Here is a 57,671-nt window from a genome sequence, read left to right on the forward strand (position 1 = left end):
ACTCCAACCCAGGGCCGTGATGGCTGTCTCGAGGACCAGCAGGTGGGGTTCCGCCATGGACGCGAAGCGTGTCTGCACCACTTCAAGGCGTCGGCGGTCCGAACCTTCCAGCAGCAGGCGGCGCTCCAGTACCGCCCGCCGGAGGTCCAGCACCCTGCGCTCGCGGATGACGGTCATTCCCCCCTCCGACCACCACGTCAGGCCGGCCAGGCGGATATCGAGTGGAAGACAGTCCGGGGCGTTGACCATGTGTTCTTCCAGCAGCATCTCTCCGGCCGCCTCGGCCCGGACCCGGTTGTAGACACCGGCAAGATACATGCCCGCATAGCTGAAGGGGCCGCCCTCGGGTGCCGCTCCCCTGACGCCCATGTAGCCGTTGCCCAGGGTGGTGAGGGCCTCCCGGTGGCCCTCGTGTCCGCCGTCGAACCCCTCATACGCCAGGTGCCAGGCGTTGCCGATGACCAGGCCCAGATCCAGTTCGCCCACGTCGTTGAGGACCGTACCGGCGCCCGCGGCTTCCAGCTGGCGGCGGTTTCCTGTCCGGGAAATTCCGACGACCAGGCCGAAGCCCCCGCGGTGACCGGCCTCGACGCCCGCCGCCGAATCCTCGATCACCACGGCGTGCGACGGCGGCACTCCAAGCTGTGATGCCGCCGCGAGGAACACGTCCGGAGCCGGCTTTCCGCGCAGGCCAAGCCCTGCCGCCGTCGTTCCGTCCATCACGACTCTGAACAGGCCATGGATGCCGGCGGCGTCCAGGACCGCCGGGGCATTCCTGCTCGAGGTAACGACGGCGGTGGGGACTCCCGCGTCCGCAAGTCTCCGCAGCAGCTCCAGGGTTCCTGGATAGCTTTGCACGCCGTCGTCCCGCAGACGCTGCAGGAAGAGTTCATTCTTCCATGCCCCCAGGCCGAACCCCGTCCAGGCCCCGGCGTCGTCGGTCTCCTTTCCCTTGTCCACCTGGACTCCGCGCGCGGCAAGGAACCGCACGACCCCTTCCTCCCGCGGCAGCCCGTCGATGTAGGTCAGGTAGTCGGACCTGGACAAGGGGGCCTGGTTGGTGCCCTTGGGAATTCTTGGGTCGTGCAGGATCCGGTCGAACGCGTCTTTCCACGCGGCCTGGTGGACCAGGGCCGTGTTGGTGACCACCCCGTCCAGGTCGAAAATGACGGCGTCGAACGGTGGCTTTGCTGCGGCAGCTGTCGGCGACCCGGTCATAGGTCAGTGGTACCAGTCCCGGCCCGGTCCGCACAGGGCCGTTGGGCCTGCGGGCCTACTGCACGGTATCCGCAGGGGCCGTGCGGGTAAGGTGGCTCCACCAGGTCAGCGGGGAGGTGATGGTAAAGCGCCTGCCGGAGACGGAGGTGGGTACGATCCGGACAAAGTGGTCCTTTTCGCCTGCCTGCCAGGGGAAAAGGGTGAGCCCAGCACCGCGCAGGAGTTCCTCCGATGGCTCCAGGATCACGGCCCTGCCCTTGACCAGGACACTCCATGCCTTGGCGTCGTCATGGCCGTCGGCTTCAAGCGCGACGGCGAGTGGTCCCCCGGCGGCCCGCAGCTTGGTACCTTCGCCGGTGCGGAAGATGACCGATTCGTGGTCCACCTTGTAGTTCACCGGGAAGACTTCCGGGTACCCGTCGACGAGCACGGCCAGATGCCCCACGGACACCCCCCGCAGGAGGTCCCAGCACGTTCCTGCATCCAGGACTTCGACGGGCGTTTGCGGTGGATCGTTGTGCATGACGTTGAAGCTAGTGGTTCGCCGTGTGCTCCACTAGAGCATTTGGGCCCGCGGCTATCTAGAAACGGGATCCCCTGGGCCCGGTGGGCCTGCGCCAGGTGTCCAGGGTGCGGACTTCGCGATAGTGGACCGGTAGCCTGACGACGTCGACTTCAGCGGTATCAATAAGGCACCGGCAGCCGCTCAAGGTATCCAGGATCCAGACGAGTCCACGCTCCGGGGATGTTTCCGCGACGGGTCCGCGGTGCACCAGCCGGCTCCTGTAGAACACCTCGATGGCGTCTCCGGGAGCAAGTTCCTGGAGGGGGTCCAGTGCGTCGGGGTATTTGCTCGTCATGGGGTTCCTTTCGGTTCGGACAGCTCCCCCAACATCAAGAATGATTGTCCAAGGTTGATTCCGGGTGTCTTCCGAATGATGATCCGGTGGCCTTTTGGCTCACCTCCGGTGGCCCCGGCCCGGGACCTGACAGGAGCGACTTTCGGGCAAACAAAAGCACCCCGGTCCGAAGACCGGGGTGCTTAGTGTGGAGATGGGGGGAATTGAACCCCCGTCCGATGTCGTGTTGTCAGGGCTTCTCCGGGCGCAGTTTGCGTCGGATTTTCTCGGCCCCAGCCATGCTGCAAACAGCTGGCTGATCCGGGCCCAGTCACCTAAAAGTCCCGTTTACTCCGGCGACGGGAGCAAACAGCAGTGGCTATCTAAATGACGCCAGGATCCGGGGCGATAGCAACCCCGGGCTGACGGACTGTCTTACTGCTTAGGCAGCAAGAGCGAAGTCAGTGCGCTTAGATTCGGCACTTATTGGTTTGCAGAAAGCGTTTACGAGATAATTCTGCATCCTCGGCCCGCTTCACCTGTCGCGACTAACACCGTCGAAACCGATCATCCCCGTATTTTGTTACCAAACCGGCTGGCAAGCCCGCCGGACTATCCATAGTAACGCATGCCAAGCCGGAATGATTCCTACCGGCGCCTGTTGCGTTCGCGCATCTCGCGCTGGGCTTCGCGGTTGTCCTGCTGTTCCCGCAGTGTCTGGCGCTTGTCGTATTCGCGCTTGCCGCGCGCAACGGCGATTTCCACCTTGGCCCGGCCATCCACGAAGTAGAGCTGGAGCGGCACGATGGTGTAGCCGGCTTCCTGTACCTTGCGGGAAATCTTGATGAGCTCCTCGCGGTGCAGCAGCAGCTTGCGCCGGCGGCGTGCGGCGTGGTTGGTCCAGCTGCCCTGGTTGTACTCCGGGATGTGGATGGCTTCCATCCACAGCTCGTCGTTGTAGAACGTGCAGAATCCGTCCACCATGGAGGCGTGCCCCTCGCGCAGGGACTTCACTTCGGTCCCCATCAGCGCGATGCCGGCCTCGTAAGTGTCCAGCACGTGATAGTCGTGCCGGGCCTTGCGGTTGGTGGCCACCACCTTACGGCCACTTTCTTTAGGCACGGAAGAACTCCTCAGGTTCAGGTCGGATGCTGCCGGGCCGGCGCCGCGGAGCTATACCAGTCTACGGCAGCAGTGGTTGTCCCCTACAGCAGCCCCATGGGATCGACGGCGGCGCCATTAAGCCAGGTTTCGAAGTGGGCGTGGCAGCCGGTGGAGTTGCCGGTGCTGCCCGAGTAGGCGATCAGCTGTCCCTGTGAGACATGCTGGCCGTTTGAGACCACGATGCTGGAATTGTGGTAGTAGATGGTGGTCAGCGTGTTGCCTTGCACCACACCGTGGTCGATCTTGACGCGCCAGCCGCCGCCGTCCGCAGAATTCCAGCCGGAACTGAAGACCTCGCCGGCTGCCGCCGCATAAACAGGGGTGCCGCAGGCGGCACCGAAGTCGATGCCGGTGTGCATGTAGCCGCCGGTGCCGTAGAAGTCGATGGTGCCCGGCGGGGTGGTCCGGTAGCCGAAACCTGAGGTGATGGGGATGCTGCCGTCGAAGGGGTGCCGGAGGCCAAAGGCCGACGGCGACCCTGCAGTGGGCGGCACGTAGGGCTGGACAGGCGGGGCGGGGCGGTTCGCTGCCGCGGCAGCGGCGGCAGCAGCGGCTGCGGCGGCTTCGGCCTTCCGGCGCTGTTCCGCTTCCCAGGCCTCCCGGGCCCTGCGGTCACGTTCGGCGATCTCGTTGGCCACCTGGTTCTGGTTGGCCTGGACCCCGGCCAGCTGGGCTTGGATCCCTGGTTTGGCCGCCTGGAGTTCGGCATCGAGCCGGGTGGTGTCCGCGATCAGCTGGTCCACCTGGGCCTTCTTGGCCGCGGCTTCGTCACGGGCAGCCTTTTCCCGTTCAAGGGCCGCGTCAGCTTTCGCCTTGAGATCCTTGATCTCGGCTTCCACAGCCTGAAGGCGGGCTTCGGAATTGACGTTCGTGGCGTTCTGCTGGCTGAGCTTGTCCATGGCCGCGTTCTGGCTGCGCATCGCCTGGTCAGCGAGGTCCATGGTGTCCGTCAGGCTGCCACCGCCGTTCGAGCCAAAGAACAGGGACAGGTTGGACGGGACACCCCCGGATTTGTATGCCTGGGTGGCGATTTGCCCGATCAGCTTCTTGGTATCGGCGATCTTCTGCTTGTCCGTTTCCAGTTGCTGGGTGATCTTGGCCTTGTTTTGCTGGGCCATGTCCACGCGGGCGGACAGCGCTTCAACTTCTTTGACGGCGCCCGCGACCCGGCCCTGGGCCTCAAGCAGGGCCTGCTGCGCGCCCGGCAACTGCCCCTGGTAGATCACCAGGTCGCCAGCGGCCTTGGCGATCCGGGAGTCCACAAATTCGAGGGACGCCTGGACACGCGCAGCTTCCGCCTCAAGAGCCGCTTTACGGTCTTCGAGGTCGTCCGCGAAGGCGACGGGTGTGGCGACGGCCAGACCGGCGGAAAGGATGACAGTGAGCATGCCGCTGACGATTCCCAGACGGCGTGCAGCGGTCCGCCCGCGGCGGTGCCGGGGGCGGGGCAAGGCTTGATCAGAGACATTCATGGGCATTCCTAGGTCGGTGTGCACAGCCTAAACGCGCAAATATCTACGTAAGGTCAAGAGGGACGAAATTCCTGCCAAGGATCCGCCAAGGATCAGCAGCGCCGGGGCCAGGATCAGGGTCTGGCCGGACGAGATGAAGGCAGTATCCGGGTACTGGCGGGACATGTAGTCGCCCAGGAAGAACTGCGCCACTGCCCAGAGCGTGCCCGAAGCGAGGGCGGCGCCGATGACCGCTGCGATGACGCCTTCCAGGATGAACGGGAGCTGGATTACCGTTTTGGACGCTCCGACCAGCCGCATGATTCCGGTTTCCCGGCGCCTGCTGAAGGCCGAGAGCCGGATGGTGGTGGCGATCAGCAGGATGGCGCAAACGATCATCACACCTGCAATGCCCACTGCCACCAGCGACGCCCCGTTCATCACAGAGAAGAGGCGTTCGAGCAACTGGCGCTGGTCGATCACCGTTTCCACTCCCGGCTGGGAGGAGAACGTCTCGCTGATGATCTGGTACTTTTCGGGATCCTTCATGTTGATCCGGAAGGAAGCCGGCAGCTGGTCCGGAGTCACCGAATCGACAATCGGCGAGTTGGAGAACTGGTCCTTGAAGTGCTTGTAGGCCTCGTCCTTGGACTCGAACTGGAAGTCGTTGATGTATTGCGCCACCGCAGGGGATTCAAGCAGTGCGTTCAGGCCCTGCTGCTGCTCCGGAGTGACCGGCCCCGATGCGCACCCCGGCGCCGTCGAACCTTCGCTGCAGAGGAAGATGGCCACCTGGACCTTGTCGTACCAGTAGCCCTTCATCTGGTTGATCTGCATCTGCAGCATTCCTGCCGCGCCCACGAAGGTGAGTGACACAAAGGTCACCAGGATGACCGAGACCACCATTGAAAGGTTGCGGCGCAGGCCGCTCCCGATCTCGGAAAGAATGAACGCGAGCCTCACCGCTGGGCCTCGCCTTCGGCACCGTTGCCGGGAACGCCGTCGTCGGGCGTTTCCCTGCCGCTGGCGTCCTTAAGGCGCCGGGACTGTCCGACGACGGGAATCATGGAGGTGTACAGGGCCCTCGCTTCGTCGCGGATCACAACGCCGTTCTTCAGTTCCACGACCCGTTTGCGCATCTCGTTGACGATGTCGTCGTCGTGCGTTGCCATGACCACGGTGGTGCCGTTCTGGTTGATCTTGTCCAGCACGCCCATGATGCCCATGGAGGTGGTGGGGTCGAGGTTTCCGGTGGGTTCGTCGGCGAGGAGGATCCCGGGCCGGTTGACCACGGCGCGTGCGATGGCAACGCGCTGCTGCTCGCCGCCGGAAAGTTCATGCGGCATGCGGTGTTCCTTGCCTTCAAGGCCTACCGTTTTGAGGACCTCGGGGACCGTGTCGCGGATGACGCTGCGGCTCTTGCCGATCACCTGCATGGCGAACGCGACGTTCGCGAACACGTTCTTTTGGGGCAGGAGGCGGAAGTCCTGGAAGACGACGCCGATGCCCCGGCGGAGGCGCGGGACCCGCCAGCTGGAAATCTTGGCAACGTTCTGGCCAGCGACATAGACAGCGCCTGACGTGGCACGGTCTTCCTTCAGCACCAGCCGGAGGAAGGTGGACTTCCCGGAACCTGACGCACCGACAAGGAAGGCGAATTCGCCACGGTCAATCTCAAGGTTGACCGAGTCCAGTGCCGGACGGGCTTTCTGGTCGTATACCTTGGTGACATTTTCGAATCGGATCATGGCCCTAAGTACCCTGCAGGGCACGGCTGATCCTTCAGATGCAGCCCAGTTCTGCAGCCGGTGCACGGGTTTTCGTTTGGGGAAGGTAGGGCCCCGGCCCCTCGACTATACGCAGGATGCGGGGCGGTTGGGCAGGCTTTCGGGGGCGTGTCGCCGGATCAGGCTTTTGCCTGCCGGGCCGGCATCTTCTGTTTCTTTATAATGGGTGGCTGTGCGCCTGGAACAGCCAAGCTGAGGCCGGGTGCACCCACCATTCCCTCCAGGAAGGCCTTTTGTGCGCGTCCTTACGATCATTCCCACCTACAACGAACTGGAATCGCTGCCCAAGACGCTCCAGCGCCTTCGCAAGGCCGTTCCGGCGTCGGACGTGCTGGTGGTCGATGACAACAGCCCCGACGGCACCGGCCAGCTCGCCGACGGCTTCGCCGCCGAGGACTCCCAGGTCCACGTCCTGCACCGCAAGGGCAAGGAAGGCCTGGGCGCCGCCTACATCGCCGGGTTCAAATGGGGCCTGGACGCCGGCTACGACGTCCTGGTGGAAATGGACGCAGACGGCTCCCACCAGCCCGAACAACTGCCCCAGCTGCTCGAAGCCGTGGAGCAGGGCGCCGACCTGGCCATGGGCTCCCGCTGGGTTCCCGGCGGCAGCGTGGTCAACTGGCCCCTGTACCGCCAGGCGATCTCCCGGGTGGGCAGCGCCTACGCCCGGCTGATGCTCGCCCTGCCGATCAAGGACGTCACCGGCGGCTACCGCGCCTTCCGCAGGACCACCCTCGAAAAACTCAACCTCGACCAGGTCGACTCCGTCGGCTACGGCTTCCAGGTGGACCTGGCCTGGCGCGTGGCCAAACTGGGCCTGCGCATCGAAGAACGCCCCATCACCTTCGTCGAACGCGAACTCGGCGCCTCCAAAATGAGCGGCAACATCGTCATCGAAGCCATGATCAACGTCACCAAATGGGGACTCACCGCCCGCTGGAACACGCTTCGGCGCCGCGGCTCCGCGGACAGGAAATAGACCCGGAGACTGCCATCCTTTCGTGCCACCGACAAAGAACTGCCCCGGCATCCCGATGCCGGGGCAGTTCCTTTGTTGAGAGCGCGGCCGCAATCAGTTGTTGTTGGCGGCGTTGCGGTTATCCGTACGCCAACGGATGCCGGCATCGATGAAGTCGTCGATCTCGCCGTCGAACACCGCTGACGTGTTGCCCACTTCGTGTTCGGTGCGCAGGTCCTTGACCATCTGATACGGGTTCAGGACATAGGAACGCATCTGGTCGCCCCAGGACGCCTTGACGTCGCCAGCCAGGGCCTTCTTCTCGGCGTCCTCCTGCTCCTTCTTCAGCAGCAGGAGCCGCGACTGCAGGACGCGCATGGCAGCGGCACGGTTTTGCAGCTGGGATTTCTCGTTCTGCATGGAAACTACAGTGCCGGTGGGAATGTGGGTCAGTCGGACCGCGGAGTCGGTGGTGTTGACCGACTGGCCGCCCGGGCCGGACGAACGGAACACGTCCACCCGGATCTCGTTGTCCGGGATCTCGATGGAGTCTGTCTGTTCAATCAGCGGGATGACTTCCACTGCGGCGAACGAGGTCTGGCGGCGGCCCTGGTTGTCGAACGGGCTGATCCTGACGAGGCGGTGGGTGCCGGCTTCCACACTCAACGTGCCGTAGGCGTAAGGCGCTTTGACTTCGAACGTGGCAGATTTCAGGCCGGCCTCCTCCGCATAGGAGGTATCCATAACGGTCGTGGGGTAGCCATGCCGTTCAGCCCAGCGAAGGTACATGCGGAGCAGCATCTCTGCAAAGTCCGCCGCGTCCACGCCCCCCGCGCCCGCGCGGATTGACACCACGGCTTCGCGCTCGTCGTACTCGCCGGACAGCAGTGTCACGACTTCCAGTTCCTTGAGGGCCTTCTTAATGGACTCGAGTTCGGTGGCGGCCTCCCCCATCGAGTCGGCATCGTCCTCGTCCTGCCCGAGTTCCACCAGGACTTCCAGATCGTCAATCCGGGATTCGAGCTTGGTGAGGCGTTCAAGCTCCGACTGGCGGTGTGAGAGGCGGGAGGTGATTTTCTGGGCGGCCGCGGGATCATCCCACAGGTCCGGTTCCCCTGCCCGTTCGCTGAGTTCGGCGATGTCTTCCTTGAGTGTCTCCACATCGCTGACGCGTTCGATGGACTCGTAGGTGGCGCGGAGCGCACGGATTTCAGCGGAAAAATCAATATTGGCCATGGTGGTTTAAGCCTACGCTATCGGTGGATACGGCCCGGCGCGCAGGTACGTCGGGGCGCCCGACCCCGGCGGGTCACGCCTGCACGGGGCTGGCAACTATAGAGTCAACTGTTCGTCGCGTCATCCGTTCACCGGGTCAACCGCGAACGCGCGGTCGATGTTGCTTCAATGCGGATACCGTCGGGAATCAGGAAGTTGACCACGGGCGGGTGCACGGCGGCGGACAGGACCACCACGGCGGTGGAACCATCCGGTGTTCCCGTCTCCCCTGTCACGGCCAGTGCGGAAAAACGCTGGGATGCAGGACTTCTGGCCACAAAGTCGGCAGCCACGTTACGGACCCGGGCAGGATTGAGTACAGCTGACGGGGTTCCACCTTGTGAGCCGACCTCGCCCAGTGTGTAGCTGTCGGCAGCTGCAAGGGACGCTCCATCCGCAAGTGACAGCAAGCGCTTGTGCTCCAAGTAGACGGCGGAGATGCCCATGACCACTGTCGCGACCAAGAGTGCAAGGAGAACGTAGCCAAGAATCATCACCAGCACCTGTCCGCTGTCATCCGGTTCCCTGCGGTTCACCTGTACCTGCCCACGATTTGGGTGGAAGAGGCTTCCACCCGGGTGGCCGTCAGCCCTTCGGCGAAGGGTACGAACGGAAGGGGGATGGTGAGGCTGACGGTCACTGTCACGGTCGTCCCGGCAGCCTGGCAGTCGGAGGGATTGCAGGTGGTGACCAGGCTGGCCCGTTCTACCTGGTGGCCGAAGTCGGAAAGCGCGAGGGCCACGGCCTGTTCGGCAGTCGACTGGGCGGTCGAAGCATCGGGCTGGGCAACATACACTTTCGCGGCTTGGTCCGCGGCGCCCACGACGGCGAAGGAGCCGCCCTGGATCTGGCCGACGGTAATAACAAAATAGACCAGCGGGACCATGAGCAGGAGGGCAAGGAATACGAACTCGACCACCGCGCTGCCTTGTTCGTCTGTCGGGGGCTGCCTGGAGCCTGATTCCTCCCCGCCTGCCAGCCACCGCAACACCCCGTCCATTCCACAACCCTCAGCCGTCTTCCGGAAAATCACCTGCCCTGCCCCGCCGCCTGCCCGTGCCAGCCCTGTGCGATGTTCGGTGGAAGCAGGAGGTGGATTGTGCCTGGACAACGGATTGAAGCTGGAGAGGTCAGGGTTGGACAGCAGCATGGCCCCTCACCTCCAGCATGTCCCTCGGGCCGATCAACCCGATGACCGGCATGGGAGACCGAACTGTGACCTCAAGGGTGCGCATCCCCTGCACCGTCACTTCCCGGATACTCACCTGTTCAGCAAAGCTCTGGTTCAGGGCTGTACCAATGAGGCTCCTTGTCCGCTCCTCGGCATCGGAGGCGCTGCGGTCAGCAAGCGCCCCGTACCGCGCACCGGACGCAGCAGCATCGATAAGGGTATTCCGGACATGCAACACCAGCGTCAACTGGATGACCGCGAGGAAGAACATCGTCAGCAGCCCACCGACCAAGACGAAGTCCACTACCGCTGAACCCTGCTCACCCGGCCGGGCCAGCTCCGGCGGCGCCCCCAGGCCGGGAGCGTACGCTCTCATGGATCAGTTCCCCACCTTGTCCATAGCCTGGTTGAACATGGCCTCAAGGGCTGGTCCGGCAAGCGCAAGCAGGGCCGCAACCAGGACCGCGGACATCAAGGTGATCATCACCCACCCCGGGACGTCACCGCGCTCAGGGTTATCACCGGCGCGGGACGGTGATAACGGAACGCTCCGGAGGACGTGAAACCGGTAGCGTCGAAGGCGCCGCGACCTTGCGGGGCTGGTCCGATTGGGCTGCAGTAAGGCCGCGAGGCCTAGAAGCAGCATCAGCCAACGGGTTCCCATGGATTTCATCGTGCGTCCTGTCTGGTTGCGGAATGGGAGTTTGGATAGGTACTCAAAGCTGCGGGCTTCCGTTCCTTTTGCCGTTCAGAAGCCCAGATTGATGGCGGCGATGCCGGGAAAGACCGCAAACACCACGGTTAGGGGAAGGACTCCAAAGACCAGCGGGACCATCATTGCGATCTCTTTCTTGCCTGCAGCCTCCATGAGGTCCCGTTTAGCTGAATCACGTACGTCTTGTGCCTGCGCACGAAGCACGTCCGCCAGGGGTGTCCCCCTTTCCACCGCGACAATGATGCCGTCAACGAACCTGACCAAAGGCGGGAGGTCGGTGCGGGCGGAGAATTCCTGCAGGGCGAGGACCAAAGGCTTTCCAGCCCTTGTCTCAGCGAGAATCTTTGAAAATTCCTTTGAAAGTTCACCGGTGGCGCTCCGACAAACGCGGTCCAATGCTCCCGTTGCGCTCTCCCCTGCGCCCACGGCGAGCGCCATGAGCTCTGCAAGGCTGGGAAACTCTGCCATCATCCGCCCTTCCCGGCGGCGGACTTGAACGCCGAGCCAATAGTCCCGAAGCACGAAGCCGCCCGCAGAGCTGCCGAGGATCACTGCTGCCGCAAGAACAGGGCTGAACCTGCCTGCTGCTGCTCCCAGAAGGACGACCATCAGTGCGGCGACAAAACTGGCCGCAGCCCACAGCAACTGCTCTGCACGGAAGTCGAGGGGTGATTTATTGATTCCTGCCTGCGCGAGTCGCCGCCCGGTAGCCCCCGGCGAGGGATTGAGCTTCCCCAAAGAGGAGATCCAATCCTTCAAGACAGGACGGAGGATCCGTCCAAGGGGGCCGAAAGGAGTCAAGTTCTGCTCACCCGCCACCAGGAGGCGCGATTCCAGGTTGTGCGACTTCAGCTGGGGCTCAATACGTTCAGACAGCGTCATGGCGCGCATTGGAGGCGCCCGGAAGATCACGAGCCATAGCCCAAGACCAAACCCGATGCCGCAGATCACTGCTGCAGGGCTAACCATGATCATCGGAGCACTCTTTCATCCTGCGGCAGGGCACCAATTTTGAGCATTGCGGTGTAGCAAATGAGTGACACCACCAGGCCGCCGAGCAGGACCGCGGCGCCCACGGGCGTGTTGTAGGCCCTGATGGCTTCAGGCCTGGTCGAGAGCAGGATCATCACGATCCACGGCGCCGCAACGGCCAGCCGCGCCGCACTGATGGTCCACGACTGCCGCGCCTCAAGCTCACTTCGGGTACGGGAGTTCTCCCTGAGGAATTCGGCAAGCGTGCCCAGGAGCTTCCCCAGGTCCGAGCCACCCACTTCCCGTGTCAGCCGGAGCGCCTCGACAATGCGGTCAGCCACCGGGTCCGCCAGCCGCTGCTTAAGTTTGTTCAGGGAGCCATCAAATTGGCCGCCGGCCCGGTAGTCGGCACCGAACTCACGAAAGATGGGACGCAATTCCTCAGGACCCTTATCGCCAAGCTGAATGAGGGCCTCAGGCAGGGGCAGACCCGCCCGGATGGCGGATCGAAGGTGGTCGACGACGTCGGGCCAAAGCTGGCGCAGCATTGCCCTTCTCTTCTTCGCCCGCCATCGGAGGACAGTGATTGGCAACCACGTACCGAATAGCCCGAAACAGACGGCAAGGGGCCACGAGCGGCTAAACCCGAAGAACACGAGTGCAACGAAAGCCCCGAGCCCCAGGCACGTGCCGACCAGGCCACGGACTGAGACCTTATCTACACCCGCCCCGGCGAGCAGCTCGGCGAGGCGGCCAGGCTTGCGTTCCCTGTTTCCGCGGTCGGGCACTTCCCAACAGGACCACCAAATAAGGAAGAGACCGATACCCGCGGTGGTGCCCATGAGAGCGGACATCATCGCGGATCCAGCAGTGCGGCCACGTCATAGCCTGCCCGTGAGAATTTCTCTGCCGCCGGCATGGCGTTGGCGCAAGCCTGCAGGACTCCGTTGTCCAGGGCGAAGACTAACGACGACTCGATGATGCCATTTTCCACACGCCGGCCCAGCGAAAGGATCTGGGTGACCTGCCGCGTTCCATCGGGGTGCCTGCTGCAGTGCACCACGAGGTCTATACAGGAGGCGACCGTCGGCACGACGAAGGCGCTGGAGATGTTGTCCCCTGCGAGTAGCGGCAGCGTGCAGATCTTGGTGACGGCATCATGGGCCGAGTTAGCGTGGACGGTGCACATGCCCGGAAGACCGCTGTTGAGTGCTATCAGCATGTCCAGGCTCTCCGCTTCCCGCACCTCCCCCACCACCAAGCGGTCCGGGCGCATTCGCAACGCTTCCTTCACCAACCGGCGGAGCGGAATTTCACCTTCACCTTCCAGGTTGGGTTGGCGGCATTGAAGACCTACCACGTCCCTGAGCGGAAACTGCAGTTCGAAGATCTCCTCCACCGTAATGACGCGTTCCCGGCTTCCAATGCTGGCTGCCAGGCAGTTCAGCATGGTTGTCTTGCCTGCCTGGGTCGCTCCTGATACCAGGATGTTGAGTCCGCTGGATACTGCGGCACCGAGAAAGCGCGCCGACTGCGGTGTCAGTGTTCCCAAATCGACAAGATGTTCGAGCCGGCTGGCCTTCACAACGAACTTGCGGATGTTGACGGCCCAATGACGGCGGGTTACATCGGGAATCACAACATGCAGTCGTGAACCGTCCGGCAAAGCGGCATCGACGAACGGTGACGACATGTCCAGTCGTCTGCCGGAGCTTTTAAGCATCCGCTCCACAAGGTCCCGCACTTGCTGTTCCGAGAGGCTCAGCGAAGTCAGCTCGGACTCGCCGTTGCGCGCCACATAGATCTCATTGGGTGCGTTGAGCCAGATTTCCTCCACCGTGGGGTCATCCAGGAGCGGCTGAAGTACTCCAAACCCTGCCACCGCATCGAAGAGGAACCGCCGGGCTGCATCAAGCGGACCCAGCGGCGGAAGCGGTCCCAACAACGCGCGCTCGTCATAGTCCGAGACCGCGGCTTCGACCAACCGGCGGACCTCGCCTGCCTGCCTCAACGGATCCAGCCCGCGGCGGCGGATCAGCTCGCGGACTTCGTCCTCGACTATTCCCAGCGCGTCCATTTGTCCCCCAAACGACTGCCGCCCCCGGCGGAGGCAGTGCGACTGGGTCCAGCCTAAGTAGAGGTGACTCCGGCAACAAGTCATCGATGCAGCAATGTGGATAAACAGGAACGTGCAGGATTCGGGCAGGACCTCAAGATTTGGCATGGACCTGCGCAAGATTCACACGAGTAACATCAGAATCACTAGTTACCCCAGTAACACTGGTGCTAAGGTGAGCGCGTTATTTATCGAAATAGCACTATCAGGTGCCTTCCTGGGGGAATTCGCCTGAGCAGTATCCAAAGAGGCGCTTTGGGGAGCGCCGCATTGTCTCCGGAGCACATATGAAGCGGAACCTGTCTCAGTCCCGTCGCCCAATCATGACGTCCTTCGGGGCTGGCCTATTGGCTGTCTCGTTGCTGATCGGCCCTGGCCTAACGGGAGCCGCTTCCGCTGTCGAGCCCAGTCCGGCACCCTCGCAGACTGCCGCCGCTTCGCCGGTTGCGACCCCAACGCCGTCCCCCACACCAACAACTCCCGGACCGGCACCAACAGTTCCCGCACCGGCACCGACAACGACGTCCTCCCCACAGCCTTCCCCTGCAGCCTCTTCGCCGACAACGGCAGCTGCGCAATCGATGGCCCAGGCAATCGGCCCCGGTGGAGCGGAGATGGGACAACGGTCCAAGCGGGTGACCTCGGCGTCCCCGTCGGGCGCTGTTCAGAAGCTGAATGCGGAATCGCTTGCAACAGAGGGCACGTGGATGCCCTCCTTCGGCGTACAGGGACTGGACGTCAGCGGACACCAGACCAACGTCGACTGGCAGCAGCAGTGGAACATGGGTGCAAGGTTCGCCTACGTGAAGGCTTCGGAGGGAAACTACTTCACCAATGACCTGTTCGGAGCTCAGTATCAGGGCGCGCGAAACGTTGGCATGATCCGGGGCGCCTACCACTTCGCCATCCCCAACTGGTCCTCCGGCGCCGACCAGGCACGCTACTTTGTCCAGAACGGCGGCGGATGGTCCGGGGATGGCTACACAATGCCGCCGGTTCTTGACTTCGAGTTCAACCCCTATGAGGGCCGGACCATCAACGGCTTCTACTTCGGCGACACCTGCTACGGCATGTCCCAGGCTCAGCTGACCTCCTGGGTCCAGGATTTTGGCAATACCATGCAGTCGCTGACCGGAAGACTACCCGTCATCTACACGAATACGAGTTGGTGGAACCAGTGCCTAGGCAACCCCACCGGTCTCGGGGAATATCCGCTTTGGGTCGCTGCTTACCCCTACTCGGCCACGAACGACGCCGGCGCCATTCCGACGGGGAGCTGGGGCACCTACAGCATCTGGCAGTACAGCAGCACCGGGCCGTTCGCGGGTGACTCCAATGTCTGGAACGGCGACTACGCAGGCCTCAAAGCATTTGCTTCCAGCGGAATTCCACCGGCAGCCATCCGCGCCATAGATGCCCTTCGCGCCTCAATGCCGTCCCTAAAAGCACAGACCTCGGAGACCGTCTGTGGACTCCGGGACGGGGGCTGTTTCCGGGGGTATGAGACAGGCATTGTGATGTGGTCACCGTCAACGGGCGCGCAGCCTAGCCTTATTGGGCCGATACGGGACGCGTGGGCTGCCGGCGGTTACGAGAACGGACAGATGGGCTACCCGGTTTCCGGCGTCATCTGCGGGCTCAAGAACAACGGATGCTTCCAGAACTACCAGGGCGGGTCAATAATGTGGTCGCCGGGTACGGTGGCTGCACAAGTACCATTCGGCGCGATCCGGGATTACTGGGCGGCGCAGGGTTACGAAAACGGTGGACTGGGTTATCCCCTGAGCAATCAAACCTGCGGACTCAAGTCCGGGGGCTGCTTCCAGCTCTTCCAGGCAGGCTCGGTTCTCTGGAGTCCGACAACCGGAGCACGGCTAGTCAGGACAGGTCCAATTCTGGATGCATGGGCGCGCGCAGGGTACGAAAATGGCCTGCTCGGATACCCGAACGGCGAGGCCCTCTGCACCACGTCTTCCTGCACTCAAAACTTCAGCGGTGGAGTCATCGGGTGGACGCCCACATCCGGCGCCTGGCCCGTCTTCATGGGTATCGGCGAAGCCTGGAAAACTGCCCGCAGTAATGGTGAACCCATCGGATTCCCCGTCGCAGGGGAGGTGTGCGGGCTCCGGGGCGGTGGTTGCTATCAGCTCTTCCAAAGCGGGACAGTGATGTTCTCGCCCACCACCGGTGCCTACGCACTGACGGGCAAAATCCTGGATTACTGGGGGAAGTCCGGATTCGAAAATGGCCGGCTCGGCTATCCCACCAGCCGGGCAAGTTGCGGGGCAGTTCAGACGGAGTGCCGGCAGTCGTTCGAGCAGGGCGTTGTAGCCTACTCGGCAACGACTGCCCCGCAAACGGTAGCTGCCGGCCCAATGGCCGCAGGATGGGAGCGCCTGGGCTGGGGATCCGGAAGCCTGGGATATCCGACATCCACACAATACTGCGGACTGAAGGACAGTGGGTGTTTCCAAATGTTTGCCGGTGGAGCACTGATGTACTCTCCTCAGACCGGTGCACAGCCGAGCCTCGTGGGTCCCATCAGGGACCTCTGGCAAAAGACGGGCTTCGAGAACGGTGTCCTTGGCTATCCGGCCTCCAATGTGATTTGTGGTTTGGTGGACGGCGGATGCTTCCAAAACTACTTCAATGGAACAGCAATGTGGTCCCCCCAATCCGGCGCGAATGCTGTCATGTTCGGCCCTGTCCGGGACGAATGGGTAAGCACCGGTTACGAGGGCGGAAAGCTCGGCTATCCAGTCAGTGCACAAATCTGTGGCCTCAGGAATGGCGGATGCTTCCAGAACTTCGCCAAGGGGACCATCATGTACTCGTACTCCACGGGAGCGCAGGCCATGATGTCGACGCCTATCAGGGATCGCTGGGCCACCACGGGATACGAGAACGGATCCCTCGGGTATCCCACCAGCGAAGCCATTTGCGGGCTGAGGAACGGTGGATGCTTCGAGAATTTCGAAAAGGGAACCGTGATGTGGTCCGCAACGAGCGGGGCGCAATTGATGCTGCCCGGGCCCATCCAGCAGCGCTGGGCAAGCCAGGGATTCGAAAACGGCCAACTCGCGTACCCCACGGGCGGCCAAACCTGTTCCTCCGACAAGACGGCCTGCAGCCAGACCTTCCAGGGCGGCAGCATAAGCTGGACGGCAGCAGGCGGAGCGACAATTCGCCTTAACTGACTGCGACAACTACCTGCGACATAAGAAAGGGCCTGAACCCGGTATCCACCGGGCTCAGGCCCTTCACTTATTTGCGGTCAATCCCGGCACATGCCGTGTTCGGGTAGTCAGTGACCGTACTCAAGCAAATCGATGAGGTACGACCCGTAGCCACTTTTCACCAGGGGTTCGGCCCGTTCCCTGAGCTCGTCATCTGTCAGGAAACCCAGCCGCCAGGCAATTTCCTCAGGCGCCCCGATCTTCAACCCTTGGCGGTTCTCGGTAGTGCGAACAAAGTTGGACGCGTCGTTGAGATCGTTGAAAGTACCGGTATCGAGCCAGGCCGTCCCTCGCGGGAGAATTTCCACCTGCAGTTTCCCGCGCTCCAGGTACGTGCGGTTAACGTCGGTGATCTCAAGTTCGCCCCTTGCCGAAGGCTTGAGATTCCGGGCAATTTCCACGACGTCATTGTCATAGAAGTAAAGGCCCGGCACAGCGTAATGGCTCTTCGGCCTCTCCGGCTTCTCCTCAAGCGAGATGGCCTTGCCTGTGGAGTCGAACTCCACCACTCCATACGCTTTAGGGTCTGCCACCCAGTACCCAAAAACGGCTCCGCCGTCTATATCTTCAAAACGGCGCAGCTGCGTGCCCATACCCTGTCCGTAAAAGATGTTGTCTCCCAGGACAAGGGCAACGGTGTCGTCGCCAATGTGCTCGGCACCCAGCACAAACGCTTGGGCGAGGCCATCGGGAGAAGGCTGCTGCTTGTAGGTGATAGAGACGCCAAAGCGGGAGCCATCACCGAGGAGCCGTTCGAACTGTTCCGCATCATGGGGCGTGGTGATAATAAGGATGTCCCGGATGCCCGCGAGGATCAAGGTGGAGAGCGGGTAGTAGATCATTGGTTTGTCGTATACCGGGACCAGCTGCTTACTGACGCCCAAGGTGATGGGGTGGAGCCTCGAGCCGGTACCGCCGGCGAGTATTATTCCGCGCATGCACCCATCTTTCCTTTAGCTAAGAGCAGCGGCAAATCCGGTAGTCTTGGGAATTATGCAGCGACTTCTTGTTACCGGCGGTGCCGGCTTCATTGGCTCAAACTTTGTCCACTACGTTTTGGAAAACACCGAAGACCACGTCACCGTTTTGGACAAGCTGACTTACGCAGGCAACCTTGAGTCACTGCAGGGACTTCCGCAGGAACGGTTCACCTTTGTTCAAGGCGATATCGCGGATCCGTCCGTTGTCGACGGTCTCGTCGCCGGTTCCGACGTCGTGGTTCACTACGCTGCCGAGTCGCACAACGACAATTCACTCCACGATCCGCGCCCGTTCCTGGACACCAATATCATCGGCACGTATACCCTGATCGAAGCAGCACGCAAGCACAACAAGCGCTTTCACCACATCTCCACAGACGAGGTCTACGGCGACCTGGAGTTGGATGACCCCGAGCGTTTTACCGAGCAGACGCCGTACAACCCGTCAAGCCCGTACTCGTCCACCAAGGCGGGTTCCGATCTCCTGGTAAGGGCATGGGTACGCTCTTTCGGCCTCCAGGCAACGATCAGCAACTGCTCCAACAACTACGGTCCTTACCAGCACGTGGAGAAGTTCATTCCCCGCCAGATCACGAACGTTATCGACGGGATCCGCCCCAAGCTCTATGGCAAGGGTGAGAACGTCAGGGACTGGATCCACGCCAACGACCATTCCTCGGCCGTGCTGGCGATCATCGCCAAGGGCAAAATCGGCGAGACCTATCTGATCGGGGCCGACGGGGAGAAGAACAACAAAGAGGTCGTTGAACTTATCCTCAAGCACATGGGCCAAGCCGCGGATGCCTACGACCACGTTATCGACCGGCCCGGGCACGACCTGCGCTATGCCATTGACTCCACCAAATTGCGCAATGAGCTTGGGTGGGAGCCGCAGTTCTCCAACTTCGACGAAGGCATCGAAGCCACCATTGCTTGGTACCGCGATAACGAGGACTGGTGGCGCCCGCAGAAGGCCGCTACAGAAGCGAAGTACAAGGAACAGGGACAGTAACCCATGTCTTTGGAGTTTTCGAAAAAGCTTGCTGCCCACGAAACACCCATTCCCGGCGTCGTTCTGTATGATCTTCCGGTCCACGGTGACAACCGGGGATGGTTCAAGGAGAACTGGCAGCGGGAGAAGATGGTGCCGCTCGGGCTGCCTGACTTCCGCCCCGTTCAGAACAACATCTCCTTTAACGAGAAGGCCGGAACCACCCGCGGGATCCATGCCGAGCCGTGGGACAAGTTCATTTCGGTTGCCACAGGCCGAATCTTTGGAGCCTGGGTCGACCTCCGTGAAGGACCTTCGTTCGGCACGGTCTTCACGGCCGAACTTGACCCCAGCCAGGCCATCTTCATTCCCCGCGGCGTGGGCAATGCCTTTCAGACGCTCGAGGACAATACGGCTTACACCTACCTTGTGAACGACCACTGGTCCGCGGACGCGCAGGGTCAGTACACCTTCCTGAACCTTGCGGACGAAACCGTAGCTATCGAATGGCCCATCCCGCTCTCCGACGCCGAACTGTCCGACAAGGACAAGGCGCACCCCCGCCTCGCGGACGTCGTGCCCATGCCACCGAAGAAGACCCTCGTGATCGGGGCCAACGGCCAGCTGGGTAAGGCACTGCGGAAGAAGTACGACGGCGAAAGTTCCGTTGAGTTTGCATCGCGCAGTGAGTTCGACCTCGGCAGCCCGGACGCTTTTGAGGACCGCAACTGGAAGAACTATTCCACTGTCATTAATGCGGCAGCCTACACAGCAGTGGATGCTGCCGAGACTTCCGAAGGCCGGGCGGCCGCCTGGGCCACAAACGTGACGGCGTTGACGCAACTTGCACGGATTGCCATTGAGCACGGCCTCACCTTGGTACACGTGTCCTCTGACTACGTCTTCGACGGCGCAAAGGAAGTCCATGCAGAGTCTGAAGCGCTGACGCCGCTTGGTGTTTACGGGCAAACCAAAGCAGCCGGCGATGCAGTCGTCAGCGTGGTCCCCCGGCACTACATCGTCCGCACGAGTTGGGTGATTGGGGACGGTGCCAACTTCGTAAGCACCATGGCCTCGCTCGCGTCGCGCGGAGTAGAGCCTTCTGTGGTGAACGACCAGTACGGTCGGCTCAGTTTCACCGACGACATCGCGGCGGGTATCCGGCATCTGCTGGACTCCGGCGCGGAATATGGCACGTACAACCTGAGCAACGACGGTGACCCGCAGTCGTGGGCGGACATCGCAGCCGACGTCTACGAATTGTCAGGCAAAAGCAGGACCGCCGTAACGGGCGTGAGCACCAAGGAATACTTCGAGGGAAAGGATGCTGCGCCCCGACCGCTGAACAGTGTCTTGGACCTTTCCAAGATCAGGGCTGCCGGATTCGAAGCACCGCCAGCTGGGTCGCGCCTGACCGAGTACGTTAACTCGATCACGAGCGGACATTCAGCATGACCGAAGCACGCCACGACACCCTGGTCATCATGCCGGCTTGGAATGAGTCCGAAGCCATCGGCAACACCATTGCGGAAGTCTTTGAGTTCGGACCGGCATGCGACGTGTTGGTGGTTGACGACGGCTCCCGTGACGACACTGCCCGGGTGGCACGCGCAGCCGGCGCCACAGTTGTGCAGTTGCCGTTCAACATGGGAGTCGGTGGTGCCATGAGGACTGGCTTCAAATATGCCCAGATGCATGGGTACCGGCAGGTCATCCAAGTGGACGCGGATGGACAACACGACCCCCGGGACATCAAAGCAGTCCTCGATGGATTGCGGGAGGCCGATATCGCCATCGGTGCACGGTTCGCTGATGCGGGCAACTACACCGTTCGCGGCCCCCGAAAGTGGGCGATGAACGTGCTGGCGTGGACAATATCCCGGCTGGCACGGACCAAGCTCACCGACGTGACCTCCGGATTCCGCGCAGCGAACACCAAAGCGATCCGCCAATACCTGGACCATTATCCCGCCGAGTACCTGGGCGACACGATCGATTCGTTGGTCGTGGCGATCCGCTCAGGCTGCACTGTCCGCCAGGTCGGCGTTTCAATGAGGGAGCGTCAGGGAGGCACCCCGAGCCATGACCCCATCAAGGCCGCCATCTACCTTGGCCGCTCAGGGATGGCGCTCTTGTTCGCGCTGACGCGCAAGAAGTCCACACCTTCGACCAACTAGGAATCCACATGTCCCTCCTTATGGGCTCCATCGTCGTCGTGGCGATTCTCTTCTTCGTCTTCGAAATGCTGCGGCGGCAGAAGCTGCGCGAGAAATACGCCGTTCTCTGGATCGTCATCGGCATAGGCACGCTGCTGCTGGCCGCTTTTCCCGCGCTGCTTGAGCAAGCCAGTGGCCTGCTCGGAATCCAGGTCCCCGCGAACCTCCTCTTCATCACCACGCTGGTCCTCCTTGTCGGGGTATGCCTTCACTTGTCCCGTGAGCAGTCGCAGGCCGAAGACGAGGTGCGCATTCTTTGCGAGGAGGTGGCCCTGTTGAAGGTTGAGCTTTCGGCGTTGCAGCAGAGCGTCGGTTCGCACCCGCGACAGGACGGTACTGCCGGCCCCGCTGCGTAGCAGGAGGATTTGCCCGGGCCTGGCCAGGCGGACCAAACAAAAAAGGGAGCGACCCCCGCGGGGCGCTCCCTTTCCTATGCGATCGGTCAGCCGAAGATGTGCTTTGCCAGCCGCGGGAGGGAGTCCACCTTGCCCATGGCCACAGACTTGACCACCAAGGACGCAGCGTTCAGCCGCGAGGTGGTGTGGAAGGACGCTGCGCGGGCAGCGCGGTTCCAGCCCAGTTCCTTGAAACGGGCGGCCTGCCCTTCAAAGAAGCGCCGCTCTTCGTCAAAGCGCCGCCCGTCCAGGGCACGCACGGATGAATCTGAGGCCGAGTGCCTGCGGTACAGGAACGACAATGTGGGGTCCACGATAAGGGAGCCGCCTTCCGCCGCTATGTCCAGCAGCAGGGCCAGGTCCTGGACGACGTCCAGGCCGTCCGTGAAGCCGATCCGCACGATGGTCTCCGACCGCCAGGCCAACGACGGAAAGTATGCCCAGTCAGCACGTACCAGGCTGGTAGCCATCTGCTCACCCTTGAGCTCAATCCGCTCGCGGGTCTTCGGCGCGTAGGCCTTTTTGACTGCATCAGCCAAAGGGATGCGGGCAATGCCCTTTTCATCGATGACCTGGACCCCGGGCTGGACGACACTGGCATGCGGATAGGTCTCGAATGCGTCCACTACCACGTCCAGGTAGTTGGGCAGCATGACGTCGTCTGCACCCATGATGACCACGTAAGGCGCCTCGACCATGGTCAGGGCCTTCTTATAGTTGCCGTTGGCACCCAGGTTTTTCTCGTTCTTGAGGTACGTAACGCGAGGGTCAGTAATCGTCGAGAACCAGCGTTCCGGCTCGGGGTCCGGATAGCCATCGTCGATCACGATGAGCCGCCAGTCTTCGTTCTCCTGGTTCATCACGCTTCGGGCTGCGAGCTTCATCTGATCGACATCGCCGTAGTAGGGCAGCATTACGTCAACGGTCATGGACCTGGGATTCCTTCCGTGGGCTCCGCTCGAAGAACTCGGCGGCTTCCCCACGATTATAGTTGACCGGCCCCTGTCGGGCCCGTCAGGCATGGCTTGCTAGACTGCATGGGGTCCTGCCCGCCCCGCTGGCACCGCCCGGAGTGAGGAGAATTACTTTTGGAGCCCACAACCACCCAGCCGCGCATCAGCGTGTGCATGGCTGCCTACAATGGCGCGCGCCATATCAGGGAGCAGATCGATTCGATCCTTCCTGAACTCGGCCCCTACGACGAAATCGTTGTAGTGAACGACTGTTCCACCGACGACACTGCTGCCCTCGTCGCCGCTGTTCCGGATGCCCGCATCCGGCTGATCGATGCCGAACAAAACCGCGGGTATGTTGCAACGTTTGAAAGAGCCCTCGGGGAGGCACGGGGAGAATTCGTCTTCCTTTCGGACCAGGACGATGTTTGGCTGCCGGGCCGTGTGGAGAGCATGATTTCGGCCCTGGACGGCAAAAACATGGTGGTGAGTAACTGCAGGCACTTCGATGGAGCCCTCGGCTCATTCCATGAGATTCGTTTACGTGCAAAGGACTCGACCCACTACTTGCGCAACCTCTTGGGCATCGTGGTCGGCTACCGGCTCCATTGGGGGTGCGCAATGGCCGTTCGGCGGAACCTTCTGGCCCAGGCACTGCCGTTCCCGCCTTACATGAATGAATCCCACGACCAGTGGCTGGCAACTGTGGGCAACGTCAACCGCTCCATCGTCTACATGGAAGAAGACACCATCCTGCACAGACTTCACGGCGAGAACCTGACGCCCCACGGTATCCGCTCAGCCTCAAAAATACTTCGGGCACGGATTGCCTTCCTGCGGAACGTCTACGTTGCCGTGCGACGCTCCCGGCAGACGAGGCAGGCGTGATGGTGCAGCCCGAGCCCACGCCGACGAGTCCCCACCCCAACGTGTGTGGAGTTGTATCGGCCTATAACCCCGCGGCAGAAAATGTCGCCAACGTGAAGTGGCTGCTGCGCTTCGTCGCCCACGTCGTCGTTGTGGACGACGGCTCGCGCGACGACGTGTCAGAAGCCCTGGCAGAGATGGAGCAGGCGGGGGCGGTTGTCTTGCGCCTCGCCACCAATTCCGGGATTGCCCGTGCCCTGAACACAGGAATCAAGGAAGCACTCGAGCGCTGGAACCCGGAGTGGATCGTCACCATGGACCAGGACTCCAGGTTCACGGGAGACTACGTCGGTGCGGCGCTGGCCACCGTTGCGTCGTCCCGTGACCCGCAAAGCGTAGGGATGGTGTGCGCGGAGTCGCACAATCATATTTCCCTCCCGGTGTGGGGCAGTCGGGACGAGCCCCAGATTTTCGACCCCATGACCAGCGGCACCTTGGTGCGGGCAAGCACGTTTGATGCAGTGGGCCTCTTCGACGAAGGGTTCTTCATCGATTGCGTAGATTCTGAATTCAATGCGCGGCTCAGGGAGCACGGACTTCGTGCACTGGCAGGACGGGGCTGTAATCTCGAGCACAGCCTCGGCAGTTCACGACCGATGAAGCTGCTCGGCTGGCATGCGCACATCGGCCCCAAGAAGCTCTACATCTATTACCACGCGCCGTTCCGGGTCTACTACATCACCCGCAACTCGCTGACACTTGCACGCCGATATGCCCTGAAACAGCCGGCCTGGGTTCTGCGCAGAATCTACATGGAAATCCAAAGCAACATTGTGCGCTTCGGATTCGGTCCCAACAGACGCAAGCACGCGATTGCCGCTGCAGCCGGCATCCGGGACGCACTCCGTCAAAGGATGGGCAAGATAGACGACGACCTTGCCGCCCGCTTGCGCTAAGCGCCAGTTCCCCTCATTCCTCTGAACTGCCCGGTCAACATCGAAAGAATACTCATGACCACCAACTCAGGATCAATCTTTGTCCTCTATCACCGCGGCTTGCGCACAGGAGGGCCCGAAGCGCTCCATCAGCTGGTCGATATGCTGCGTGAGCTCGGGCAGGACGCCTACCTGGTCCCCCATCCGCACACGGCAGGCAATGAGCGCGTGGAGCAGTACGGGATTTACGATGCCCCGGAGGCAACTGAAATCGTCGATTCCGCCGAAAACGTGGTGGTCTATCCGGAGACCTACGTCCACGAGGTGTCCCATATCAAGCAGGCCCGTCGCATGTGCTGGTGGCTCAGCATTGATAACTCGCTGACCTTCATGGCCGAACGCATGTGGTACCGGAGCACGGCCGGCCTATTTGAAAAGGCCAAGGAAGCCGCAGTCCCCTTCGCGCGGATGTGGAAGAACGGCGTGACCCCGGCAAAGCTGCGCACCGACAAGGACGTAATCCACCTCGTGCAGTCCTCCTATGCGTGGGCCTTTGTTGCCACCAGGTTGGACGTCGTGCCCTCCTTGGTCTCCGACTACACCCCCACGGAGGAATTCCAGGCCGCGGCCACCGCTGAGCGTAACCGCCAACTGGTGACCTACAATCCCGCCAAGGGCGGACACATCATCGATGCGGTTAAGGCGGCGAGTCCACCCACCATCGAGTGGCAGCCAATCGTTGGTATGACCCGCGCCGAGGTTGTTGCGACCCTGCAGCAATGCGGCGTTTATTTGGACCTGGGGCACCACCCCGGTAAAGACCGCATGCCTCGGGAAGCAACACTTTCCGGCGCCCTGACCGTCGTGGCCCGTCGCGGATCCGGCGCCTTCTACGCTGACGTTCCTATTCCCTGGGAACACAAGATCACGCCGGGAGATACCGAGGTTGCCACCGCTGCAGCCATGCTGCCGCGGCTCATCGCCAACTTCGAGCAGGAAGTGGCGAAACAAGGCAGCTACCGCGAAACCATCCTCAACGAACGATCCAGGTTCAAGCGGGAGGTTGAGGACGTCTTCGTCAACGGCCGCCTGGGCAAGGATGCCTATGACTACGTGTAGCCGACGCACCACGGCCGGGACGACGGCATGATCAAAAGAATCGCGGCTTTCGCCGGTTTGCCCCTGCTCGCCTCGCTGGCGTCATTTATCCTCTTGCCCATCATCGCCACAGTGGGTGGACCGCCGGCCTGGAATTCCCTGGCCGTGGGCCAGGCTGTAGGGGCAATCGCGGCAATTGTCATCGGGCTCGGGTGGCCATTGACAGGTCCTGCCGCCGTCGCCTCAGAAAGCGACGCCGTTACCCGCCGCCGACTCTACGCCACCAGTTTCGTTACCCGATTTTATGTCTTTATCTGCGCCGTTCCCCTTATGGCAGGCGTCCTCTCGTTGACGGGCGTTAAAGAGCAGTTCTGGGTCGCTTTCCTGATGGCCTGTGCCCAGGCGGCGGCAGGGCTTACTCCGGCCTGGTACTGCATAGCGACGGGGCACGCCGGCAGGATCGCAAAGTATGACGTTATTCCCCGTATGGTCGCGACTCTGGGCGTCATCCCGCTCTTGTTCGCGACCGGCGGGATCTTCCTCTACCCACTGGCGCTGCTGCTGCTCGGCCTTGCAGGAACCTTGTGGTTCAACAAGGATCACGCTCAACGGGCGGACTTCCACGGGCTGACTCCCCGCACAGTGATTCGGGAAATCTGGGAGCTGAGGGGCGGAGCGGGCGTGACCGTCGCCGCAGGAGCGTATGCTTCCACCCCCGTCCTTGTGGTGCAGGCTGCTGTCTCCGCCTCCGGGTTGGCTGCGTTCGTATCAGCGGAGAAGCTGTACCGCATTGGGCAACTCGCCACGGCCGCGTTGGGTAACAGCCTTCAAGGCTGGGTCAACGAGTTCGGCTCGGACCACAAGGAGCGGCGAAGGTTCTCTCTTCTGGCTTTGTCAGTCCTGGGCGCAGCAGGCTGGCTGATCCTGTCCCTCCTTGGCCCGTGGGTCAGCGCCACCATATTTGGCGCAGCTTACGCAGCTGAATTTTGGACCTGTTTCTGGTTCGGTTTGTCGTTCCTCCTCGTCTGTGTGACAACTTCCACGGGAGCGCACTGGCTGGTGCCTGCCAAACAGATGCGGGTGGTTTTCTCCAGCACCATTACTGGGGCCCTTGTCGGGCTCCCGGCCATGGTCATCCTGGCGCACCTGATGGGCGGCCCGGGCGGCGCGCTCGGGCTAGCGGTGGGCGAGATTGCGGTAACCCTCATACAGCTGCGCGCCATCATGCGGCTGCTGCGGGAGACGTCGCCGGAGGACAGGACTGAGGAAATACCGTCGTGAACTGGCTGACCATTCTTCCGGCGTCGGCGGTCGCGATTCTGCTCCTGTATGTTCCCGGTGCCGCCATCGCGTCCTGCCTGAAGTTCCGGTTGGGCGGGATCCTTGGCATCGCCCCACTGCTCTCAACAGCAGCCGCCGGACTTGCCGGAGTTCTCGGCGGGCTCCTCCACGTGCCCTGGAACATCCTGCCGTATCTTCTCGTCAGCGCGGTTCTCGCCGCCGGGGCATTGGTCCTGACCCATCGCATCCCTTGGCGGCTGAGAACCCCCAACTGGCGGACGGTCCTTCCCTTCGCTGCGCTTGCCCTGGCGACGCTGCCCATGACATGGCGCTTCATCCAGCTTGTGGGGTCACCCGACCACCCCTCACAAGTCTTCGATAATGTGTTTCACCTCAATGCCATCCGCTTCATACTCGACACTGGAAACGCATCATCACTGACGCTGGCTTCGATTCAGGGAGTGCAGGGCCTTGACGCGGTTTACCCTGCGGCGTGGCATTCCTTTGCAGCCCTCCTGGTGCAGCTGGCTTCAGTGGATATTCCTACTGCAGAGAACGTCCTGAACCTGGTCATTGTTGCGCTCCTCTGGCCAGCCTCCTGCCTGTTCCTCGTCACGAAGACCATCTCGCGCAGGCCGGCGGCCCTCATCATAACCGCGGTGGTCGCCGGCACCCAGGTTGCCTTCCCGTTCCTCATGATTGTCTGGGGCCCTCTTTTCCCCTACGCCATGGCCCTCAGCATGATGCCGGTCGTGATAGCGGAACTCGCAGCGCTGGTCCGCATCGGGCGTACACGGACGGAACCACTTCTCAGCTGGGCAGCGGCACTGGTGCTGTCGCTGGCAGGTCTCGCATTCGCCCACACGAGCTCCATCAACATCACGGTGGCGCTTGCCCTTCCGATCCTGGCCATTTTGTGGTGGCGGATCATGCCGCGCAGGGACATGTGGCGGGTGAACCCCGCCGGAGCGTGGCTGTTCCTTGGCGGGACCGTCGGGATCCTCGCTGTCGCCGCGGTCCTGTGGTTGAAGCTGCGCCCTGCCCCCTATGACAACTGGGGACCAACCGTGAAGCCGGGCGCCGCCGTCGGGGAAATACTCACCGCCAGCACGATGCAATCCGCCATACCGGCCGTGGTGGTTTCCATCCTGTCGGTCTACGGTCTCCTCACCACCTTCAAAGTACGGAAGTGGCGCTGGATGGCTGCCTGCTACGCCGTACTCGGAGGGCTCTATATCGTTGCGGCGTCTTTCCCGAAAGGCAGCATCCGGGACATCCTGATCGGCACCTGGTACCAGGACACCTACCGCCTCGCCGCACTCCTGCCCCTTTTTCTGACCCCTCTTGCCGTCATCGGAGGTCTGCGTTTATGGGACTCCGCGCGAAGCTCGTGCCGGGGAGCGCGGACGTGGCGCACCTGGGAGGCCTCCATCGCCCGGACAGGCGCGAACGGGAAAACAGTACTGTCCACGGCCGCTGTGGTGGTCTTCGCCCTCCTCGCGTCGTTCGCAGGCCCGCTGGCCCACTACATCCAAGGCGCATCGTCCGTCTACCGGTTCGACGAGCAATCGGAGCTCCTGACACCCGATGAGCTGGCTTTAATCCAGCGGATTCCAACCCACGTCCCGTCCGATGCAGTCATAGCTGACAATCCATGGAACGGGAGCTCCCTCGCTTACGCTTATACCGGGCGCCGCGTCCTGACAACACATCTGTTTTCAACGGACGACCCGGAGACTGACCTCATCAATCAAAAGCTCGGAGACGCAGCAGGCAACCCTGCCGTCTGCACCGCCCTCCACAATAAAAACGTGCAATACGTCCTGGACTTCGGGTCCCGGTACCTGATTGACCTGCCAGGGTCCGAAAAGTACCCGGCGCTGACCAACCTTGCACAGGCCAACGGATTGACCCTCGTGGATTCGCAAGGCCAGGACGCACGGCTCTACCGGATTTCCAGTTGTGGATGACTGGGGCGTTCACCGGTGTGGCGTCAGCCGTGTCCCTTACTTGGAGCGCCGGACCATTAGGCTGGATAGGTGATTCCCGTTTCTCGACGAACTAAAATCAGTGCCGCGCTCCTGCTGTCCGCACTCCTGCCCCTGTCTGCATGCGCAACCATGCCTCCGGGGACCATCGAGGGTGCCCTGACCGGAATCGGAAGCAACGCCGGCCAGGGAGCAGTCAGTGCATGGGGCCTGTCGTGGGGAAGCTCGGTAAAGGGGACCTACGTCAGCTACTCCCCCGACGGATCCGCGGCCGGGCTGAAAGCGTTCCAGGACGGGCAGTCGCAGTTCGCTGTGGGATCCGCCCCGCTCACGGACAGCGAGGCTACCGCGGTCCGGGGCATGTGCACAACCAAAGGGGCCATGTCACTGGCTGCCGGCGTCCTGCCCGTGGGCGTTGCCATCAAGCTCAAGGGCGTAAACGACATGATCCTGGACGCCAAGACCCTTGCGGCGATCCTGCAGGGGGGCATCACCCGCTGGAACGATCCCAGAATCGCGGCCCTGAACCCGGAAAATGTTCTTCCTGACGTTGCCATCACTGTTCTCGTGCAGCAGGGGCCCGCGGACACTGCCCGTCCAGTTAATTCCTACCTCAAGGACGCGGGAACCGACTGGAATCCGGCTGCCCAGGACCGTTGGCCGGGCAGTGTAAAGGGGCAAACACCGTCTCCCCCATTGGATCTCGCGAACAAGTTGGATGACACCAACGGAGGCATCTCCATCCTTGACGGAAGCATCATCGGGAACAGGTTCGTCGCTGCCCAGCTTGTCTTTGACGGCAAGCCCCAGCGGCTGCAGGCATCCTCTGTCGTCGACGCCGTGTCCACGGGAAACGTAACCGCGTCATCGAACGCCGTCACCCAGGCACTCGACGGGCGCTCGGGTTATGGCCTGGGCACCGTTATCTACATATACATGTGCAGGGAGTACACCAATGACCGAATGGGCCGGCTGGCCCGCTCATTCGGTCAGAGCGTACTCAGCGAAGAAGCACAAAAGAACGCGAATGCATTCGCCTTCGTCATGTCGCCAAGCAAGAAGGCGGTGAACGAAGGGCGCGCCCTCGTCAATGCAATTGGAGACGGACAGTGAGTTTATTGCTAAGAAGTGTTCGCGGACGTTCCCTTCCCCGGCCCCTTCCCACCTTCGCGCTCCTGACGGCGATCTTCTTCCTGTTGTTTGGTCTCTGGGCCTTGGCAACACCCTTGATGGGCGTCCCCGACGAACCGGCGCACACGATCAAGGCGGCAGCCGTAGTCCGGGGCCAGGTCCTGGTTGAGGACGGCACCTCATTCGGCCACGGTGTGCACGTCCGCGTTCCCAACTACATCGCCAGTCTTCACGCCCAAAGCTGCTACAAGTTCAACAGGGCACAGGCGGCCGACTGCGCCGCGCCCATCTACGTCGACGACACCTTCACCAACATTGGTGTAACGTCCGCCGGCTCCTACAACCCGATGTACTACTGGATAGTAGGGCTGCCTACCCTGTTTATGTCCGGCGCCCCCGCAATCTACGGCATGCGCCTCGTCAGCGCACTCCTGTGCGCGCTGTTCTTCGCCGCCGGGTTCACAGCCTTGACAGAGCTGCGGCGACCAAAGTACGCCGTCCTCGTCGCAGCCCTTGCCATGACCCCCATGGTTCTGTTCCTCGGCGGGGGCATCAACCCCAACTCGTTGGAGATTGCCGCCACAATGGCTGCCTTCTCAGGTTTCGTCGTCGTCCTGGACAACCGAAGGGGTACCAAACGCGTGCTGCCCGCCCTGGCGACCGTCGCTGCCGCAACAGTGGTGCTCGCAAATGCCCGGCAAATATCGCTGGTGTGGTTGCTCTGTGCCCTCATCATCGGAGTTTGCTCATTCAAGCTGCGCAGGGTCGTGACCGTCTTCAGTGACCGAAGAGTACTGACGGCGGTGGCACTGGCAGTTCCGGGAGCCCTCCTGGGCCTGCTGTGGATGTACATCGCAGCGAACGGACCCGCAAACGTGGGGGTCGCTCCGGAAGGTATTGCCAGCCCACATCCCGACGCCCCCCTTTACAGGGGCTTCATAATCATGCTTGACCAGACTTACGACTTCTTCCCGCAATACATCGGCACGATGGGCTGGCTGGACACGCCGGTCCCCGAACTGGTTGCGCTCGTCTGGGGAGGCCTCATGATTGCAGGCCTTGTGGTCCCCTTCTGCGTCCGTCCTCTGCGCAACTGGACAGGTTACTGGGTGGCGCTGGCCATGCTGTACCTGGTCCCGGCGCTCCTGCAGACCGCATTGTGGCGCGGAATGGGATTCATTTGGCAGGGCCGCTACACGCTTCCCTTGGTGGTCGTTCTGTTCATCAGCGTGGGGCTTGGCCTGCGGAAGCTGCGGTTTCCCGGCGGCGCTCTGGCATTGCGAATTTCCCGGGTCGTCTTCTGGCTCATCGTGGCCTGCCACACGCTGGCCTTTGTCTACGTCCTGCGCCGCTATGTCGTCGGCATCAGCGAAATAGCCAACTGGCAAACCCTGTTTTCGTCACCGCACTGGCAGCCGCCCATGGGCTGGCTGCCCCTGACTGTCCTGTACCTGATAGTGACAGCGGCCGGAGCTTTGCTCCTGTTCCGTTATCTTCACCCCGGAGTTCCCCTGACGAAGGGAACCCTGTCCCGGAGCAACAGAATCCAGCCCAGTGCAGGGCCTGTGGCAGACAAGGCAGAAGAAACCATCGGTCGGGAGCCTGCTCCGTCAGGTGCTCCTTCTGCACCCGGCGCGCAATTGAGTGCCGGCGGAACCCTGCGGCACGAACACTAGGCTGACAGGAGTCATTCCCGCCGGTTCATGGCGCCTTGTCGTGACGCTTTCAAAGGTAATGGGCGCTGCCGTAGCACCAGAGAATCAAGGCGGAAAGCGCCGTGGGCCCCTGTGCCAAGCATGGGCGCGGCCAGGGAAACCAACCACCACTCGGAGTTGTCTCACCGCCGGCGAAGTTGCAAGCCCGCAGAGGGCCACACATGCTGCCTTACGAGCGGGCAGCTTCCGGTGTACGCCGGAAAATCCAGTGCCGGTAGAGGAAGTAATTCCACCCGGTCGTCAGGATGGTGGCAGCTGTCTTGCCAATGACGTACGTCCAGCCGACAGCGTCAAACCCCGTGACTATGAGGTCGCTGATCACGATGTTGACGATCACCAGCAGGATGTACTTCAGCGCGCTGATGCTGCCACTGTTGTTGGCGCGGAAAGTAAACAGGCGCTGCAAGAGGAAGTTGAAGACGAGGCTCACAACAAATGCGATAGGAGTGGCTATCCAGAGGGGGACGTCGAAGATCTCGTGAAGGATGGCAAGCAGCCCAAGATCCAAGGCGAAAGAAACGCCGCCAACAAGCAGGAATCTGACCACCGGATGCCGGTAGAGTCCCATGACGATCCCCGGAACAGCTGGAACAGCTTCAACGGGTGTTTCCGGCGGCGAAGGCATGCCTGGCGGGGGTGTTGGCACGGTTGGGCTATCCTCTCATGGTTGCGGAGTGTTCAGCCTCTGCACAGCCCGCCTCCACGCATCCTTAAAGCTATCACGCCTGGCCCGTTGACCCTTGCCCATGAAGGATGGCGGGCAAGCCCATTCGCGTGGGGACGCAGGGCGTCCAGTCCGTTGTCCAGGTCTTTGCGCCGGATGGCCAATTGACGGCAGTTGATTTGCACGGCCGAATTCTTGTGTACATATGAGGACCCGGCTGTTCCGACGGAACTCCTGGAATCTCCGTGGGATGCAACGACAGGACCGGGCAGCGGAAAATAATGGGATGAGTCCAGGATGGGAAGCTTTGGCCTTTCGCGGTCAGGTCCCGCCCCGCCGTCGTGCGCCAGACTCCGCCATGTGAAGTGGGAATGGGCTCATTCCTGGTAAAGCTCCACGTATGCTTTAAACCACCATGCGAACCTCCTTGCTCCTTCATAAACCAACATCCGCCGTCCGCAAATTCAGCGCCGTCCCGTCACAGCTTCACGTGCTTCTTATCGCGTGGCTTCTTATTGGCGCGGCCAGCACAGTCTGGTGCTTTGCATCCCCATTGATGTCGGCTCCCGACGAGGCAGCGCATACGATCAAGGCAGCAGCTGTTGCCCGTGGTCAGTACGGCGGGACGAGCTCTGGAGTACAAGGAGAGCTATTGACAGTAGAGGTTCCCAAGTACATCGCTGAAGTCCAAAACTTCAACTGTTACGCTACGCATCCTGAAATAACGGCCAACTGCTACCAGCCCACGGACGGTGCCGACCGCACGCCCGTCAAAGCAACGACTTCGGCCGGGAATTACAATCCCGTCTACTACGCAATTGTGGGGCTTGGTAGTCGGGGTATTGCAGGCGAACCTGCTCTTTACGCAATGCGTATTATCAGTGCGTGGGTCACCTCATTTTTCCTTGCTGCCTTCTTTTACGCGGCGAGCTGTATGCGTAAAAGCCGATATATGCTAATTGCCTCAGCGGTTTCCGTGACTCCCGCCGCCCTCTTCCTTTCCGGCGCAGTGAACCCCAACGGGTTGGAGATCGCAACGACGGGCGCTTTTTATATGGGCCTTTGCGTAATGCTTGAGAACGCGGGGAAGTCCAGGCCCAGCTGGTTGACAACCGCCATCGTTGTAATTTCGGGAATTCTTTTGGCCAACACCCGGCCGCTTTCACTGCTGTGGCTGGCACTTGCAGTTATGGCGGCCGTTATTGGTCATTCCCGGTTTGCGCTGCTTGCCTTACTGAAAGCTAAGAGGTTTCAACTCTCCGTCGTCTTAGTCAGCGTCTCATGCCTATTCGCCGTCTGGTGGACCCTAACTGCCCATAGCCTGGACAGCCTCTTCGCTGTGACACCTCCGCTGCCCGCCGACGAGGCCGCCATCCTTATGCTGGATCGGACAGTGGGTTACATGCGCGAATATGTAGGCGTCCTGGGTTCCCTTGACACCGCTCCCCCGGCAGCAGTCGTCTACACGTGGGTCCTTGGGTTTGGTTGGCTGCTCATGCTGGCCTTTACGGCCCGGCCAGTGAAACTCCGCTGGCCGGTGGCCCTGACAACTATTGCTGTTCTCGCTGTACCTCCCGTGCTTCAAGCGGGTTCCAGCGAGACAGTGGGGTGGATTTGGCAGGGCAGATATGCACTGGCTCTTGTAATTCTGCTGATTCTCGTTTCGGGGAGGGCCGTCCGGTTCCGGCCATTCAACCCATCGCCTTGGTCCGCCTCGCTAATCCGTTGGAGTCTCGTGCTGGGAGTCCTGGCCCACGCATACCTCCTTTTGCAGGGGTTGCGCCGATACACCGTTGGGTTACATGGGGACCACATCAACTGGACTGAAATGTTCGAACCCCAGTGGCAGCCTCCCATGTCATGGCAAGGGTTGGCCGTTGCCTACGTGATCGTCTTGTCCATTGCCGGGCTCTGTCTTTACCGACTCTTGATGACGCCGCAGCTTGCACCGCAAACACCGGGAAATATGTCCAAGGTGGCGAAATGAATAGTCGCCCCCAACAGATTTGGGGGCGACTTCCATTACGGCTGCTTCATCCCTTAATGGTGAAGATTGGTTTCCTGCTCCATGTCAAAGCTGACACGCCACGCCTCCATAGAGACCAGATCAGTAAGGGCTGAACGATAGTCCGCCGCCAAGCTGTCCCAGTTCCTGTAGAGCGCTGCGTGCTGGAGGGCAGACTCCTTAAGCATCTCTTTCAGTTTCCTGGGATCGCGCTTATACCAAGAGGCGGCGGTCCCCTCGGCGTTGGACACTACGACCGAATCGAACTGCGCCGTACGGAACCACCTGTTGTCCACATGGGCAAGGTAACCCTGGGGTCGTTCGAGCGAGTCCGCGGAGGGCTGCTTGAGCAACTGCCGGGCCACTGTCTTCAGGCCCCACTTGACCATGTCCTTCTTGGCGGGCATCTGGCTGTCGGCCTGCCCCGACGGTCCCGCTCCCAGGGGAGGTGCGGGGAAATCCTCTACATCTTCACGCAGCTGCGCATCAGGAAAGGAATCCCGCAGCTTGTTGATGCTTTCGAGCTTGGTGGCGAGGGACGGATGGAGGTGGGACGGACCAGTCATCAGGTCCGACCTCGCCGTCAGCCGGTTGCGGACAGTGAAGTACTGAAGCGAAACAAGGTGCTTCACGTCTTCCTGGAAAGATTCCCGCAACACGGAACCGCCCTTCGGCTGGGGGCTGTGGAGGAGGGCAGTTATCAGGCGGTTCCGGTTATGGAAATATGCCTGCCAGCCAACCAGGTCGTCCTTATCAATCCACGAGATGTGCCAGAGCGCCGCGCCGGGGAAAGAAACAGTCCGGTAGCCGGCAGCCCGGGCGCGGAGCCCATATTCCGAGTCGTCCCACTTAATGAACAAGGGCAGCGGAAGGCCGATGTCGCGTATAACCGAAGTGGGTACCAGGCACATCCACCAGCCGTTGTAGTCGACGTCGACCCGCCTGTGCAGCCACGGCGTCTGGCGGAGGTTGGACACGCTGAAATCGTGCCGCATCTGCATGTCCTGGTGAGGCTGGCTTGGTGAGAACCGCCGGGAGTCGATCGTCTCGCCCATTGAATACAGCGTGCTGCGGCTGTACAGATCGAACATGTGGCCGCCCACGATAGTGGGCTTCCGGCACCGGCCGGAGAAGGCCATCATGCGCAGGATACTTTCCGGCTCCATCACGACGTCGTCATCAAGGAGCAGAACGTAGTCGCTGCCGTTTTCCACGGCTTCATACATGCCGCGGGCGAACCCTCCGGAACCACCCAGGTTCGCCTGGTTGATGACCCTAAGCTTGGGACCGATGAGGCCTGCCACTTCGGCAAAGCCTGGTTGGTCGGCAACCTTATCCGTGCCCTGATCAACAATCAGCACTTCCTGTGCCAACTCGAGCGCTTCCGGGTGTTCTGCCAGGGCACGGACGTTGGCGAGGCAGAAGTCCGGCTTGTTCATGGTGGTGATCTGAATGGTCACCGTTTCGGCTGCTCGTTCTGCTGGCGTCCCCTCCCAGCGGGCCTCGCCCAAGATAAGGTCGCCGCGGCTTGAGGCCACGTCGAACCAATACCATCCGCCGTCACCAAAGGGTTTGATGGAAAGATTGAATTCGGTTCTTGCGTCACCGTCGACCCGCTTTCCATCGACACGTTGGATGTTTCCGCGGGCGTTTGATTTATATACGGTGATGGACCCGTGGCCGGAGGTTTCAACCACCAGACGAACTTCGCGCAGGTGGGTCCATCTGCGCCAGTAGCTGGCAGGAAAGGCATTGAAATACGTCCCCAGCGAGATTTGCTCTCCTGAACGCACGCGGAGGGAATAACGGGACAGAAGGTCGTCGAAATGCACCTCCCGTTGGCTGGAGCCAACAAGTTGCAGTTTTTCCTCTGCCCGTTTGGGATTCCGCGCCGACTCGTCACTTTCCCGGAAGCGTATTCCTGCTGCCGGGCCGGGGTCCGCATAGAGCGACATCGTGTCCACTCCGGACTCGGGCGGGAATATCACCCGCTGGAGTGTCGCCCAGTCCGGCGAACCGATCATGCGTCGACTCCCCCGCTTTCAAGCTGCACGCCGCTTTCGAAGTGCGGCCGGATCTTGTTATCGAACATGCTGAGCGCCGAACCGATGGCCATGTGCATGTCCAGGTATTTGTATGTGCCCAGACGGCCACCAAACAGGACGTCCTTTTCCGCCGCGGCCAGGTCGCGGTATTTGAGCAACCGCTCCCTGTCCGCAGAGGTGTTGACCGGGTAGTAGGGCTCGTCGCCCTTCTCAGCAAAACGCGAGAATTCGCGCATGATGATCGTCTTCTCGGTCTGGTAGTCACGCTCGGGGTGGAAGTGGCGCGGTTCGATAACGCGCGTGTAGGGGACGTCGTCATCGTTGTAGTTCACAACGGACGTGCCCTGGAAGTCACCCATGTCCAGGACTTCTTCCTCGAAGTCGATGGTGCGCCAGGAGAGGTCGCCCTCGGCGTAGTCGAAGTACCGGTCCACCGGACCCGTATAGACCACCGGGATGTTGCCCACGACTTTGTTCTTGCTGTACTCGTGCGACTCATCGAAGAAGTCGGTGTTGAGCCGGACCTCGATGTTGGGGTGCTCCGCCATCTTTTCGATCCAGGCGGTGTAGCCGTTGGTCGGCAGGCCCTCATACTTGTCGTTGAAGTAGCGGTTGTCGTAGTTGTAGCGAACGGGCAACCGGGAAATGATGCCTGCCGGCAGATCCTTGGGGTCGGTCTGCCACTGCTTGCCGGTGTAGTGCTTAATGAAGGCCTCATACAGCGGGCGGCCGATCAGTTGGATGCCCTTGTCATTCAGGTTTTGCGGATCGGTGCCTGCCAGTTCCCCGGCCTGTTCCTGGATCAGCTCACGGGCCTGTCCCGGGGTCAGGTTGGCGCGGAAAAACTGGTTGATCGTGGCCAGGTTGATCGGCAGGGAGTAGACCTCGCCCTTGTGTACGCCGTAGACCTTGTGGACGTAGTTGGTAAACGTCGTGAACCGGTTGACATACTCCCACACGCGCTCATTGGAGGTGTGGAAGAGGTGCGCCCCATAGCGGTGCACCTCGATTCCGGTCTGCTCTTCCTTTTCGCTGTAAGCGTTTCCGCCTATGTGGTGGCGCCGGTCGAGGACAACGACCTTCAGGCCCAGTTCGGTGGCGGCCTGCTCTGCGATTGTCAGGCCAAAAAAGCCGGACCCTACGATGACAAGGTCAGCGGTCACAAAATCTCCTGGTTCGAATGCGGGCAGCGCAATGGTGCGCATTGTCTGCTGCTCTAGCCTACCCGAGGGACTGTGCGGCCCGTCGAATCAGGCCTCGTGTGATGCTGCACACGAGCTTGCGGCTTTATCCACATACGGCGCGATGCGGCTGGGACGTGCTTCACCCCTTGGTTAGCGTGTGGGTACAAGTACGAAGGACCCCAACGCATGACGCTTAATTGCACCCTGGTCGCTGGCCCGGGATCCGGCCTGCAGCCATCACTGGAACTGTCCATCGATGTTCCCGGGGGCACACCCGGCCACGCGATACATGAACAGTTGGTGGGCAAGTTCGGCGCGGGCGCCGTCACAGTCGATGGCGAGGACCTGCGTTCCCTCGTCGTCGGCGTTCCTCCCCTTGTTGAGGCGGCGGTGCTCGTCGACAGCGGGTCCGCGCCTGCCAGCACACGGAGCCGGCGCCGGGTTGATGAAGTTGCCGCGACACTGGCCCTTACCGTGGACAGCGGAGCTGCAGCGGGAACGGTCATGCCGCTTCGCCGTGGCAGCTACAGCATTGGCCGCAGCGGTACGCGGATCGTCATTCCGGACCCTGAGCTCTCCCGTGAACATGCACGCGTCGTCGTCACGGACACGGACATCATCCTGATAGACCTGGACAGCGCCAACGGCACCTTTGTCGACGGCGAAAGGATCCGCAATGCCGTCATCACCACCGACTCCAGCATCAGGTGCGGGCAGTCCTGCTTGTCACTGGTGTTTGCCGACCTGCCGGGAAGGGTTCTTGAAGACGCGGGCAAGTCGGTCGCGCAACCTATCGTGGTCCGAGGCCGGGTCGACCCGGGCAACCGCCTGGTCCTGCTTCTGACGGCCTTGCTCCCGCTGGCCATTGGAATACTGCTGGCCGTGTTCACAGGTATGTGGATGTTCCTGGCATTCTCTGCTGCTTCGGTATTTTCCGTCCTGATACCGGCTGCCAGCGGACGCCGCCAGCGGCGGGAATTGTCGCTGGCGGTACGGGACGCTGTCCGGAAAGACAGGGACCGACGACGGCGGTCCGCACCTTCCCTTCCCCTGGTGGCACTTGCGGCCGCGGAAGCTGCAGGGACGGGCAGTTCCGACCCCGGCGACGGCGTCTGGTTGCGGCTTGGACTGGCAGAACAGGCGGCGAACGTGCGAATTGAAGCAGCAGGCGGCGATAAGCCCGTTCCCTCGGCCGGCATGGTGCCTGTCCTCCTCGACCCCGCACGTCCGTTAACCACTGTGGTCGGCCTGCGCGTTGCCGTTAATGGCAGCATCAGGTCACTGCTCATGCAGCTGGCGGGGTACCCGGCCGGGTGCAGGACGCATGTCCTGGTCCATGGGCTCCCGGAAGACCTGCCACTCGCCGCCCGGTTTCTTTCCGGGGTGACTCTGACCTCAGGAACTCTCGCGGGTGTGGACGCAGTTAAGGGCAAACTTCCCCAAGGCCGCGAGCGCGGAGTCCTTTTGCTGTTGGGAGAAGGCTCTACGGCGGCCGGGAACCCGGTCCGTGAAGCGGCCATTCAGCAGGGGTGGCGCGTTCTTCACTTCCTGCCTTCGGAGGGTGAGTGGCCTGAAGCCGACGTCCTGTTGTCGAACCGGAATTCGGTCCTGCGGCTGGATGGCCACCAAACCGGCTTCGTCGCTGACCTTGCGCCGGAGGATGTGTTCACCAATTTCTGCCGGTCGCTGGCAGGTAGCAGGCGCTGGAATGCGGAACAATCGAATTGTTTTCCCTCGTCCTGCAGCCTGGACGACATCCTGCCCCTGACGGCCGGCGCCACGGTCGAACGGTGGAACATCAGTGGGCGGGACGACAGACTGGCGGTACCTGTGGGCGTCAGCGCGGCCGGAACCAGAACGGTGGATCTCCAGTCCGATGGGCCGCACCTCCTGGTTGCGGGCACCACCGGTGCTGGAAAGTCCGAGCTCCTCCGGAGCTTCACGCTTGCACTGGCAGTGAGCTACCCGCCCGAGCGGGTCAACTTCTTCTTCATCGATTTCAAAGGAGGTTCGGGACTTGGCCCCCTCAGCGGGCTTGTCCACTGCGTTGGGCTGCAGACGGACCTTTCTGTTCCGGAACTGGAGCGGACACTGACGTCACTTCGAGCCGAAGTCCAACTGCGGGAGAGACGCCTTGCTGCGGCGGACGTTCCCGACATCTCCACGTACCGAAACACGCCGTGGGCACACGAACTTGTCCTGCCGCACTTGGTCATCGTTATTGATGAGTTCAGGATGCTCGTTGATGAAGCTCCGAAGGCCCTCCGTGAACTGATGCGCGTAGCATCCATTGGACGGTCGCTGGGCATCCACCTGGTCATGGCAACCCAGCGGCCACAAGGAGCCTTGACAGCCGACATCCGTGCGAACGTCACCTCCAGCATCGCCCTTCGGGTGCAGTCCGACATGGAATCGGTCGACATCATCAACTCCAGGGCGGCGGCCGCCATCAGTGTCGACACCCCCGGTCGGGCTTTCCTGGCCCGCGGGACGGAGCCGCCTGAGGAGTTCCAGGCGGCGTCCCTCGCTTCCGCGGGCGCGGGATCCCAACTGCCGGGAGTCGCCGTCCACCTGACAACGGAATACCTCACCCGGGGGCCGAACCACCCCGCCATTGCTGCACCCACTCCAGTGACTCCGGCACAGGCCGTGGAACCGCTGTCAGCAATGGTGAGGAGTCTTTGTGCTGCCCGGGACACGCCGGCTCCGAGGAGGCCTGTCGCTCCTCCCCTGCCGACGGAACTGGACGAAAGTGCTCCGGACGATCCGGCCGGTTCTGCAGTCCCTGGATGGCGGTGTCCCCCGCCCGTGGACTCGTGTGGCCAGGTAACGCTTGGCTTGATGGATTTACCTGCCGAACAACTGGTAAAACACTTGGGTTGGCAGCCTGGTGTCCATAGCCACGCGGCCTTCATTGGCAGCCCTGCTTCCGGCGCCGGAGGATCCTTGGAAATGACCATTGGACGGCTGATGGCGAGTCCCCGGGAAGCGCATTTCTACTTCCTCGACGGCACTGGAAGCTTCTCGGAGCTCGCCCGCGAAAGCCGGACAGGTGCGCATGCGGTAATCCACGATCTTCGGCGAGGGGTACGCGTGCTGGAGCGACTTGTCGAGGAACTGGGCCGGCGCCTGGCCCAGCCAGCGACTGTGCGCGTACCTCTCACCGTCGCCATTTCCGGTTGGGGCTCCTGGGTTGCCGCTTTCCGGTCCGGGCCGTTGGCCTGGGCGGAAGACCTGGTCCAGGACCTCGTCCGCGACGGCGCCATGGCTGGAATTACCCTGTTGCTGTCGGGAGAGCGGGAGCTGGTTACCGCCAGATTCTTCGCCGCCATTCCAAACCGCTTCTACTTCCCGGCTGGATCCACAGAGGAAAGCCGCGCACTGTGGCCCAGGATGCCTGCCACTGCGGGAGTCGAAGGCAGGGCTGTGGCCTTCGGCCCCATCGCTGGAGGTGGCCCCGCTGTCTGCCAGTTTTACCGACGTCCAGCCCGGGACGGCGGTGACGTGAACACTGCCAAACACCCGAGGGCCTCGTCGCCCCCGTTTCGGGTGGATCCCCTACCCGCCCTCATCACGACAGGACAGGTGGCAGCCTTGGCGGCATTGACGTTGGCACAGCCTTCAACGCCGCCGGACAAGGCGGTATCGCGACCTTTGGACGGGAAACCACGTCGCAGCGGTGGAAGCAGCGCGTCAGGCCAGGTCCCGGGAGACCGCAGGCATCATCAGGAGGTCATCCTGGGTGTGGCCGGGGACGAGGCGGGCGCAGTCTCCGTCCGGCTTCCGCGTGGGGGCGTCGTCGCGGTTCTTGGCAACCCCGGAAACGGCAAGAGCAACACCCTGCAGGCCTTGGTGGCGCTTAATCCTGAACAACCGTGGTGCATGCCTTCTGAATCTCCGGAGTCCACGCCAGACTGTTGGGGTGACCTGCTCCTGCAGGCTCAGGGAGGCGTGCTGCCACGGGACGCAGTGCTGCTCGTGGATGACGTCGACCTGCTTGGCCCGCCCGCGTGGAGGGCGCTGGAGCAGTTGAACGCCTTGGGCCATTCGCTCGTGGTTGCCGCCGCCTACAGCCCCGCACTTATCCAACGTGTTCCACTCATGATGGGCGCGAGGACTTCAGGGGTCGGACTGCTGCTTGGCCCTCGATCCTCTGCCGACGGGGACTTCTACGGGGTCCGCTTCGAAGTGGAGCCACACTCCCCGCCGGGAAGGGGTGTCCTCATTTCTTCCGGCACTTCCCAAGCGCTGCAGGTGGCCTGGGCAGGCGCGGAAGAAAAGGCTTCCGGGACCGGCTAAGGGCTCATACTTCCCGCCCGCGGAACAGCGCTCCGACTAGTCTTCCGGGCTGGTTGGAAACATCAACCGGCCACTGCGGCACCTCAGAGGGTGGGAGGTGCGCTACCTGTCCGGGAGGCGTGGTTGATCACCTTGTTGGAAAACAAAAAGACAATCGCGACGACCGCCGGAACCAGCATTGCCAGCCCGGCCAGGACCAGCCCGCTGGTCAGGGCCGGCACTCCAATGGTCAGGACGAACAATTGTGCCACCAACGCAGCGGCCCGGGTCCAGCGGTACCCACGGTAAAGAAAGACAGCCACAGCGAACAGCCAGGCCGAAAAGGCCAGCAGGAGGCCGAGGGTGAAGACAGCGCCCCAGAACGACAGGACAGGGCTTCCCGAGACCAATTCGTATGCATACCAGCCCGCAGCAGCGAGAAGTGCGGTGGCCTCAGCAGCCGCCACAAGGGACACCACCTTTGCCGCACCGGGGACAGCGGCCGGCCGGCCACCGTCCTGATGGTCCGGCCCGTCAGGGCTGTCGGGAGAAGATGCACTGCCTGCTGGTTCTGCGGGGGGTCTTGACACACTGGCACCCTACCGGACATAGTCTGACACTGGTGAGGGCAGGAGCCGGCACTGTGATGCATCGCTCAGGTTTCGAGGGATATCGTGCGTTCTTACCCCTTGTTTACACAGCGTTAACATGACAGGCTTGATGCAGATGACCAAGGGGGCCCCAGAGGGCCCTTTTCCTTTGTAGCCACTAGTGAATAATTTCACAAAGGCACTTCCCAGAAATGGAGCAACTGATCAGCATGGATTGGCGTAACCGCGCAGCGTGCCTCGACAAGGACCCGGAACTGTTCTTCCCCGTTGGAAACACAGGCCCTGCCCTCCTGCAGATCGAGGAAGCCAAGAGCGTCTGCCGCCGGTGCCCGGTTGTGGACACCTGCCTGCAGTGGGCCCTTGAATCCGGCCAGGACGCGGGCGTATGGGGCGGTATGAGTGAAGACGAGCGCCGCGCCCTCAAGCGCCGCGCTGCCCGTGCCCGCCGCGCCTCCTAGCACGGCCAGCCACACGTAAACCTCCCGGACATGGCCCAAAGCCAATCGGCCGGACATCGCAAAGACCCCGGGACATCCCACACTGGATTGTCCCGGGGTCTTTCGTTGGCTTAGCCGCTGGTAACTCGGCTGTGGTCTCCGGAATCAGGCAGAGGCCACGCCTGGCCGGTGCCTACTTGCCCGCCAGGCTGAGCCGGATCTTGACCTCGGTCCCGCCGCCGTCGCGGCGTTCCCACGTGATGGTGCCGCCCAGTTCGCTGGTTACCAACGTGCGCACAATCTGAAGCCCCAGCCCCTCGACGTGCGGAGTCTGCGGTAGTCCCACGCCGTCGTCGGCGATGGTCACTGTCAGTTCTTCACCGTCTTCCGCCTCAGACCGGTCAGCAACCAGCCACACTGTTCCTGCCCTGCCCTCAAGCCCGTGCTCAACCGCGTTGGTGACCAGTTCGTTGATGACCAACGCAAGCGGCGTGGCCAAATCGCTGGGAAGCTCACCGAACGTTCCCGAACGCTCGGTCCTGACCTGTTGCGACGGCGACGCCACCTCAGCCGACAGGCGGAACTGGCGCCCAATCAGCTCGTCAAAATCAACGCTCTGGGTCAGGCCCTGCGACAAGGTTTCGTGGACCAGGGCAATGGTCGCAACCCGGCGCATGGCCTGCTCCAGCCCCTGCTTCGCCTCATCGCTCACCATGCGCCTCGACTGCATCCGCAGGAGCGCAGCCACGGTCTGGAGATTGTTCTTGACCCGGTGGTGGATCTCCCGGATGGTGGCATCCTTGGTCACCAGCTCCATCTCACGCCGTCGCAGCTCAGAGACGTCCCGGCAGAGAACCAGCGCACCAAACCGCTGCTGTTCATCCCGGAGCGGAATCGCCCGCAGGGACAGGCTCACTCCACGGGACTCAATCTCGCTGCGCCACGGCATACGTCCGGTAACCACCAGCGGCAGGGTCTCATCAACCATGCGCCGGTCCTTCAGGAGGCCGGCGGTTACCTCCGCAAGCGAGCGTCCCTCCAGGGATTCGCCGTCACCCAGGCGCCGGAAGGCAGAGACGCCGTTGGGGCTCGCGTACTGCACCACGCCGTCGGCATCGAGCCGGATCAGCCCGTCCCCCACACGGGGCGCACCCCGCCGGGACCCGGTGGGCGAGGCAAAGTCAGGCCACAGCCCCAGCGTTCCCATCCGAAGCAGGTCGTAGGCGCACTGGCGGTAGGTCAGCTCCAGCCGGGACGGCATTCGCGAGCTGGACAGGTCCATGTGGGTGGTGACCACGGCAAGGGTACGGCCGTTCCGGACCATGGGGACGGCCTCCACCCGCAACGCCATTTCGCTGTTCCAGTTCGTTTCACTGGAGCGCTCGATGGACTTGCTGTGCCAGGCCTTGTCCACCAGGGGCTTCAGGTCGGAGCGGATCCCCTCCCCCACAAAGTCGCTATGGAAGGCGGTATGCGTGGTGGAGGGGCGCACGTGGGCCAGGGCAATATAGCCAAGCTCAGGGTGGGGGAACCACAGCGCCAGGTCCGCGAACGCAAGGTCAGCGACCATCTGCCAGTCCCCCACCAGGAGGTGCAGCCATTCGGCATCGCCCGGCCCGAAATCAGCATGTTCCCTGATAGGGTCCGTAAAGATTGCCACTGCACCTCCATTTGCGACGCCGCACCGCTAGCGCCGGACGATTGACCTCAAGAGCCTCAATGCTACCGACAGTGAAGCCATGTCGTCGGCCTCGAGCGCATTCACCTCATCGAACATGCTCTTCGCCCTGCCCAACTGCTCGGCATTCTGCCCTTCCCAATCCTTGAGCCGCGCCTCGGGCGCGTCCGTGGCGGAGGTGGCGTCCAGCACCGCCGTCGTTATGTCCGAGACGGTGGAGTACAGGTCATCCCGCAGGGCCGCGCGGGCCAGGGCCTGCCACCGGTCCTGCCGGGGCAGGCTGCTGATCCGTTCGAGCAGGGAATCCGCGTGGAACCGGTTAAAGACGGTGTAGTAGACGGCAGCGATGTCCTCGACGCGGTCCTTCCGTGTCCGGGCAATCTTGGCGACATCCAACAGCACGAAGCTTTCGAACAGCTCCGCCCAGCGCAGCGCGAGGTTCTCGGGAAGGTTCCATTCGCGTCCCTTCTCCAACCATTCGGCCACCCGCTGCCGGTCATCGCCACGCAGGTAGTCCAGGAGGCGGGCGCGCATCGGATCCATCAGCGGCTTGAACTCGCCCACCACGTCCGCGATGGGGCGCGACACGCTTTCCTGGCTCAACAGCCACCGCACTGCCCGGTCGAGAAGCCGGCGGATGTCCAGGTGGACCGTGCTCCAGTGCTCGGTGGGGAACGAAGCAGGCAGGCTGTTCAGTTCGGCCACCATCGCATCGAGCTCATAGACCTCCCGCAGCGCCACGAAAGCCTTCGCGACAGCCACTTCGCTGGCCGATGTCTCCTCCATGACGCGGAAGGCGAACGTGATTCCACCCAGATTGATCATGTCGTTGGCCACCACGGTGGCAATGATTTCCCGGCGCAGCGGGTGGGTATCCAGCTCCGCGTCAAAACGTTCACGCAGCTGGTGCGGGAAGTAGGAACGCAACGTGTCCCGGAACCAGGGGTCATCCGCGAGGTCGCTGTCCCGGAGCGCCGAGGCAAGCTCGATCTTGGCATAGGCGGCCAGCACCGACAGCTCGGGAGAGGTGAGGCCCTGCCCTTGCTGCAGCCGTTCGCGCAGGACTTCTGTGGTAGGCAGCGCCTCCAGGTCCCGCTTCAGGTCTGCGCTCTTCTCCAGCCAGTCCATGAGCCGTTCATAGCTGGGGCTCCATTCCGCCACCCGGGTCCGGTCGTTCAGGAGCAGGATGTTCTGGTCGATGTTGTCTTCGAGGACCAGCCGGCCGACCTCGTCTGTCATGGATGCAAGGAAGTCTGCGCGTTCGGCCTCAGGCAGCTTGCCCGCGGCGACCATCCGGTCCACGAAGATCTTGATGTTCACTTCGTGGTCGGAGCAGTCGACGCCGGCCGAGTTGTCGATCGCGTCGGTGTTCAGGATGACCCCCTGCAGGGCAGCTTCAATGCGTCCGCGCTGGGTCATGCCCAGGTTGCCGCCTTCACCGACCACTTTGACCCGCAGGTCCCGGCCGTCGACACGGATCGCATCATTTGCCTTGTCGCCCACAGACGCGTTGGTCTCCGAGCCCGCCTTGACGTACGTCCCGATTCCGCCGTTGTAGAGAAGGTCTGCCGGTGCCAGCAGGATGGCCCGCAAGAGCTCGGGCGGACTCAGTTCGGAAGTCTCCGCGGACAGCCCCAGCGCGCTCCGCACCTGCGGGGATAGCGGAATGGACTTGGCTTGCCGGGCAAAGACCCCGCCGCCTTCACTGATCAGCGACTTGTCGTAGTCGTCCCACGAGGACCTGGGCAGCTCGAACAGCCGCTGCCGCTCCACAAAGGAAGATTCCTCGTCCGGGTTGGGGTCCAGGAAGATATGGCGGTGGTCGAACGCGGCCAGGAGGCGGATGTGCCGGGAGAGCAGCATGCCGTTGCCGAAAACGTCCCCTGACATGTCTCCCACACCCACCACGGTGAAGGGTTGCGTCTGCGTGTCCAGATCCAGCTCACTGAAATGCCGCTTGACCGATTCCCAGGCACCCCGGGCGGTGATGCCCATTGCCTTGTGGTCGTACCCCACCGAGCCGCCGGAAGCGAAGGCGTCGCCCAGCCAGAACCCGTACTCCGCGGACAGGCCGTTTGCGATGTCCGAGAACGTCGCGGTTCCCTTGTCCGCCGCGACCACAAGGTAGGAGTCGTCGTCGTCATGCCTCACAACGTTCGACGGCGGGACGAGCCGCTCGCCGCCGGCTTCGGTAACGAGGTTGTCAGTCAGGTCCAGCAGCCCGCGGATGAAGGTCTTGTAGCTTTCAACCCCTTCAGCCATCCAGGCTGCCCGGTCGACTGACGGGTCCGGAAGCTGCTTGGCGAAGAAGCCACCCTTCGCCCCGGTGGGGACGATGACGGCATTCTTGACGGTCTGCGCCTTCACCAGGCCCAGGACCTCGGTGCGGAAATCCTCGCGCCGATCGGACCAGCGGAGGCCGCCGCGGGCGACCTTGCCGAACCGCAGATGGGCACCCTCCACCCTCGGGGAGTAGACCCAGATTTCGAACATGGGCCGCGGGAATGGCAGCCCTTCAATCTGTGCCGGATCCAGCTTGAAGCTCAGGTGTGGCTTGTCCTGGTAGAAGTTGGTGCGGAGGGTGGCCTCGATGAGGTTGACGAAGGTGCGCAGGACGCGGTCGGCGTCGAGGGTGGCAACTTTCTCGATGGACACTGCCAGTTCCTGCCGGACGGTCGTCTGGGCTTCCCCGCGGCCGCCTTCGCCGATGGCGGGATCAAAGCGGGCGGCAAAGAGTGCCGTCAGGCCCCGGGTCACATCCGGGTTGGCCAGGAGGGTGTCCGCCATGAAGCCGAAGGAGCTGCTGTTGCCCATCTGGCGCATGTACCTGGCGTAGGCCCGAAGCACCGTGATCTGGCGCCAGTGCAGGCCTTCGCGCAGAACCAGGCGGTCAAAGCTGTCAGATTCGGCAGCACCGGTGACCGCCGCACCGAATGACTCGGCAAGGAGCTCACCCGTGGACACCGGATCCACCCCGGCCGGGTACTTCAGCCCCAGGTCATAGAGGAAGAAGTCCCGGTGGTCGGCTGTTTCGATTTCGAAGGGGCGTTCATCAAGGACTTCAAGTCCCAGGTTGTGGAAGTACGGCAGGATCTGGCTCAGGCTCTTGGGCTCCAGCATGTAGAGCTTGACCCTGGCGTCTTCCTCCAGCGTGGCGCCGGCCCCCTCAGGAAGGTACACATGGACGCCGGGCCGGTCCTGACGGGCGCCGGTGTTCCTCTCGGCGGCCGCACCGTACTTCTCGAAGCGGGAGATGTCTTCCAGCGCGTCTTCGACTTCGTAGTCCACCCGGTAGCTCGCGGGAAACGCCTCGGCCCAGATGGCGGCGAGCTGCTTGGCTTCGGCCGGGTCCCGCCCCTCACGCAGTACTTCCGCGATGCCTTCGCTCCAGGACCGTGCCGCGCGGACCAGCCGCTTTTCCAGTTCGTCGCTGTTGACGTGGCTGACGTCGGCGTCCTTGGGCAGCCGGATGCGGAAGAACAACCGTGCGAGGGCTGATTCGGTCATGCGTGCCTCGTAGTCGATCGACACCGCCTGGAACGTCTCGCGGAGTTCCTGCTCGATACGGAGCCTAACGTTTGTGGTGTACCGGTCGCGGGGCAGGTAGACCACAGCGGACATGAACCGTCCGTAAATGTCAGGCCTCAGGAACAGCCTGGTGCGCCGCCGTTCCTGCAGCTTCTGAATACCGAGCGCCGTTGCCGCCAGATCGGGAATTTCGATCTGGAACAACTCATCACGGGGGTAGGTCTCCAGGATTCCCAGGAGGTCCTTGCCGGAGTGCGAGTCCGGTGGGAAGCCTGCGCTCTGCAGCACGGCGTCGACCTTTTCCCGGACGATGGGAATGTCGCGGACGGATCCGGCGTAGGCGCTGGTGGCGAAGAGTCCGATGAAGCGCCGCTCGCCGTTGACGTTGCCTGCGGCGTCGAAACTTTTGACGCCAATGTAGTCCAGATAGGCCGAACGGTGAACCGTGGAACGGGAATTGGCTTTGGTGATCACAAGGGCGCGCTTTTCCCGCGCCTTCTTGCGGCCGGTGTCGGTAAGGTGCTGGATGTGCGGGGAGTCGGCGGCCGCCCGCAGCAGCCCCAGGCCGCTGTCCTCACGCAGTTCCAGGACGTCCTCGCCGTCGACGTTGAGCAGGTCGTATTCCCGGTAGCCGAGGAATGTGAAGTTCCCGTCGTCCAGCCAGCGGAGCAGGTCCTTGGCCTGCCGCAGCTCTACAATCTGCGCCGAATTTGCCACCTGGTCCAGGCTTTCGGAGATCTCCAGTGCCTTTTGGCGCATCTTGGACCAGTCCTCGACGGCCGCCCGGACATCCTTCAGCACGCGGGTAAGGCCTGCGAGGAGCGATTGCTTGGCGTCGTCGGACACGCGGGAGATTTCGACGGCGATCCAGGACTCCATGTGCGAGGCGTCTTCACCCTGCGCGATCAGGTGGGAAAGGTTGGGCATGGCTGCCGTATCCCCGCTGGAGATTCCCAAGTGCGCGGGAACCCGGTTGACCTTGACCAGTTCACCGGTTTCGCGGTTCCGGGTAGCGACGAAAAGCGGGTGGACCACCAGCTTGATGGCGGCGTGCTGGCGCACGAGCTCGGCGTTGACAGAGTCGACGAGGAACGGCATATCGTCTGTGACGACAAAGATGACGCTGCTGTCCTCTTCGTCGTTAATCGAGATCTTCGCCTGTCCGGGCTGCCGGACAGCCGCCGCGGCCCGGTGCTGGCTGGCCCGCGCCTCAAGGACATCGCGGGGGTAGCTTCGGGCATCCTCCTCAGCCAGGTGCTGGTAGTAGTCCCCCATGAAGCCTTCAAGGCCTTCAATGGAGAGGGGCTGGTCCTCCACGCTGGATCCAGACGACATCGACAACGCCTCCATATGAGATATTCGCCGCACCTTTGCAGCTCTTATGGCGAGCCTAGTCGTTTGCCCTTCACCGTGGTGTGGAAGAAAATACAGAGGATTTCGCTTTTCGCTGGCCGGATGCACAAACCAAGGCTCGGATCGCACTTCTCAGCGGAGACTCCGGGCAGGCTTCGAGAAGGAGCGAGCCAGCCAGGAGGGCTGCATCCGCGGCTGCGGGATCGTGGGGAATGAAGGCGGAAAGCCCGGTGGCCGGTCCGTATCGTTCCCATGCGTCCCGCAACTGCCGCTCCGGGCCCCGGCCCACGGCGGAGGCCCGCACCTTGTTCATGACGACAGTCGGTGACGCCTGGGGAACTGCCGCCTCCAGCTCAGCGAGACCGCGAACCATGCGGGGAACACCCACGGGGTCCGCGGCACCAACAGCGTAGACCGTGTCCGCCAGTTCCAGGGGGCGCAGTGTGGCAGCATTCCTCCGAGGCGCCATCGTGTCGAAACTCAGTTCCTCATCCGCCTCCAGGCAGAACCCGGTGTCGACCACGACCACGTCGGCCACCTGCCGGGCTCGTTCCAGGACCAGCGACAAGGCGGCGGCCCGGAGTTCCGTCCAGCGGTCTGCCCGGGTTATGCCCGTTAACACCCGGAATGTGCCGGAGGACGTGGCGACTCTGGTTGCCACCTTGCGGAGGCCATCGGCGTCCAGCAGACCCTGGTCGGCAAGCCTGCACGCCTGGGCCAGGCCGGCTGACTCATCCAGTAATCCAAGCACGGCCGCGACGCTGGCGCCGTAAGTGTCGGCGTCGATCAGCAGAACGTCCTGCCCCTCCGCCGCCAACTCGCCGGCGATGTTCACCGCGATCGTGGTTCTTCCCGGGGACCCCGCCGGACCCCAGACGGCCACGACCTTTCCGCTTCCGGAACTCTCCGTGCCAGGATCCGGCTCCACGGGTTTCGTAACCAGGGCAGCGCCGGTGTCAGAACCTGCACTTAGGCCTGTTGGGCGGATGGCTCCGGTCAGCTGCGCCACAGCCTCAGCGATCCTGTCCGACAGCTGGGCGGACTCAACCCCAGTCACAGCGGAGGCAACACCGATCTTCCGGAGCCGGGCTGCCTCCTCTGCGCTGTCAGTCAACGCAACCACCGCAACGCCAACAGCCCCAAGGCGGTCCACCAGGGAGGCGGTCAGTCCCTCGGACCCCTCAGCCACCACTGCGGCCCTGGCCAGGCCACTTTGGCAGGCCGCGAGCAGCTCGGGAAGTTCCGCGCACCTTCGCACCACCGTGACCGGACCATGCAGCCTCTCGAGTCCGCCCACCAGATCCTCGCGGCTTTGCCCCACGGTGACGACGGGGATGCTCACTTGGCTCCACCCGGGTTCCACACAACGGAGATCTTCGCCTCATTGGCCTGGGCACCCAGCAGGGCAGGCATCTGCTTGTCATCCACCAGGACCATCAACACCGTGCTCTTTGAGGACCCAAGGGCAGTGGACCCGCTGGCAACCTCAGCGATTTCGGCCCCCGGGAGAATGAGTTTGGGTTCACTGAACCCGTTTTTTGCATCCGGCTGGGCGACCCAGACATCGACGCGGGCTCCCGCGACGGCCTGCGACGGCAGCGTCTGCTCAATATTGAGGGCGACAGGTTTCCGGTCCAGCTCGTCGACCTCACCGAGGCTTGCCCGTGGAACCAACTGGTCCTTGGCGATCCTTTGCATGGCCACGACGCCCTGCGGCAGGCCCGACTCGACGGTGATGTAGTGCTGTTCGGTATCGCCAAGCCGCACTTTAGCCCGGACGACGTTCTCCTGCGTCAGCCGTTCTCCGACCCCGATTCCCTCCCGCGCCGCATAAACCTCCGTGGTGCGGTCTGCGCTGCCAACGAGGTAGATGACACCAGCGACGGACACCAGGACCAGGAGAACGCCCACCAACAGCCGGGGATCCCTCCACGAGGGCCGTTTAAGCCGTGCTGCAGTGGCATTTGCATCTGGAACCATACCGTTCTCCCCCTAGGCATCCCGGACCTCCACCCAGTGGCCCGGTTTCCTCATTGTTGCCGCAAGGCCCCCTGAACAAAAGTCATTTTCTTAAATGCCGCCAAACTGTGGATAACAGCCCCAAAATGCGTCATTTGGTGGCAAAATAGGTGCATGCCAAGGTTCCTCACCCTCGCGGATGTCGCGGAGCAGCTCCAGATCAACTCGCCTGCCGCTTACGCCCTGGTCCGCAGCGGCGAGCTCAAGGCCATCCAGGTGGGCGGCCGCGGCCAATGGCGCGTCGAAGAGAAGATGCTGGAGCAGTACATCGAGGAACGCTATGCCGAGGCCAGCCGCATGATCCGGGAATCGCGCTCCAAGTCGGTCTAGCCCGCCGCTGTGGCGCCCGATTTGTTCGATCTGACCATCGCCACCACGGCGAACGGGATGGCTGATACCTGGCCCACACTGCTATTTCTTCGCGCCTCGCCCGGTATCACGGCGGCCAGGTCCAGGTGATCGCTCCCGACCCGGTCGATGACGCCCGCCAGCCGCGTGGTTCCGGCTCCGCCACCGATCGTCACCACCAGCTCTGCGCGGTCCCGCGCCAGGCCCCGCAGCGAGTGGGCAAGTCCGAGTGACCGGCGGACACGCGACTTCTCTGCCCGCACATGCCTGCCCAGCCCTGTATAGCGCGCTGCGGCCCAGTAGGGAATGAGCACTTGGTGCTGGCCTTCGTCCAGCACCAGCGCGTCCGCACCCGCATGCACCAGCTCCCCCTGCACCGAATCACCGCAGAGCAGGTGGACGCCGATCCTGCAACCGATCGTTGCCCGGAGCCGGTCTTCAAGCGGCAGGCCGACCATCTCGGCCCGTGCCCGCTCATTGACCTCCGTCTCGAGGGCCAGGCGATCGATCTCCGCCAGCTGGCTTTCCATGTCGTTGAAGAGTGCATCCCAGCGCATCCCGTCAGCGTAGGGTCCCCTTGTCCGACCGTCAACGCCCGCAATTTTTCTCTACAACGTCTGGACAAACATCCGACGCTGCGCTCAGACTGTTCAAACAGCAGCAAACTGCATCAAAATGCATCGAAAGAGGAAAAATGGCAGGTTTCGTTGGCGGAAGATGGTTCGATGCAGCCATGGCCCTGGCAGTGCTGGCACTGGGCATTCTGCTTTGCCTCCTCGGGGCGGGCCTTCTCACACATTGGAAGGTATCCGCGGCACATCACCACGAGGCGTCAACCGATGTCCTCCTGGCAGCAGCATCAGCGGCCGCAGGCCTTGCCCTGCTGCTGTGGTGGACCATCTCGATCCTGGGCGCCGGAGCAGCAGTCCTGCTGGAACATCTGGGGGAGCACGGCGCTGCCGCGGCCGCACGCAAGCTCTCCCCCGCCTTCATGCAGCGGGCCGTGGTTGCCGTCCTGTCGCTCCAACTCGTCACGGGTGTTGCGGCACATGCGGCACCGGTTCCACCGACGCCCGAATGGACGCCCACCCAGGCACGGTCATCCTCGCCGTCAATCCCTGCGGAAAGCCCGGATGGAGCCGGGTACGGCGGACGCGGCATGTCCGCGGGCAGCAATGGCCAGCCACAGTTCGTCCCGGAGTGGAAACCATCAGCAAGCTGGGAAGAACCGGACCCGGAACCGGCAGGAACAGGCGCCGGCCCACAACAGGCCTCCACGCTTGACCCTGGATGGCAGCCTGCTGTCCAGGTGGTTGAGCCCGGTCTGCTGGTCGCACCCCAAACCAGGACCCTCCCGGATACCGGCGTTGCCGGCCCGGGCGGCAGCTCAGGGGAAGTCGCAGTTCTCGCCGGCGACACGCTGTGGGACATCGTGGCGAACTACCTGGGCCCCGAAGCGTCGGATGTGGACATCGCTCTCGAATGGCCCCGATGGTACGCCGCCAACCGTGCGCAGATCGGCGGAAGTCCCGATGTCCTGTTGCCCGGCCAGGTCCTCCAGGCACCCACAGCTCCCTACCGCTAAGAACTCCGGCACGTCCACCCACAGCCGGCCGAACCAACCAGACGAAAACGCCAGCCAGCTCAACACAGCCAATCAACCAAGGGGAACACCATGACCGCAGTGACACCTGCACGGGCCGGCCGGGGGCTGGCCGCCGACACCAGGGATGGCGGGAGGAGCATCGGAAGCAAGGCAACTGCGTCCACAGCACCGAAGCCGCCAGATCAGTCGGCCGGGACCGTGCTGGCGCCGCTGCGGCCCGTCAGCGAGGCCGCTGAAGTCCGCGCCATCACGCGCGGCACGGTTCAGGCCTCCATGGAGGTCCTGGCCGGAATCCGTCCTGTCCACCAGTTGGCGCGCCGGCTGGACCCGCGCTGCCTGGCAGCGCTGCAGCACCGGGCGGCACTGATCAGGCGCGAACTTACCAGGACCGGCAATCCTGCCCTGGCCCGGCTCCACCGGAATTCAACAGTCCGGTGCGTACGGGTCTGCGAGGTGGCTGACGGAATCTACGAAGCCAGTGCCGTGGTGGTGGATGATGTCCGTGCCCGCGCCGTCGCTGTCCGGCTTGAGCGCAGCAAGCAAGTCTGGCGGATCGTTGAACTCGTCATTGGCTGAGCCACCGGTGGTGTGCACGGCTGCAGAGGGAAGCAGGCAGGGCAGGGACGATACCGTCCCTGCCCTGCCTGCTGTTGCCGGTAACTTACCGGCGTCCTGCTAGCGCTTCTTTTTCTTGCCGGTCCGCTTCGCTGCGTCCTGTGCAGCTGCCTTGGCGGGGTTTCCTGAACGGCCGGCCCCCTGGCGGGTTTCCACCCGGGTCTGGGTTCCACCGCTCTCACTGGGGGCGGTGTACTGCAGCTGGGCCGGCTTCTCCGGCGCTTCCAGACCGGCGGCGTGAACCTGCGGATCGACATGCTCGGTGTGGCCACCGGAAGCGTCCTGGACGACGACGTCCTGGGCAGGAGTTACTTCCACTTCAAGGTTGAAGAGGAACCCAACACTCTCCTCGCGGATGGCCTCCATCATGCTCTGGAACATGGCGAAGCCTTCACGCTGGTACTCCACCAGCGGATCGCGCTGCGCCATGGCGCGCAGGCCGATGCCTTCCTTGAGGTAGTCCATCTCGTAGAGGTGTTCCTGCCATTTGCGGCCGATAACCGAAAGCACCACACGGCGTTCGAGTTCGCGCATACTTTCGGAGCCAATGGTTTCCTCACGGGCCTGGTACACCAGGCGGGCATCCGAGAGGATCTCCTCCTTGAGCATCTCGACCGTCACCCGGGACTTCCCGCCGGCTTCCTCGATGATCTCTTCGGCTGTCAGGCTGACCGGGTAGAGAGTCTTCAAATTCGCCCACAGCTGGTGGAAGTCCCAGTCGTCGCCGTTGCCTTCTGCGGTTGCGGCGTCGATGAGGGCGGTGATGGTGTCCTCCACGAAGAACTGGACCTTCTCGTGCAGGTCATCGCCCTCGAGGATGCGGCGGCGGTCGCTGTAAATCGCTTCGCGCTGGCGGTTGAGGACGTCGTCGTATTTCAGGACGTTCTTGCGCTGCTCTGCGTTGCGGCCTTCCACCTGTCCCTGGGCGGAGGCGATGGCACGCGACACGAGCTTGGACTCGAGCGCGACGTCGTCCGGGACGGAACTGTTCATCAGCCGTTCGGCAGCCCCGGAATTGAAGAGCCGCATGAGGTCATCGGTGAGGGAGAGGTAGAACCGCGATTCGCCGGGGTCGCCCTGGCGGCCGGAACGGCCACGAAGCTGGTTGTCGATACGCCGGGATTCGTGGCGCTCGGTGCCCAGCACGTAGAGGCCTCCGAGGTCCAGGACTTCCTCGTGTTCGTCCTTCACGGCCTGCTTGGCTGCTTCGAACGCGGCTGGCCAGGCGGCTTCGTACTCTTCGGAGTTCTCCTCCGGGTCAAGCCCGCGCGTGGCGAGTTCTGCCACTGCTGTGAACTCGGCATTGCCGCCCAGCATGATGTCGGTGCCGCGCCCAGCCATGTTAGTGGCTACGGTGACCGCGCCCTTCCGGCCCGCCTGGGCAACGATGGCAGCTTCACGGGCATGGTTCTTGGCGTTCAGGACCTCGTGGCGGACGCCTTCCTTTGCGAGGAGCTTGGAGAGGTACTCACTCTTCTCGACGCTGGTGGTGCCCACGAGGACGGGCTGGCCCTTTTCGTGCCGTTCGGCGATGTCCCGCACGACGGCGTCGAACTTCACGACCTCGTTCTTGAACACGAGGTCCGGCTGGTCGATGCGCTGCATGTCGCGGTTCGTGGGGATGGCCACAACCCCAAGCTTGTACGTGCTCATGAACTCGGCCGCCTCAGTCTCGGCGGTGCCCGTCATGCCGGAAAGCTTGCTGTACATGCGGAAGTAGTTCTGCAGTGTGACGGTGGCCAGGGTCTGGTTCTCCGCTTTGATCTCGACGCCTTCCTTGGCCTCGATCGCCTGGTGCATGCCCTCGTTGTAGCGCCGGCCTGCCAGGATGCGGCCGGTGTGCTCATCGACGATCAGCACTTCACCGTCCAGGATGACGTAGTCCTTGTCCCGCTTGAACAGTTCCTTGGCCTTGATGGCATTGTTCAGGAACCCAATCAGGGGGGTGTTGGCGGACTCATAAAGGTTGGAGATGCCCAGGTAGTCCTCGACCTTTTCGATGCCGGTCTCCAGGACGCCGACGGTGCGCTTCTTCTCGTCGACTTCGTAATCCTTGCCGGATTCCAGCCGCAGGACTACCTTGGCGAACTCGCTGTACCAGCGGTTGGTGTCCCCTTGCGCCGGGCCCGAGATAATCAGCGGCGTCCGGGCTTCATCGATGAGGATGGAGTCCACTTCGTCGACGATGGCGAAGTTGTGGCCGCGCTGGACCAGTTCAGTCCTGTCCCAGGCCATGTTGTCGCGCAGGTAGTCGAACCCGAATTCGTTGTTGGTTCCGTAGGTGATGTCGGCAGCATACTGCTGGCGGCGGACGGCCGGATCCTGGTTGGCGAGGATGACGCCGCTGGTAAGGCCAAGGAAGCGGTAGACCCGGCCCATAAGTTCGGACTGGTATTCGGCGAGGTAGTCGTTGACCGTGACAACGTGGACACCTTTGCCGGTCAGGGCATTGAGGTAGGCGGGAGCAGTCGCCACCAGGGTCTTGCCCTCACCGGTTTTCATTTCAGCGATATTGCCAAGGTGCAGGGCAGCGCCGCCCATCAGCTGGACGTCGAAGTGGCGCAGCCCCAACGTACGGGACGACGCTTCCCGGACGGCGGCAAACGCCTCGGGAAGCAGGTCGTCCAGCTTCTCACCGTCCCGGTGGCGTTCCCGGAGGCGGTCCGTCTCCTCACGGAGCTCAGCGTCGGTAAAGGTCTTAAATGAGTCTTCAAGGGCATTGATGGAATCGGCATAGTTCCGCAGTTGCCGGAGTGTCTTCTTGTCACCCGTACGGAGGATTTTTTCGATAAGTGATGCCACGTGAAGTTGCTCCCAGTTTGATGCCGCCGAATTCTGGCGTGTTCAGTCTACGGGAGAGACACCTTGGCGGTGCCCCTTTTCCCTGAGAGCGATACGCCCTAGAGGCGCAGGAGTTCCTTCGCCAGCCCCGCGGACAAGTCCCCTGCGGGCCCTACCTGCACGTCGGGCAGGCCAAGCCATTGCGCCATCAGGGCCAGCTCTGCAGCGAGTTCGACGGCGGTGTCCGCCGGCGCGTCCGGCTCAGCAAAGGCGGATCTGACCAGCAGCCGGCTGCCAGTCCGGTCCGCTTTGAGGTCCACCCTGGCCACGATGCGGTCACGCAGCAGGAAAGGCAGGACGTAGTAGCCGTAGCGCCGCTTGGCCTCAGGCGTGTAGATCTCGATGCGGTAATGGAAGCCGAACAGTTCCAACAGCCGCCGGCGCTCAAAGACCAGGGAATCGAAGGGGCTCAGGAGTGCACGGCCGGTGGCCTGCCGCGGCAGCGCTGACTCGACATGCCGGAAGACGGGCCGCCCCCAGCCCGCCACGTTGACCGGTTCCAGCCTGCCTTGCTCCACCAGGTGCTCGACAGCTTGTGTGGTTGCTTTGACGGGCGCGCGGAAATAGTCGGCGAAGCAGCGGATGGTGCCGATTCCGTGGGCCTGGGCCGCAGCGTCGGTCAGTCGCCGGAGCGCAGCTGCCGGGTCCACGTCCGCTGTCGGGACAAGCGCGGGCGGGAGGACTTTGGCGGTCAGTGTGTACCTGCGTTCGAACTGCCCGGTCCGTGAAGCCGCCGATACGAGGCCCGCTTCGAAGAGGTGCTCCAGAACCCGCTTGACAGCGTTCCAGTTCCACCCCCAGTTGTCAGTCTGCCTTTCCTCGACGTGCCCGATGCGGTTGGTCAGCTCAGAGGCGGTCATGGGCCTGGACCGGGCAAGGACCTCCAGGATTTTGCCCTCCACCTCGCTGCGCAGCACGGGGTCCAGCCGGGACGCACCCACCCAGGACCGCTTCTGCCATAACAGGAGGTCCTGGTAATGCTCCGGCCGGATGTAGCTTGCTTCGTG

47 protein-coding genes and 1 other RNA gene (2 of these 48 running past the window's edge) are annotated in these 57,671 nt (G+C 62.7%); 19 read left to right on the top strand and 29 right to left on the bottom strand.

Annotated features, from left to right (window positions below; translation table 11 throughout):
* The 8 genes from ACTJK0_RS02505 to ftsE all read right to left on the bottom strand — a co-directional run.
* Positions 1-1,218 carry the start of an HAD-IA family hydrolase gene (locus tag ACTJK0_RS02505; protein WP_440744114.1) on the bottom strand. The gene continues 1,968 nt to the left of window position 1, outside the view, so the window shows 1,218 of its 3,186 coding nt (coding positions 1-1,218); its start codon is at positions 1,216-1,218; its stop codon lies off the left edge, out of view.
* A gap of 55 nt (positions 1,219-1,273) precedes the next feature.
* Positions 1,274-1,741, bottom strand: a complete 468-nt coding sequence (locus ACTJK0_RS02510) for a pyridoxamine 5'-phosphate oxidase family protein (protein WP_440744115.1) — start codon at positions 1,739-1,741, stop codon at positions 1,274-1,276.
* A 58-nt stretch (positions 1,742-1,799) separates the two neighbouring features.
* Positions 1,800-2,078: a hypothetical protein gene (locus ACTJK0_RS02515; protein WP_110541093.1), complete on the bottom strand. Its 279-nt coding sequence runs from the start codon at positions 2,076-2,078 to the stop codon at positions 1,800-1,802.
* A 185-nt stretch (positions 2,079-2,263) separates the two neighbouring features.
* Positions 2,264-2,632, bottom strand: a transfer-messenger RNA (tmRNA) gene (gene ssrA / locus ACTJK0_RS02520).
* A 73-nt stretch (positions 2,633-2,705) separates the two neighbouring features.
* Entirely contained in the window at positions 2,706-3,179 is a 474-nt protein-coding gene (gene smpB, locus ACTJK0_RS02525) for an SsrA-binding protein SmpB (protein WP_043453530.1), read from the bottom strand.
* An 83-nt stretch (positions 3,180-3,262) separates the two neighbouring features.
* The gene (locus ACTJK0_RS02530; RefSeq protein ID WP_110541094.1) at positions 3,263-4,693 is read right to left on the bottom strand and encodes a peptidoglycan DD-metalloendopeptidase family protein; all 1,431 of its coding nucleotides are present in this window, start codon (positions 4,691-4,693) and stop codon (positions 3,263-3,265) included.
* A 27-nt stretch (positions 4,694-4,720) separates the two neighbouring features.
* Positions 4,721-5,635, bottom strand: coding sequence for a permease-like cell division protein FtsX (gene ftsX / locus ACTJK0_RS02535; RefSeq protein WP_043453535.1), 915 nt, complete (start codon positions 5,633-5,635; stop codon positions 4,721-4,723).
* Positions 5,632-6,420 (bottom strand): cell division ATP-binding protein FtsE, encoded by a 789-nt coding sequence (gene ftsE, locus ACTJK0_RS02540; protein WP_043453537.1) that lies wholly within the window; start codon positions 6,418-6,420, stop codon positions 5,632-5,634. Before ftsE ends, ftsX begins: the two co-directional genes overlap by 4 nt.
* Positions 6,421-6,694: 274 nt before the next feature.
* Between ftsE and ACTJK0_RS02545 the strand changes: the two genes are divergently transcribed.
* Positions 6,695-7,438: a polyprenol monophosphomannose synthase gene (locus ACTJK0_RS02545; RefSeq protein ID WP_440744116.1), complete on the top strand. Its 744-nt coding sequence runs from the start codon at positions 6,695-6,697 to the stop codon at positions 7,436-7,438.
* Positions 7,439-7,531: 93 nt separating this feature from the next.
* Here the strand turns inward: ACTJK0_RS02545 and prfB are convergent, their stop codons facing one another.
* From prfB to ACTJK0_RS02585, 8 genes are all read right to left on the bottom strand, one after another.
* Positions 7,532-8,653 carry a peptide chain release factor 2 gene (gene prfB, locus ACTJK0_RS02550; protein WP_110541097.1) on the bottom strand — a complete coding sequence of 374 codons (1,122 nt, stop codon included), beginning with the start codon at positions 8,651-8,653 and terminating at the stop codon, positions 7,532-7,534.
* Between the two features lie 128 nt (positions 8,654-8,781).
* Positions 8,782-9,186: a pilus assembly protein TadG-related protein gene (locus ACTJK0_RS02555; RefSeq protein WP_110542061.1), complete on the bottom strand. Its 405-nt coding sequence runs from the start codon at positions 9,184-9,186 to the stop codon at positions 8,782-8,784.
* A 38-nt stretch (positions 9,187-9,224) separates the two neighbouring features.
* Positions 9,225-9,842, bottom strand: a complete 618-nt coding sequence (locus ACTJK0_RS02560) for a TadE/TadG family type IV pilus assembly protein (protein ID WP_440744117.1) — start codon at positions 9,840-9,842, stop codon at positions 9,225-9,227.
* Positions 9,823-10,239, bottom strand: a complete 417-nt coding sequence (locus ACTJK0_RS02565) for a TadE family protein (RefSeq protein WP_440744118.1) — start codon at positions 10,237-10,239, stop codon at positions 9,823-9,825. Before ACTJK0_RS02565 ends, ACTJK0_RS02560 begins: the two co-directional genes overlap by 20 nt.
* A 3-nt stretch (positions 10,240-10,242) precedes the next feature.
* Complete coding sequence (locus ACTJK0_RS02570) at positions 10,243-10,536, bottom strand: hypothetical protein (RefSeq protein ID WP_110541099.1); 294 nt, start codon at positions 10,534-10,536, stop codon at positions 10,243-10,245.
* Positions 10,537-10,611: 75 nt separating this feature from the next.
* Positions 10,612-11,553, bottom strand: coding sequence for a type II secretion system F family protein (locus tag ACTJK0_RS02575; RefSeq protein ID WP_110541100.1), 942 nt, complete (start codon positions 11,551-11,553; stop codon positions 10,612-10,614).
* Positions 11,550-12,407 (bottom strand): type II secretion system F family protein, encoded by an 858-nt coding sequence (locus tag ACTJK0_RS02580; RefSeq protein ID WP_440744119.1) that lies wholly within the window; start codon positions 12,405-12,407, stop codon positions 11,550-11,552. The genes ACTJK0_RS02575 and ACTJK0_RS02580 overlap by 4 nt, the downstream gene beginning before the upstream one ends.
* Entirely contained in the window at positions 12,404-13,627 is a 1,224-nt protein-coding gene (locus tag ACTJK0_RS02585) for a CpaF family protein (RefSeq protein ID WP_440744120.1), read from the bottom strand. Before ACTJK0_RS02585 ends, ACTJK0_RS02580 begins: the two co-directional genes overlap by 4 nt.
* Positions 13,628-13,953: 326 nt before the next feature.
* Here ACTJK0_RS02585 and ACTJK0_RS02590 point away from each other — a divergent pair, with 326 nt between their 5' ends.
* A complete protein-coding gene (locus ACTJK0_RS02590; protein ID WP_440744121.1) occupies positions 13,954-16,863 on the top strand; it encodes a GH25 family lysozyme in 2,910 nt (969 codons plus the stop codon).
* 107 nt (positions 16,864-16,970) lie between these two features.
* Here ACTJK0_RS02590 and rfbA read toward each other — a convergent pair whose 3' ends face one another.
* The gene (gene rfbA, locus ACTJK0_RS02595; RefSeq protein WP_110541102.1) at positions 16,971-17,840 is read right to left on the bottom strand and encodes a glucose-1-phosphate thymidylyltransferase RfbA; all 870 of its coding nucleotides are present in this window, start codon (positions 17,838-17,840) and stop codon (positions 16,971-16,973) included.
* Positions 17,841-17,895: 55 nt separating this feature from the next.
* On the opposite strand from rfbA, the gene rfbB reads away from it, so the two are divergent.
* Genes rfbB through ACTJK0_RS02615 form a run of 4 tightly spaced genes read left to right on the top strand, consistent with a single transcriptional unit; the run spans position 17,896 to position 21,445 of the window.
* Positions 17,896-18,894 carry a dTDP-glucose 4,6-dehydratase gene (gene rfbB / locus ACTJK0_RS02600; protein WP_110541103.1) on the top strand — a complete coding sequence of 333 codons (999 nt, stop codon included), beginning with the start codon at positions 17,896-17,898 and terminating at the stop codon, positions 18,892-18,894.
* Between the two features lie 3 nt (positions 18,895-18,897).
* Positions 18,898-20,328: a sugar nucleotide-binding protein gene (locus tag ACTJK0_RS02605; protein WP_440744122.1), complete on the top strand. Its 1,431-nt coding sequence runs from the start codon at positions 18,898-18,900 to the stop codon at positions 20,326-20,328.
* A complete protein-coding gene (locus tag ACTJK0_RS02610; protein WP_110541105.1) occupies positions 20,325-21,050 on the top strand; it encodes a glycosyltransferase family 2 protein in 726 nt (241 codons plus the stop codon). The genes ACTJK0_RS02605 and ACTJK0_RS02610 overlap by 4 nt, the downstream gene beginning before the upstream one ends.
* 8 nt (positions 21,051-21,058) lie before the next feature.
* A complete protein-coding gene (locus ACTJK0_RS02615) occupies positions 21,059-21,445 on the top strand; it encodes a DUF2304 domain-containing protein (RefSeq protein WP_110541106.1) in 387 nt (128 codons plus the stop codon).
* A gap of 86 nt (positions 21,446-21,531) precedes the next feature.
* Here ACTJK0_RS02615 and ACTJK0_RS02620 read toward each other — a convergent pair whose 3' ends face one another.
* The gene (locus ACTJK0_RS02620) at positions 21,532-22,413 is read right to left on the bottom strand and encodes a glycosyltransferase family 2 protein (protein WP_440744123.1); all 882 of its coding nucleotides are present in this window, start codon (positions 22,411-22,413) and stop codon (positions 21,532-21,534) included.
* Between the two features lie 192 nt (positions 22,414-22,605).
* Here ACTJK0_RS02620 and ACTJK0_RS02625 point away from each other — a divergent pair, with 192 nt between their 5' ends.
* From ACTJK0_RS02625 to ACTJK0_RS02655, 7 genes are all read left to right on the top strand, one after another.
* Positions 22,606-23,325 (top strand): glycosyltransferase, encoded by a 720-nt coding sequence (locus ACTJK0_RS02625; protein ID WP_440744147.1) that lies wholly within the window; start codon positions 22,606-22,608, stop codon positions 23,323-23,325.
* Complete coding sequence (locus tag ACTJK0_RS02630; RefSeq protein WP_440744124.1) at positions 23,325-24,260, top strand: glycosyltransferase; 936 nt, start codon at positions 23,325-23,327, stop codon at positions 24,258-24,260. The genes ACTJK0_RS02625 and ACTJK0_RS02630 overlap by 1 nt, the downstream gene beginning before the upstream one ends.
* 54 nt (positions 24,261-24,314) lie before the next feature.
* Positions 24,315-25,358 (top strand): hypothetical protein, encoded by a 1,044-nt coding sequence (locus ACTJK0_RS02635; RefSeq protein ID WP_440744125.1) that lies wholly within the window; start codon positions 24,315-24,317, stop codon positions 25,356-25,358.
* 27 nt (positions 25,359-25,385) lie between these two features.
* Positions 25,386-26,618 carry a polysaccharide biosynthesis C-terminal domain-containing protein gene (locus ACTJK0_RS02640; RefSeq protein ID WP_110541111.1) on the top strand — a complete coding sequence of 411 codons (1,233 nt, stop codon included), beginning with the start codon at positions 25,386-25,388 and terminating at the stop codon, positions 26,616-26,618.
* Positions 26,615-28,588, top strand: a complete 1,974-nt coding sequence (locus tag ACTJK0_RS02645; protein WP_440744126.1) for a DUF6541 family protein — start codon at positions 26,615-26,617, stop codon at positions 28,586-28,588. Before ACTJK0_RS02640 ends, ACTJK0_RS02645 begins: the two co-directional genes overlap by 4 nt.
* A gap of 69 nt (positions 28,589-28,657) precedes the next feature.
* A complete protein-coding gene (locus ACTJK0_RS02650) occupies positions 28,658-29,719 on the top strand; it encodes a substrate-binding domain-containing protein (protein WP_440744127.1) in 1,062 nt (353 codons plus the stop codon).
* Positions 29,716-31,413, top strand: a complete 1,698-nt coding sequence (locus ACTJK0_RS02655; protein ID WP_146228542.1) for a DUF2142 domain-containing protein — start codon at positions 29,716-29,718, stop codon at positions 31,411-31,413. The genes ACTJK0_RS02650 and ACTJK0_RS02655 overlap by 4 nt, the downstream gene beginning before the upstream one ends.
* Before the next feature lie 208 nt (positions 31,414-31,621).
* On the opposite strand, the gene ACTJK0_RS02660 is transcribed toward ACTJK0_RS02655, so the two are convergent.
* Complete coding sequence (locus tag ACTJK0_RS02660; RefSeq protein WP_440744128.1) at positions 31,622-32,098, bottom strand: GtrA family protein; 477 nt, start codon at positions 32,096-32,098, stop codon at positions 31,622-31,624.
* 433 nt (positions 32,099-32,531) lie between these two features.
* Here ACTJK0_RS02660 and ACTJK0_RS02665 point away from each other — a divergent pair, with 433 nt between their 5' ends.
* Entirely contained in the window at positions 32,532-34,103 is a 1,572-nt protein-coding gene (locus ACTJK0_RS02665; protein WP_440744129.1) for a DUF2142 domain-containing protein, read from the top strand.
* A 53-nt stretch (positions 34,104-34,156) separates the two neighbouring features.
* Here ACTJK0_RS02665 and ACTJK0_RS02670 read toward each other — a convergent pair whose 3' ends face one another.
* Positions 34,157-36,145 carry a glycosyltransferase gene (locus tag ACTJK0_RS02670; RefSeq protein ID WP_440744130.1) on the bottom strand — a complete coding sequence of 663 codons (1,989 nt, stop codon included), beginning with the start codon at positions 36,143-36,145 and terminating at the stop codon, positions 34,157-34,159.
* Positions 36,142-37,329: a UDP-galactopyranose mutase gene (glf, locus tag ACTJK0_RS02675; RefSeq protein ID WP_440744131.1), complete on the bottom strand. Its 1,188-nt coding sequence runs from the start codon at positions 37,327-37,329 to the stop codon at positions 36,142-36,144. The genes ACTJK0_RS02670 and glf overlap by 4 nt, the downstream gene beginning before the upstream one ends.
* Before the next feature lie 207 nt (positions 37,330-37,536).
* On the opposite strand from glf, the gene ACTJK0_RS02680 reads away from it, so the two are divergent.
* A complete protein-coding gene (locus tag ACTJK0_RS02680) occupies positions 37,537-41,649 on the top strand; it encodes an FtsK/SpoIIIE domain-containing protein (RefSeq protein ID WP_440744132.1) in 4,113 nt (1,370 codons plus the stop codon).
* Positions 41,650-41,732: 83 nt separating this feature from the next.
* Here the strand turns inward: ACTJK0_RS02680 and ACTJK0_RS02685 are convergent, their stop codons facing one another.
* Positions 41,733-42,218, bottom strand: a complete 486-nt coding sequence (locus ACTJK0_RS02685) for a hypothetical protein (RefSeq protein ID WP_110541118.1) — start codon at positions 42,216-42,218, stop codon at positions 41,733-41,735.
* 230 nt (positions 42,219-42,448) lie between these two features.
* Here ACTJK0_RS02685 and ACTJK0_RS02690 point away from each other — a divergent pair, with 230 nt between their 5' ends.
* Entirely contained in the window at positions 42,449-42,697 is a 249-nt protein-coding gene (locus ACTJK0_RS02690; protein WP_003804966.1) for a WhiB family transcriptional regulator, read from the top strand.
* Positions 42,698-42,869: 172 nt separating this feature from the next.
* Here ACTJK0_RS02690 and ACTJK0_RS02695 read toward each other — a convergent pair whose 3' ends face one another.
* The 4 genes from ACTJK0_RS02695 to ACTJK0_RS02710 form a co-directional block, all read right to left on the bottom strand.
* Positions 42,870-44,336: a PAS domain-containing sensor histidine kinase gene (locus ACTJK0_RS02695; RefSeq protein ID WP_110541119.1), complete on the bottom strand. Its 1,467-nt coding sequence runs from the start codon at positions 44,334-44,336 to the stop codon at positions 42,870-42,872.
* Positions 44,337-44,363: 27 nt separating this feature from the next.
* Positions 44,364-49,217, bottom strand: coding sequence for an NAD-glutamate dehydrogenase (locus ACTJK0_RS02700; protein WP_440744133.1), 4,854 nt, complete (start codon positions 49,215-49,217; stop codon positions 44,364-44,366).
* Between the two features lie 70 nt (positions 49,218-49,287).
* Positions 49,288-50,577, bottom strand: a complete 1,290-nt coding sequence (locus ACTJK0_RS02705) for an AAA family ATPase (RefSeq protein WP_440744134.1) — start codon at positions 50,575-50,577, stop codon at positions 49,288-49,290.
* On the bottom strand, positions 50,574-51,215 hold the full coding sequence (locus ACTJK0_RS02710; RefSeq protein ID WP_110541122.1) for a hypothetical protein: 642 nt from the start codon (positions 51,213-51,215) through the stop codon (positions 50,574-50,576). The genes ACTJK0_RS02705 and ACTJK0_RS02710 overlap by 4 nt, the downstream gene beginning before the upstream one ends.
* A gap of 153 nt (positions 51,216-51,368) precedes the next feature.
* Here ACTJK0_RS02710 and ACTJK0_RS02715 point away from each other — a divergent pair, with 153 nt between their 5' ends.
* On the top strand, positions 51,369-51,584 hold the full coding sequence (locus ACTJK0_RS02715; protein ID WP_110541123.1) for a helix-turn-helix domain-containing protein: 216 nt from the start codon (positions 51,369-51,371) through the stop codon (positions 51,582-51,584).
* On the opposite strand, the gene ACTJK0_RS02720 is transcribed toward ACTJK0_RS02715, so the two are convergent.
* On the bottom strand, positions 51,581-52,159 hold the full coding sequence (locus ACTJK0_RS02720) for a hypothetical protein (RefSeq protein ID WP_110541124.1): 579 nt from the start codon (positions 52,157-52,159) through the stop codon (positions 51,581-51,583). The two genes, ACTJK0_RS02715 and ACTJK0_RS02720, sit on opposite strands and share 4 nt — an antisense overlap.
* Before the next feature lie 137 nt (positions 52,160-52,296).
* Between ACTJK0_RS02720 and ACTJK0_RS02725 the strand changes: the two genes are divergently transcribed.
* Both ACTJK0_RS02725 and ACTJK0_RS02730 read left to right on the top strand, forming a co-directional pair.
* Positions 52,297-53,187, top strand: coding sequence for a LysM peptidoglycan-binding domain-containing protein (locus tag ACTJK0_RS02725; protein WP_440744135.1), 891 nt, complete (start codon positions 52,297-52,299; stop codon positions 53,185-53,187).
* 90 nt (positions 53,188-53,277) lie between these two features.
* The gene (locus ACTJK0_RS02730; protein ID WP_440744136.1) at positions 53,278-53,784 is read left to right on the top strand and encodes an Rv3235 family protein; all 507 of its coding nucleotides are present in this window, start codon (positions 53,278-53,280) and stop codon (positions 53,782-53,784) included.
* A 99-nt stretch (positions 53,785-53,883) separates the two neighbouring features.
* Here the strand turns inward: ACTJK0_RS02730 and secA are convergent, their stop codons facing one another.
* Both secA and ACTJK0_RS02740 read right to left on the bottom strand, forming a co-directional pair.
* Positions 53,884-56,625 (bottom strand): preprotein translocase subunit SecA, encoded by a 2,742-nt coding sequence (gene secA, locus ACTJK0_RS02735; RefSeq protein ID WP_440744137.1) that lies wholly within the window; start codon positions 56,623-56,625, stop codon positions 53,884-53,886.
* A 98-nt stretch (positions 56,626-56,723) separates the two neighbouring features.
* On the bottom strand, positions 56,724-57,671 hold the 3' portion of the coding sequence (locus ACTJK0_RS02740) for a winged helix-turn-helix domain-containing protein (RefSeq protein ID WP_440744138.1). Its footprint extends 264 nt past the window's final position; 948 of the gene's 1,212 nt are visible here — the last part of the coding sequence; its start codon lies beyond the right edge, outside the window; its stop codon occupies positions 56,724-56,726.

The organism is Paenarthrobacter sp. 22069 (assembly GCF_052046035.1).
GTDB lineage: Bacteria > Actinomycetota > Actinomycetes > Actinomycetales > Micrococcaceae > Arthrobacter.

What these genes read in the sequence shown, in the direction of transcription:
- ACTJK0_RS02635 (WP_440744125.1), top strand. Translation starts at nt 24,315, where the DNA reads ATGACCACCAACTCAGGATCAATCTTTGTCCTCTATCACCGCGGCTTG.
- ACTJK0_RS02570 (WP_110541099.1), bottom strand. Translation starts at nt 10,536, where the DNA reads ATGAAATCCATGGGAACCCGTTGGCTGATGCTGCTTCTAGGCCTCGCG.
- rfbA (WP_110541102.1), bottom strand. Translation starts at nt 17,840, where the DNA reads ATGCGCGGAATAATACTCGCCGGCGGTACCGGCTCGAGGCTCCACCCC.
- ACTJK0_RS02615 (WP_110541106.1), top strand. Translation starts at nt 21,059, where the DNA reads ATGTCCCTCCTTATGGGCTCCATCGTCGTCGTGGCGATTCTCTTCTTC.
- ACTJK0_RS02630 (WP_440744124.1), top strand. Translation starts at nt 23,325, where the DNA reads ATGGTGCAGCCCGAGCCCACGCCGACGAGTCCCCACCCCAACGTGTGT.
- ACTJK0_RS02515 (WP_110541093.1), bottom strand. Translation starts at nt 2,078, where the DNA reads ATGACGAGCAAATACCCCGACGCACTGGACCCCCTCCAGGAACTTGCT.
- rfbB (WP_110541103.1), top strand. Translation starts at nt 17,896, where the DNA reads ATGCAGCGACTTCTTGTTACCGGCGGTGCCGGCTTCATTGGCTCAAAC.
- ACTJK0_RS02720 (WP_110541124.1), bottom strand. Translation starts at nt 52,159, where the DNA reads ATGCGCTGGGATGCACTCTTCAACGACATGGAAAGCCAGCTGGCGGAG.
- ACTJK0_RS02585 (WP_440744120.1), bottom strand. Translation starts at nt 13,627, where the DNA reads ATGGACGCGCTGGGAATAGTCGAGGACGAAGTCCGCGAGCTGATCCGC.
- ACTJK0_RS02715 (WP_110541123.1), top strand. Translation starts at nt 51,369, where the DNA reads ATGCCAAGGTTCCTCACCCTCGCGGATGTCGCGGAGCAGCTCCAGATC.
- ACTJK0_RS02510 (WP_440744115.1), bottom strand. Translation starts at nt 1,741, where the DNA reads ATGCACAACGATCCACCGCAAACGCCCGTCGAAGTCCTGGATGCAGGA.
- ACTJK0_RS02575 (WP_110541100.1), bottom strand. Translation starts at nt 11,553, where the DNA reads ATGATCATGGTTAGCCCTGCAGCAGTGATCTGCGGCATCGGGTTTGGT.
- ACTJK0_RS02710 (WP_110541122.1), bottom strand. Translation starts at nt 51,215, where the DNA reads ATGGTTCCAGATGCAAATGCCACTGCAGCACGGCTTAAACGGCCCTCG.
- ACTJK0_RS02680 (WP_440744132.1), top strand. Translation starts at nt 37,537, where the DNA reads ATGACGCTTAATTGCACCCTGGTCGCTGGCCCGGGATCCGGCCTGCAG.
- ACTJK0_RS02725 (WP_440744135.1), top strand. Translation starts at nt 52,297, where the DNA reads ATGGCAGGTTTCGTTGGCGGAAGATGGTTCGATGCAGCCATGGCCCTG.
- ACTJK0_RS02605 (WP_440744122.1), top strand. Translation starts at nt 18,898, where the DNA reads ATGTCTTTGGAGTTTTCGAAAAAGCTTGCTGCCCACGAAACACCCATT.
- ACTJK0_RS02560 (WP_440744117.1), bottom strand. Translation starts at nt 9,842, where the DNA reads ATGCTGCTGTCCAACCCTGACCTCTCCAGCTTCAATCCGTTGTCCAGG.
- ACTJK0_RS02580 (WP_440744119.1), bottom strand. Translation starts at nt 12,407, where the DNA reads ATGATGTCCGCTCTCATGGGCACCACCGCGGGTATCGGTCTCTTCCTT.
- ACTJK0_RS02590 (WP_440744121.1), top strand. Translation starts at nt 13,954, where the DNA reads ATGAAGCGGAACCTGTCTCAGTCCCGTCGCCCAATCATGACGTCCTTC.
- ACTJK0_RS02665 (WP_440744129.1), top strand. Translation starts at nt 32,532, where the DNA reads ATGCGAACCTCCTTGCTCCTTCATAAACCAACATCCGCCGTCCGCAAA.
- ACTJK0_RS02530 (WP_110541094.1), bottom strand. Translation starts at nt 4,693, where the DNA reads ATGAATGTCTCTGATCAAGCCTTGCCCCGCCCCCGGCACCGCCGCGGG.
- prfB (WP_110541097.1), bottom strand. Translation starts at nt 8,653, where the DNA reads ATGGCCAATATTGATTTTTCCGCTGAAATCCGTGCGCTCCGCGCCACC.
- ACTJK0_RS02670 (WP_440744130.1), bottom strand. Translation starts at nt 36,145, where the DNA reads ATGATCGGTTCGCCGGACTGGGCGACACTCCAGCGGGTGATATTCCCG.
- ftsE (WP_043453537.1), bottom strand. Translation starts at nt 6,420, where the DNA reads ATGATCCGATTCGAAAATGTCACCAAGGTATACGACCAGAAAGCCCGT.
- ACTJK0_RS02555 (WP_110542061.1), bottom strand. Translation starts at nt 9,186, where the DNA reads ATGATTCTTGGCTACGTTCTCCTTGCACTCTTGGTCGCGACAGTGGTC.
- ACTJK0_RS02690 (WP_003804966.1), top strand. Translation starts at nt 42,449, where the DNA reads ATGGATTGGCGTAACCGCGCAGCGTGCCTCGACAAGGACCCGGAACTG.
- ACTJK0_RS02620 (WP_440744123.1), bottom strand. Translation starts at nt 22,413, where the DNA reads ATGACCGTTGACGTAATGCTGCCCTACTACGGCGATGTCGATCAGATG.
- ACTJK0_RS02610 (WP_110541105.1), top strand. Translation starts at nt 20,325, where the DNA reads ATGACCGAAGCACGCCACGACACCCTGGTCATCATGCCGGCTTGGAAT.
- ACTJK0_RS02565 (WP_440744118.1), bottom strand. Translation starts at nt 10,239, where the DNA reads ATGAGAGCGTACGCTCCCGGCCTGGGGGCGCCGCCGGAGCTGGCCCGG.
- ACTJK0_RS02700 (WP_440744133.1), bottom strand. Translation starts at nt 49,217, where the DNA reads ATGTCGTCTGGATCCAGCGTGGAGGACCAGCCCCTCTCCATTGAAGGC.
- ACTJK0_RS02730 (WP_440744136.1), top strand. Translation starts at nt 53,278, where the DNA reads ATGACCGCAGTGACACCTGCACGGGCCGGCCGGGGGCTGGCCGCCGAC.
- ACTJK0_RS02640 (WP_110541111.1), top strand. Translation starts at nt 25,386, where the DNA reads ATGATCAAAAGAATCGCGGCTTTCGCCGGTTTGCCCCTGCTCGCCTCG.